This window comes from Pantoea ananatis PA13, from assembly GCF_000233595.1.
GTDB classification, from domain to species: Bacteria; Pseudomonadota; Gammaproteobacteria; order Enterobacterales; family Enterobacteriaceae; genus Pantoea; species Pantoea ananatis.
On record NC_017554.1, the window covers coordinates 3,960,305 to 4,017,975 of the forward strand.

Genomic DNA, 57,671 nt, shown 5'->3' on the forward strand with positions numbered 1-57,671 from the left:
ACACAGCCAGGGTTTAACGGCGTTCAGGCGATTGAGCGTGAACGCCAGCACGCTGGCCGCGCCCAGTGAAAGTGGCCACAGATAATGCGCATAGCTCGCCGGCAAATGTAGCGCATCGGGCAGCGCCCCTGTCAGCCCGGCCAGCATACCAATCACGATAATGGTCCATTTTGTCCTGCCAGGGAAAGCGTCTTTTTGCAACATGGCGATCCTTTGCGGGTTAACCGAGGGGAATTGAATCAACGTCGAAAACGCATGAATTCATCTGAAACGAGCGGGGTTCTTCTGCGTGGCCTTTCGCAGTTTTTTATTATCACTCTCGATGCGTTCACGCCTGCCTGATTAAATCATCAGGTCATTTAGCGCGATACGAATGTGGGGCAACACATCCGCATCGCTGATCACAATCACTATTAAACAGGAATAGTCATCATGACTGTCATCAATTCTATTTCAGGTCAGATTGAAGCTAAAGATCAAACCTATACCCAGCGCTATGCGACCGTGGGTTATGTGACCCGCACTCCAAATTACCGCCGCGTTCCAGCGATTACCCTGAAAGGCTGTTGGTTAGGAGAAGCGGGTTTTCCGATTGGGGTGCAACTGGATGTGAAGGTCACTTGGTGCCAGATTATTATCAGCTTTAAGCCCAGGGACGTGATAAACGGAACGCGGGTGGGATCGGTTGAGGATCTGGCTTCGCTGTCTGTGCAGCAGAGAAAGCGGGTGATGAAGGCGATTGGGCTGACTGATTGGTAAGGGGTTGATGGGGCTTGCCCCTGCGGAGGTGGGGGCGAGTGGGGTTTTATAATAATTACTCCACTATAAGATCCGTGCCTAAAGGACAGGCATCTGAATTGAGGCGTTGGAAAAAGTTGATTTTATCGCTTAAGTGCCCATTACAATTGGATTTTTATCTTAAAAAACAACAAGCGTGACTAAATACTACATTGCGAGGGGAAATTAATATGAATCTTTAGGAAAATTAACACTAAAAACACATCAAAAAATTCCATATAAAAAAACTTCTTTTAGCATAGAGACCACTCATTACTGAATAATTTTATAACCTAATAATTATTTTTATCGATCTCGATGCTTAACAACAGAAAACAATAATCAAAACCTATCAAAAAACACATAACAGAAAGAATACTTGACTATAAATTCCATATAGAAAAGCTAATTGTAATTTTCACTCTCAACAGGCTAACAATTGCTGTTATTCATAGTGATTTTCTCGCATTTACCTATTAACTTGATAGGATATGAATAGTCTTGGAGAGGAAAATAACATATGCCATATGAATCACAGATAAGTCGTAATAATCCAACAGCATTTCTTTTCGTGGTCGATCAGTCCGGCTCAATGTCTGACAAAATGTCCTCCGGACGAAGCAAAGCAGAATTTGTCGCCGATGCGCTAAATCGAACGTTAATGAATTTAATTACTCGTTGTACAAAATCTGAAGGCGTCCGTGATTATTTTGAAATTGGTGTTTTGGGCTACGGCCATCACGGAGTTTCTAATGGCTTCTCCGGCCCTCTTGGAGGACAAGTACTCAATCCAATTTCTACTCTCGAACAGAATCCAGCCAGGGTAGAAGATCGTAAAAGGAAGATGGACGATGGTGCAGGTGGAATTATAGAGACAGCAATTAAGTTTCCAGTATGGTTTGATCCTATCGCAAGCGGTGGTACACCGATGCGTGAAGCCCTAACCAAAGCAGCCGAAGAATTGGTGATTTGGTGTGATTCCCATCCGGATTGCTATCCTCCAACTATCCTGCATGTGACTGATGGCGAATCAAACGATGGAGATCCAGAAGAAATTGCCAATCATTTGCGACAAATTCGCACCAATGATGGTGAAGTTCTGATTCTTAATATTCACGTTAGCTCTCTCGGTAATGATCCAATCAGATTTCCCGCCTCTGATACTAGCTTACCTGATGACTATGCCAAGTTGCTTTTCCGCATGTCTAGCCCTTTACCAGAGCACTTGGTACGCTTCGCGCAGGAAAAAGGGCATACGGTGGGAATAGAATCTCGTGGTTTCATGTTCAACGCTGAAGCAGCCGAACTAGTCGATTTCTTCGACATCGGAACACGTGCTTCTCAATTACGTTGAGTCCGCAATGAAACTGGAATTCTCAGGAACAGTTCCAAAAGACCCTGAATGCCCTGAGGCAAATGAGGACAAATTCGCCTTCTCCGAAGACGGGAGAAGGCTTGCTTTGTGTGATGGAGCAAGTGAATCCTTTAATTCAAAGTTATGGGCTGATCTTCTGACTCGCAAATTTAATGAAGATCCTAAAGTCAGGCCTGAGTGGGTAGCATCTGCTTTAGCAGAATATTCTGCCGCACATGATTTCCCGTCTATGTCTTGGTCACAACAGGCAGCATTCGAACGAGGAAGTTTTGCCACACTCATAGGCGTTGAGCAATTTGAATATCATCAGACGGTAGATATTCTTGCTATTGGGGATAGCATCACCATGCTGATTGATTGCGGGAAACTTATTCGTGCATGGCCTATTGATAATCCTGAAAAATTTAAAGAAAGGCCGACATTGCTTGCTACGCTTCCCACTCATAATAATTTCATTGGTGGAAGTACTTTCTGGACACTGCATGGAAAAACTTTTTACCTAGAAAAACTAGTTCAACCTAAGCTCTTCTGTATGACAGATGCGCTCGGCGAATGGGCACTGAAACAAGCACTGGCAGAGGATCCAGGTTTTATCGAATTACTTTCGTTGCAAACTGAAGAGCAGCTTGCACAGTTAGTTCTCAGGGAGCGTACAGCCAAACGTATGCATATCGACGACTCAACGCTGCTTGTCCTATCGTTCTAACGCGGAAATTAAGATGCCTTACCCGTCTCTTGAGCAATACAATCTGGCATTTCAAGAACATAGCAGAGTGCTAGACGATCCTGAATTAAAGTCAGGTACAGTCGCAACGACAGGATTGGGGCTACCACTCGCCATTAGTGGCGGCTTTGCGCTTACTTATACGATCAAATCAGGCTTTAAGAAATACGCGGTTCGTTGTTTTCACAGGGAATCAAAAGCGTTAGAACAGCGCTATAAGGCTATATCCAGGAAAATATCCAGCCTTCGTTCTCCCTATTTCCTCGACTTTCAGTTTCAGCCACAAGGGATCAACGTTGGAGGAGTATCTTACCCTATAGTCAAAATGGCATGGGCTAAGGGAGAAACTCTAGGAGAGTTCCTTGAGGTCAACAGGCGTTCTGCACAAGAGATGGCAAAGCTGTCGGCCTCAATTGAATCACTTGCCGCCTATCTTGAAAAAGAAAAAATTGCACATGGTGATTTTCAGACTGGGAATCTGATGGTTTCCGACGGAGGTGCTACCGTCCAGCTAATTGACTACGATGGAATGTTCGTTGATGAGATTGATACATTAGGAAGTTCAGAGCTGGGGCATGTCAATTTTCAGCATCCCCTTCGTCAAAAGACGAATCCGTTTAATCACACACTAGACCGTTTCTCACTAATATCTCTCTGGCTGGCACTTAAGTCATTACAAATCGATCCTTCCATTTGGGATAAATCAAATTCGGAACTGGACGCAATAGTTTTTCGAGCTAATGATTTTGTAGACCCCGGTTCATCATCCATCTTAGGAATGCTATCGGGCATTCAGCAGCTTTCCACTTTTATAAAAAATTTCGCCGCAATCTGCGCTTCAGCGATGGAAAAAACGCCTTCTCTTGGTGACTTCATTGCTGGAAGAAACATTCCCTTATCTCTAACTTCCGTTAGTATGAATGGGGATATACCAAGCAGCAGACTGAAATCTGGTTACATAAGTGCCTACGCCGTTCTGCCAGCCTGGGATTATAGTGCTTGCCTTCAGAGAGTTGGTGATAAAGTTGAAGTTATCGGTAAAATTATTAACGTAAGACTTGATAAGGACCGAAATGGAAAACCATATATCTTCGTTAATTTCGGGGATTGGCGGGGTAAAATCTTCAAAATATCCATATGGAGCGAAGGCCTCAGGTCTTTCCCTGTCAAACCTGATTCCTCATGGGTGGGGAAATGGATCAGTGCAATCGGTCTTATGGAACCACCTTACACTAACGACAAATATAAATATTCACATCTCGCAATTACTGTCACGACAATCGGTCAAATGACAGTTATCTCCGAAGCAGATGCCCGTTGGCGTCTTGCCGGGCCAAATAATAGTCGAAAAACATTAACTTCTACTAGCAGCAATCAAGAAGCTCTGGAGCGCATTAAGGGTAAGAGTACCACTTCAACTCCTAAGCCTGTGAGCAATAACGCCACAACTGCAAACCAGGCAATCCTCAGCAAGTTACGGGCTTCTACACAAAATGCATCGCAAGCAAGAGCGCAAACTCAGCATATTGTGCCTAATAAATCATCATCACCTTATGTAGGTCAGACGAGAACATCAGTTTCACAGTCGGTATCACCAGCTCAAAGCATTCAGAGTAAGACTGTTACTTCAAATCAACAGACTTCTAAGACAAATATAATCATAAAGATTTTCAAATGGCTTTCGAGATTGCTGCATTAATCAGCAAGGCGGGCGATATGCATATCACGATGCTTGTTTTCTAACAATCGAAAAATAAAGTAAAAAATGGATGCAGAGAAAATTCAGTCAGATATAGATGCTCTTTTAACATATATGAACGATGACCTGGAGAACCTCGGAGAGACGATCAAAACTGTTTCATTTGGATTTGATATGGACCAGAACGATCGCATTGCTATTGACGAGCGGCTCCCCTAGTCGGAAGAGTATTTGTTCAAAATCATCAACATCTGCCATTCCCGTTCTCTTCTACGTAAGGACTATGGAGATTTTGAACATGTATCCCTGACAGAAGAAGGCCAGAGCATGGCTATATCAGTCTAACATGGGAAAAACCGTTCTTACGAGTTAGGATCCAGCATGCAAATCGCGACGTTAAATGTTCATGGGCCAGCACAGGTTGGCAATCGCAATACGCAAAAAATTCACAATTTATTCAATAAATTACTTCATCACATCGAGGATATCTTCAGCTTCTGACGAAGAAAAGCAGTAAGCCAAAAGCCGGCTTGCTAAATTTTTGGAACACCCTTTGGTTGGCTCTATTGTCGGAGGTCTGGCTGGTTCACTTCCAGGTCTGACAGGATTGTAGTGGTCAACTAAAACTGGCCACCGCTTTAGAGTTTTTCCAGTATCGGTTTTCCGATTCGTTTGGGGGTAACCCACCGTTATAGTCATGCGGCCTTAGCGAGCTGTAATACCCGACGATATAGTCTGTGATCGCATGTGCAGCTTCGCTAAAGTTTATATAACCTGTCACTGGCACCCACTCGTTTTTCAGACTTCTGAAGAAGCGTTCCATCGGGCTGTTGTCCCAACAGTTTCCACGTCGGCTCATACTCTGCCTGATCCGGCAACGCCACAGTAACTGCCGGAACTGCCTGCTTGTATAGTGGCTACCCTGGTCACTGTGGAACATCACTCCGGCTGGTTTACCGCGAGTTTCCCACGCCATTTCCAGTGCTTTGATGGTCAGCCTGCTGTCCGGTGAGAATGACATTGCCCAGCCCACCGGTTTTCTTGCGAACAGATCGAGAACAACAGCGAGGTAAGCCCAACGCTTGCCTGTCCAGATATACGTCACATCGCCGCACCATACCTGATTAGGCTCTGTCACTGCGAACTGTCGCTCAAGGTGATTCGGGATAACGATGTGTTCATGACCACCACGTTTATACCGGTGGGTAGGTTGCTGACAACTCACCAGCCCCAGTTCTTTCATGAGCCTGCCGGCAAGCCAGCGTCCCATTCTGAAGCCTCTCAGGGTTGCCATAATCGCGATACTTCTTGCGCCAGCAGAGCCATGGCTGATGTTATGCAGTTCCAGAACCTGACTGCGTAACACCGCTCGCCTGCCGTCTGGCTTTTCGGGGCTTTTTTCCCAGTATTTGTAGCTGCTGCGATGAACCCCGAACACGTGGCAAAGTGTGACCACAGGATACTGCGCTCTGAGTTTCCCGATTAACGAGAACTGTTCAGGGAGTCTGACATCAAGAGCGCAGTAGCCTTTTTTAATATGTCGTTTTCCATTTCAATGCGTTGTAGCTTTTTCTTCAGCTCGCGTATTTCAATCTGTTCCGGGGTTATAGGGGAGGCTTTAGGTATTTTGCCCTGTCGTTCATCCCGCAACTGCTTTACCCATCGCGTCATGGTAGAAAGACCCACATCCATAGCACTGGCCGCAGCTGCAACGGTGTAGTTCTGATCAAGGACCAGTTGAGCTGATTCGTGTTTAAACTCTGCGCTGAAATTTCTTTTTTTCATTGGGACACCTGTGTTGTTCTGAGATGAGCATATCACCTCTATTCAGGTGGCCAAATTCAGTAAACCACTACACTTATGGAGTTTTTAAACGATGAGCTGACAGAAATACAGCAAGTAAAGCGGGTGGTTCAGCAGGCCATCGACCAGTACCCACGTCTGGCTGTCTCACCAATAGAATAGGTTCCTTTAGGAAGAGGTTCGAGCAGGTCACGGGGAATGGTGGCAAGAGATGTAGTGAATAAAAAGCCTTCGCGGTTCAACAGTGCGGAAGTCACCAGAGGCGTAACTATACCTGGTGCGCCTGCCGTACGTTCCTTGCCATACTTTAGCAGGCGGATCCATACCTGCGGCCGTAACAACACCTCGACGGTTTTAACCTGCTCGTCTTCGCCCTTGAAGAACGATTGCACGATCTCTTCACCCAACCTCCCCTGATCGACATCCATCCATTGCGTGAATGAATCTTCATCTTTGCGCTCAAATGCCCCTTTTCCAGACTCGGCATCAGCTAAGGTATTACGCCAGTATGAAGTGAATCCTTGAGTATTGCTGTCCATTCCCATCCCGTAACTTAAATAAAACTATTGATTTCGTTGATATAAAATCATCATGGTTAAACATTGTCCACGATGCGAGTACGAGCGCAAGAATTTGTTTGTGCTGAGAGGAATATCAAATTGCCTTTTGCCCTGAAGCTGTTAAAACAACCGAGGCAGAAGCCATTTATTATGTGATACAGCATGAATATCAAGCTGTTCTTTAACACCATCGTTCCATACTAGGTTAGGGCTGGACTAAGGAGCGTACTTGGTTAAACTGGGACGATTCGAAACTATCCTTGGCTGCTTGTACCTTTTTGTGAACATACCAACAGTCATGCAGGCGAAGTTTAGTTCTTCATTCAGATGTAAAAATGAGCAGTGATTAGGAAGAAAAATGGATCATAGTGTACACAACAAGCTTATCTCTTTTATTTGGAACATTGCCGACGATTGCTTACGCGATGTGTACGTTCGAGGTAAGTACCGCGATGTGATTTTACCTATGGTGGTTTTGCGACGTTTGGATACTTTGTTAGAGCCAACCAAGGAAGCAGTGTTGGCGGAAGTTAAGTTCCAAAAAGAAGAGATGCAAGCTACAGAGCTGGATGATGAGCCCTTAAAGTCAGTCAGTGGCTATGTGTTTTATAACACGTCAAAATGGACATTGAAGTCACTGTTTAGCACCGCGACGAACAATCAGCAAATACTTCTGGCAAACTTTGAAGAGTATTTACTGGGCTTTAGCGATAACGTTAAAGAAATCATTGAATGCTTTAACCTTAAGTCACAAATTCGCCACATGGCTTCGAAGCAAGTTCTGTTGGATGTGGTTGAAAAATTTGTCTCTCCTCACATCAATTTAACGCCAGAAATCGTGGAAGACCCTGATGGCAACAAGATGCCAGCCCTCACCAACTTGGGTATGGGCTATGTGTTCGAAGAGCTAATCCGTAAGTTTAATGAAGAAAACAACGAAGAAGCCGGTGAACATTTTACGCCCAGGGAAGTGATCGAGCTGATGACGCACTTGGTTTTTGATCCGGTGAAGGACCAACTTCCACTCACCATGACTGTTTACGACCCAGCCTGTGGTAGTGGCGGTATGTTGACTGAGTCTCAGAATTTCATTGAAGAGAAGTATCCCAACGAGAGCCGAGATATCTATTTGTACGGCAAAGAGATTAACGACGAAACCTACGCTATCTGTAAATCAGATATGATGATTAAAGGTAATAACCCTGAGAACATCAAAGTAGGCTCTACACTATCTACAGACGAATTTGCATCTTCGCGGTTTGACTTTATGTTGTCTAACCCGCCTTACGGCAAGAGTTGGGCGTCCGAACAGAAGCACATCAAAGATGGAAGTGATGTGATTGACCCTCGCTTTAAAGTGAGCCTGAAAGACTATTGGGGTAACGTTGAAGTAGTCGATGCCACACCGCGCTCAAGTGATGGCCAGTTGCTGTTCTTAATGGAAATGGTCAACAAGATGAAAGATCCCGGAGTCAGCCCACTTGGTAGCCGGATCGCATCTGTTCATAATGGCTCATCCTTATTTACAGGGGATGCGGGCGGTGGAGAGAGTAATATTCGCCGGTTAATTATAGAAAACGATATGCTGGACGCCATCGTTCAATTACCTAATAACCTGTTCTATAACACAGGTATTACTACCTACATTTGGGTTCTTAACAACAATAAGCCAGTCTCTCGAAAAGGCAAGGTGCAGTTAATTGATGCCAGTTTACTGTATCGCAAACTGCGTAAAAATTTAGGCAATAAAAACTGCGAATTTGCACCTGAACATATCACTGAGATCACCGATACCTACCTTTCTTGCATAGATGTTGAAAGGCAGTTAGACACAAACAATGACCCTATTGGTATTTCCAGTAAAGTTTTTAGCAATGATGACTTTGGTTACTATAAGGTCACTATTGAACGTCCAGACCGGCGTAAAGCACGCTTTACTCAAGAGGCCATTGCACCATTGCGTTTTGATAAGCAGTTTAGCGACATCATGATGCACTTGTATGCCGAATATGGTGATAATGTCTATAATAATACAGGTTTCGGCAGTGATCAGAAAAAGAGTTTTCTGAAATCCATTGAGAAAGAAATATTCGCCTGGTGTGAAGAGAACGAAATTAGCTTAAATGCAAAAGCCAGGACAAAACTACTTGATGTCAAGCATTGGTTGGCACTTAGAACCGTTCTGGAAACTGCTCAACAATTGATGTCTGACATTGGCGATCATGAATTTGATGATTTTAATGAATTCACGAGCCTTGTCGATAAATCACTTAAATTGAGTGGTGTAAAATTATCTGCGTCTGAGAAAAATGTCATATTGAATGCCGTCAGTTGGTATGACGAATCAGCAAAGAAAGTAGTTAAAAAAGTCGTTAAGCTAAGCGGTGACAAATTAAATGATCTGCTTGACCGCTATGAATGCGAAGTAGATGACTTGCCTGATTTCGGTTACTACCCAAGCGGGAAAAAAGGCGAATACATTACTTACGAGACTAATGCTGATCTTCGTGACTTTGAGTCTGTTTCATTGAAACAAAGCATTTATGAATACTTTCTCGATGAAGTAAAACCCTATATCGATGAAGCCTGGATTAATTTAGAAACAGTAAAAATTGGCTATGAGATTAACTTTAATAAATACTTTTATAGACATAAGCCACTGAGAGGTCTGGAAGAAGTGGCGAAAGACATTATTGCACTGGAACAAAAAGCGGATGGATTGATTGCAAATATTTTAGGTGTAAAAGTGAAAGAGGTTCAGGGAGAAGCTTCATGATTAATTCATTTTTAATACCTAAATATGAAGCATACACCGACTCAACCGCAGAGTGGTTAGGTTATTTACCTAGTCACTGGCAAACAATGAAAATGAAATTCTTATACAAAGATACTTCTACAAAAAACAAAGCTAGTGAAACACTTTTATCTGTTACCCAAAACAAAGGCGTTGTTCCTAGAGAATGGGTAGAAAATAGAATGGTGATGCCTTCTGGAAATTTAGAGAGTTTTAAATTTATTGAAAAAGGTGATTTTGCAATAAGTTTACGTTCCTTTGAAGGAGGCTTAGAATATTGTCATCATAATGGAATTATCAGTCCAGCCTATACTGTACTCAAGTCTATAAGGACTGATTTACAGGAAAGATATTACAGATATTTATTCAAATGCCAGGCTTTCATTTCGGAATTGCAAACATCCATTATTGGCATTAGAGAAGGTAAAAATATTAGTTATGATGAACTACAAAATTCATTATTACCTATACCCAATATTCAAGAGCAACTCTTAATCGCCAGCTTCCTTGACAAAAAAGTTGCGCAGATTGATGATGCTATTTTGATAAAGGAGCAGGAAATCAAACTGCTTAAAGAATGCAAGCAAGTCTTAATTCAAAAGGCAGTCATACAAGGGCTTGATCCAAACGTACAATTGAAGGACTCTGGTGTGAATTGGGTTGGAAAAATCCCAAAACATTGGGAGGTCAAGCGCCTTAAATATATTTTAGAAGAGCGAAGTGAACGGTCAAAAACAGGAGAAGAACCACTGTTTATGGTCAGTCAGATTCATGGTTTAGTTGTTAGGGCAGATTATCACGATAAGGCAGAAGTGGCTGCTAGCAACATTGACAACAAAGTCGTTTACGAAAACGACCTAGTTTTTAATAAGCTGAAAGCCCACTTGGGTGTATTCTATAAAAGCTGCATTGAATTTAAAGGATTAGTCAGCCCTGATTACGCAGTATATAAATGTAAAGCTCACATAGTAGATGCGAAATATTTGGAGATATTATTTCGTCATCCCTCATATATCGAACAATTCATTATTCGAGCAACAGGAATTGTAGAAGGCTTGATTAGATTATATACCAGTGATCTTTTTGACATTCATGTACCAGTAGCACCCGCAGAAGAGCAATTGGCAATTCTAGCATATGCTGAAGAACAATCTAAAACATACGACTTTACTATTGATTTGCAACAGAAACAAATAAAAAAACTAAAAGAATACAAAGCCACTCTGATCAATAGCGCCGTGACAGGAAAAATAAAAATTACACCAGAGATGGTGGAATAATAGGACGCTGTAATATGTTCACGGGGAATTATCAAATCAGCCAAGTTAAGGCCAAAAAGCTCAGCGAATGTAGCTTTTGGGCCTTTAGCGCACAACGTCTTAAGAAATTGACGGCGTACCGACCTAAAGCACTATGCAAAGAACTGCAGATAGTACTACAGGGAGATAGTTTTGGTAATGCCCGTGAACATCTGGATCTACTGGTGCTAAATAGAGTTATTTTGAATAAGGGATCTTACAACTATGGTTAGTCAAACCAATGAACAAGCATTAGAGTCAACCATTGAAAAATGTTTGGTAGGTATCAGTGCTGAAGAGCTTAAAGGTGGCCTAAGCCCCCAGTTCTCCGGTACAGGGTATGTCATTGGTGCTTCTAGTGACTTTAATATGCAATATGCCATTGATGAGCGTTTTTTCTGGAAATTTCTAGAAAAGACACAGGAAGCTGAACTGACTAAATTACAAAAAAATAATCCAGCAGATTGGCAACGCAAGTTATTGGAACGGTTTGATCGACTCATCAAAAAGCACGGTATTTTGCACGTACTCAAGAAAGGCCTGAGTGTAGATGATGCCCATTTTATTTTGCTCTATCCGGCACCACTAGCGAGCAGTAGCGAGAAGGTAAAGCAAAACTTTGCTGATAACGTTTTTAGTTGTACCAGGCAGGTACGTTACTCGGTAGCGAATCCTTTACAAGAAATAGACATGGTGTTGTTCATCAACGGTATACCGTTGATCACCTTGGAGTTAAAAAATGCCTGGACGGGACAAACGGCTCGCTACCATGGGCAAAAGCAATATCGTGACGATCGTGATGCTACTCAGCCATTACTGACCTTTGGTCGTTGTCTGGTGCATATGGCAGTGGATACGGACGAGGTCTATATGACCACGAAGTTGGCGGGAAAAAATACATTTTTCTTGCCGTTCAATAAAGGGCACAATCTTGGCCAAGGTAATCCCCCTAACCCAGCTGGCCACAAAACGGCATATCTATGGCAAGAGATATTCACCAAAGAAAGCCTGGCCAACATCATTCAACACTTTGTCCGTCTGGATGGCACAAGCAAAGAGCCATTACCGAAGCGAACCTTGTTTTTCCCTCGATACCACCAACTAGATGTTGTCAGAAAATTGGTCGATCATGCTGCCACTCATGGCGTTGGCCAGACATATTTAATTCAACACTCGGCTGGTTCTGGTAAGTCTAATTCAATTACCTGGGCTGCCTATCAGCTTATTGAGACCTATCCTGCTACCGAATCTGAGGCAGGTGGTAAAAGCTTGGAGCAGCCTTTATTCGACTCTGTGATTGTCGTGACTGACAGACGCCTGTTGGATAAGCAATTGCGGGATAATATTAAAGAGTTCTCAGAGGTAAAAAATATTATTGCCCCTGCGCACAAATCATCTGAGCTTAAGCAAGCACTTGAAAACGGCAAGAAAATCATAATTACGACGATTCAAAAATTTCCGTTTATCATTGATGGTATTGCCGATCTGAGTGATAAGCGTTTCGCCGTGATCATCGATGAGGCACACAGTTCTCAGTCAGGTTCAGCGCATGACAATATGAACCGAGTAATGGGTAAGGCTGGAGTTGAAGAGGCTGAAGATGCTCAGGATAAAATTCTTCAGGCAATGAAGTCGCGTAAAATGCGAGGTAATGCATCGTATCTGGCGTTTACTGCAACGCCGAAAAACAGCACGCTAGAAAAATTTGGAGAGCGTCAGGAAGATGGTGCATTTAAACCCTTACATCTTTACTCGATGAAACAAGCGATAGAAGAAGGTTTTATTCTGGACGTGCTTGCCAATTATACGACTTACAAAAGCTATTATGAGATTGAAAAATCGATAGCTGACAACCCAGAGTTCGATACTAAAAAAGCCCAGAAAAAACTTAGAGCCTATGTTGAACGTAGTCAGCAGACTATTGATACGAAGGCAGAGATCATGCTGGAGCATTTTGTGCCTCACGTGGTAAATGCGAAAAAGCTCAAAGGTAAAGGAAAAGGGATGGTAGTAACTCAAAACATTGAGACTGCCATTCGATACTACAAAGCCATCAAACGTATACTTGAAGAACAAAGCAACCCATTTAAAATTCTGATTGCATTCTCGGGTACGAAAGAAGTTGATGGGATTGAGTACACTGAAGCCGATATCAATGGCTTTGCCGAAACTGATACTAAAGATATGTTTGACACTGATGAATATCGACTTTTAGTCGTCGCCAACAAATATCTCACCGGATTCGACCAGCCAAAGCTTTGTGCGATGTATGTGGATAAAAAGCTAGCGAGCGTCTTGTGTGTGCAAGCATTGTCGCGACTCAATCGTAGTGCACCCAAGTTGGGAAAGAAAACAGAGGATTTGTTTATACTGGATTTCTTCAATTCTGTTGAAGATATTCAGTTAGCATTTGATCCGTTTTATACAGCCACATCTTTGTCGCAAGCCACCGATATTAATGTGCTGCATGAGTTAAAAGACGAAATGGATGATGTGGGGGTCTATGAGTGGCTTGAAATTGAAGAGTTTGTAATTCGTTACTTTAATAATGAGGATGCCCAGACTCTCAGCCCGATAATCGATGTTGCAGCAGCTCGTTTTGACTATGAGTTAGAACTCGAACCTGAAGCTAAAGTTGATTTCAAAATTAAAGCCAAACAATTCGTGAAAATCTATGGGCAAATGGCCTCTATCATGCCTTATGAGATGGTGACTTGGGAGAAACTGTTCTGGTTCTTGAAATTCCTCATACCTAAGCTGAAAGTTGAAGACCCTGATGCAGATGCCATTGATGAGCTTTTAGATTCTGTTGATTTGAGTTCCTATGGGCTGCAGCGTGTGAAGCTCAATCACACAATCAAGTTGAGCGATGAGGAAGCGGAGCTTGATCCACAAAACCCAAACCCACGTGGAGCACATAGCAGTGAAAAGGAAAAAGATCCATTAGACGAAATAATCCGTACCTTCAATGAGAGGTGGTTCCAAGGGTGGAGTGCTACGCCTGAAGAGCAGAAAGTGAAGTTTATAAACATTGCTGAGAGCATTCGTAATCACCCTGATTTTGAGACTAAGTATAGAAATAATCCTGATCCACATAACAGAAACTTGGCTTTTGAAAAGATGCTCAAAGAGATTATGTTGCAACGACGTAAGGATGAGCTGGAGCTTTATAAGCTGTTTGCAGGAGACTCAGCATTCAAAGCATCCTGGACACAAAGCATGCAACGAATGATCGGTGAGTAAATTGGAGCTTCCCCAGAGATAATGCTGTATTGGTTGCTAAGATCAGCGAAAAAATTAGAATTGAAGAAGAGTTGAGGTTAATAAACCTCAACTTAATTCATGCCATAAGAAAATTGTTACAGCATTTAAATTAAACACCCCAAACATTAACTGTTTTTGCATCAAAAATTTTTACTTTTGCGTGGAATTTTGATTGTATTGAACGAATATGTTCCGCATCATTATCAGAATAAACCCCAATATAAACACTCCATAGTTTTGGAGGGGTTTTATTTTGAGCATGCGTCGCTTTGTTGATCGCTTCAATGATATGCTCATCATACTCACCAAAATTAAAACCAAAAGTAATCAAAGAGCCATCGACTGATGATAATTTATCAAAACAATGAGATAGATATCTATTATGCCTAATGTGGTTAAGTTTTTCATCTCCGTTTCCGGCTGTTACAAATATTGGATAACTTCCTCTATCGAGTCTTTTTTTAATCTTTTCTAATAAAAAATTACTTTGATCATATTGTTCCTTTTCAATATCAACCCCTGAGTCAAAAATATGTAAAGCACCATGTAAATAATGAATATTTTGGTTCTCTATATTTGGCCCCCACACAAGTTCCGAATATTCAGCCGTTTCTCCACGGAGCACTTCATCAAGATTTTCTATCTCTCGACCAAAGCCATCGATAGCATTTTCAACATGCTTGCGCATAAGGGTCCAATATAATAACATGTCATAATTCGTAGAAAAAACATGCCCGCCGCTTTTAATAAATAGATTTAAGAATTCAGCACAAGCAATTATCTTTTTCTCTGGGATTTTATATACATGCTCAGGATGAAGTTGATGTATCGAACTTAGCAAACCGTCTTTCAACTTTTTGCTTGCTAAAATAATATCACTCTGCAACTTATCATCCGAGCCAAAAGCCTTTAACAAGGCCAATGTTGTATCTAATTGCTGCATTACTAATTCAAAATTTTTAGTTTTTATCACATCAAAAAGTTTATTGATTAATTGATCATCTCTCGACGTTAAAAAATTATAAAGGGCATTATATGAGAATATTTCGTTATCATAGGCCATACTAAAACCATTCCCCATAAGTAGAGAATATGGCCGAGATTTCTTATGTAAATAAGTAATTACTTCCTCAAAACTCATTATTTCCATTTAATTCTTTATTCCTAAAAAATCCAAGTTTGGATATACTTACTATTATTCACAGCAGTAAGAGTAAAGAAGTCGATAGTAAACATCTGTAATCTTCATCACATTTACATAAGCAGACCATCTTCAAATGAAAGAAAATATGTTATAGTGAGTAATAATCATACACTTATAGGAAAATGCACTGAGGTTTTTCATCAAAGTATCTCAGCGCATTTCAATTATTTTTCGAAAAATCAAACGGACTTATCCCCTTCACCCGATTAGCATCCAGATAATCCGCCCACCACTGCAACATCAGTCTGCGTTCATCCAAGTGCTCGGCCTTATGGATATAAGCTGCACGTACTGAGTTACGCTCCTGGTGACTCATCTGCCGCTCTACCGCATCTCTCGACCACAGCCCCGACTCAATCAACGAACTACACGCCATCGTCCTGACCCCATGCCCACAGACTTCCGTTTTTGTGTCATAGCCCATCACTCGAAGAGCCTTGTTCACCGTATTCTCACTCATCGGCTTACGGGGATCGTGATCGCCTACGAAAATCAGCTCTCGATTCCCATTCATGCTTTTGATCTTTTCCAGAATGGCTACTGCTTGCCGCGACAAAGGAACAAGGTGAGGAGTCTTCATCTTCGAACCACGCTGAGAATGCTTTACACCTTCCAGCGGTTCACGCTCACCAGGGATCGTCCACATAGCCGTTTCAAAATCCACTTCTGTCCAACGGGCAAAACGCAGCTCGCTTGAACGGATGAAAACTAACAAAGTGAGTTCAACAGCCAATCGAGTTAAGGGTCTGCCAGAATAGTGATCAATGCGATGAAGCAATTCAGGAATGCGGTTAAGCTCCAGAGCAGCACGGTGCTGTCTTTTCGCCGTAGCAACCGCGCCAGCAATCTCTTGCGCGGGGTTGTAGTCGATTAAACCACTCTGCACTGCAAACCGCATAATCGCGGTAGTCCGCTGTTGCAAACGAGCCGCAACTTCGAGTCGTCCGGATGATTCCACCGCTTTGATGGGTACAAGAAGATCCCGCGTCTTCAGTTCCGCAATGTTCCGCTTACCAATGGCATCAAAAAGATTATCCTCCAGACTTTTCAAAACACGAGCGCTATGCGATGCGGACCACTTCTGATTGCTGGCATGCCATTCTCGGGCAACCACTTCAAACGTTATCGCTTCCTGCTCTTGTTCTACCTTAGCAGCTTTCTTATTCTCACTAGGGTCGACGCCGTTAGCTAATAGCTTACGGGCTTCATCCCGGCGTGCCCGGGCATCCGCCAGCGACACTTCAGGGTATTTCCCCAGCGCCAACATCTTCTCTTTACCACCGAAGCGATAACGTAGCCGCCAGTATTTGGAGCCGTTAGGGTGAACCAGCAAAACCATACCGTCGCCGTCAGTAAGTTTATAGGCTTTTGCTTCAGGCTTAGCCGAACGAACCTTCACATCACTCAGAGCCATGATGAGTATCCTTTCAAGGGTTCTGTGTGGGTACAAGCATAATCGAACCGGGATATACCCGCAGATGTACCCACATCAGTAAGTTGATGTAGATTGAATCAGGTTGACTTAGGTTGAGTGAAAAAGCGAGGAAAGCCTTGCGGATACTGGATTTCAGGCACAAAAAAAGACGTCGGTTGACGTCTATTGATGTTCCGATGGTGCCGAAGGCCGGACTCGAACCGGCACATCTTTCGATGGTTGATTTTGAATCAACTGCGTCTACCGATTTCGCCACTTCGGCACTGAAGAGGATGCGGAAAACGTTGGCGATTATACCGTTACATGCCCAGCACGCAACCCAATTCCGCTGTGATGTGCGCTAAGCGGCGAAAAAACACACGGAAGCCGGTAAACCCGCGCTGTCCCGCTGCCAGAATCCTCCCAAACCGCCTTCTCCTCATCATCCCGTCGGAACTTTCTCATCCGCACCGCCTCTTAACAGCACGAAGCATAAAACCCAACCGAGGTCGAAATGAAAAAGCGCCATATCGCCTGCGCCCTGGCAGCCCTGCTGCTGGCGGGCAATGCGTCAGCCGCAAGCTGGCAGGATCAACTGAGCAGTGCCGCCAACCAGCTGAGCCAGCAAAACCACGGTGCAGCAGGTCAGCAGAACGGCGGGCTGTCGATGTCCTCTATTACCAGCCTGCTGAACAGCAACGACAGAGCCATGAGCGCCAACAGCATGACCAATGCCGCCGGCGTGATGCAGTATTGCGTGGAGCACAACGTGGTGAAAAACAACGTGCAGTCGGTAAAAGACCAGGTGCTGAGCAAGCTGGGCCTGAATACCACCGCCGCGCAGGAGCAGAAACCGGATTACACTCAGGGCGTGGCCGGGCTGCTGAACACCGGCAATGGCCAGCAGCTAAACCTGCAAAGCCTCAGCAACTCGCCGATGGGCGAGAAGCTCAAAACCAAAGCCTGTGACGTGGTGCTGAAACAGGGTAAAAACTTCATCTCCTGACAGCCGCCTGCCAGCCCCGCGCTGGCAGGTTTATCGCCCCTTCTTACCCGCTTTTTTCCCGCCAGTCAGTCCCCCGCCCTCTGTCTGCATCACCTTGTATCGCAACACGTTAAGTCATAAGTTTTCCTTCCTAATGCGTTGGGCGCTATAGTGATGTTTTGGATTTGAACAGGACAGCACGCATGAAAGGTATCAACATCGCAATTTACTTCGATCCAGACCTGATCACAGCCTGCGTAAATGCGTCAGAAGGGAGCTATGTAAACAAAAAGTTCGAGTACGACGATGGGGTGATCGAAGAGATCTACCAGTGGCTCGAAGAGTACGATCCCAACCGCACGCATATCTGTCTGATTGAAAACGAAAGCGCCGAGCTGCTGGCCGACGAGCTGGTGGATAACGGTTATCACGTCCATCAGGTGACCATCCACCAGCTGCTGACCTGGTTCGCCGCCGAACCGCCCAAGTCCCCCGATGGCACGCCGATGCGCCTGATGCTGCGCTATATGGCAGAAGAGCATCCGCGCGAATATGAATCCCGCACGCCGCAGACCGAAGCGTTGATGGAGATGTTCGACGAGCTGGACGCGCTGGAGATGGTGGAAGATAACGAAGACGAAGATAACCTGCCCGCCGACCTGCTGCGCAGCATGAAGAAGCACAAAATCAGCGCCAGCGATGCGGCACAGCGCCTGATCCCAGACGTAAACGAACGTATCCGCGAGCACCTGATGCAGTACCCGGAGCTGATGACGCCGGAGATCCTGCAAGACTTCTTCCCGGAGCTGCTGGAAGCGCTGGAACGTCCTAAACACTAAGCGGGATAAGGCATGCTGGAGTTAATCAAAGCAATCGGGTTGGGGCTGGTGGTGATCCTGCCGCTCGCCAACCCGCTCACCACCGTGGCGCTGTTTTTGGGCCTGGCCGGTGAGATGAGTTTTCAGGAGCGCAACCGCCAGGCGCTGCAGGCGAGCATCTATGTGTTCGCCATCATGATGGTGGCCTGGTACGCCGGCAGCGCGGTGCTGCACACGTTCGGCATCTCCATTCCGGGGCTGCGCATCGCAGGCGGGCTGATCGTGGCGTTTATTGGTTTTCGGATGCTGTTTCCGGCGAAGCCGGTGGGCCATTCGGTTGAAGCCAAACACAAGCACGATGAGCTGGAAACCGCGCAGGAACCGGTGAACATCGCCTTTGTGCCGCTGGCGATGCCGAGCACGGCCGGGCCAGGGACGATCGCGATGATCATCTCCTCGGCCTCTACCGTGCGCAGCGGGGTGGATTTCCCTGCCTGGGTACTGAACGTCGCGCCGGTGCTGACATTCCTGGTAGTGAGCGTGATTTTATGGATTTCCCTGCGCAGTTCAGGGGCGATCATGCGCCTGGTGGGTAAAGGCGGCATCGAGGCAATCTCACGCCTGATGGGCTTTTTGCTGGTCTGCATGGGCGTCCAGTTCATTATTAACGGCGTGCTGGAAGTCATTCATAACTTCCACTGACGGCCTGAGCCGCCCGCCTCTGGGCGGCCTGTCATCTAAGGCAAATCGGCTAAGACAAATCGGCTAAGGCAAAACTGGCATAGCTCAGAACAAACCGGCATTTTGACCTGCTCTGGCGCGGGTTACAGTAGGGTTATCAATCATTAAGGATAACCGCTATGCGCAAACCGCTGCTCCTGCTTACCGCCCTTGCTCTCTCCTCTGCCGCCCACGCGGCAACGCCGAAAGATACGTTTGTGGTCGCCGTGCCGCTGGACGGCATTATCAGTTTCGATCCGGCGGAAAGCTTTGAAACCGTCAGCAACAGCAGCCTGCGTAATATCTATCAGACGTTACTGGAGCCGGACCATCAGGATCCGCAGAAGCTGGCCCCGCTGGCGGCCCTGCGCTGGCAGGCGGGCAAAACCCCGCACAGCCTGGTGTTTGACCTGAATCCGCAGGCGCGTTTTGCCAGCGGCAATCCGTTAACGGCGCAGGACGTGGTGTTCTCCTTAACCCGCGCGGTAAAGCTGAACAAAGCGCCCTCGTTTATCCTCGGGGAATTTGGCTGGACGCCGGAGAACATCGAGCAGCAGTTCACCGTGATCAACGATCATCAACTGGAGCTACGCTGGCCGGCAGAGATCGGGCAGGATCTGGCCCTGCGCCTGTTGACCGCGCCGGTCTCCTCCATCGTTGACAGCAAGCTGGCGCAGTCGCATGTCGCCAATAACGACTTCGGCAATGGCTGGCTGAAAACCCACTCGGCGGGCAGCGCGGCCTACGCAATCAAGCAGTTCGTGCCCCTGCAGGCGCTGGTGCTGGAGGCCAATCCCAACAGCACCCAGAAAGCGCACCTGAAACGGGTGCTGCTGAAAGGCGTGGCCGATCCGGGCACCCGTCGGCTGTTGATCCAGCAGGGCGATGTGGATGCGGCGTACCAGTTGGGGCCGGATCAGCTTGCCTCGTTGAAAAGCGATCCCAACGTGCACATCGCCGCGTTTCCCTCCAGCCTGATCTACTACCTGGGCTTTAACACCAAAAGTACGCAGCAGCCTGCGCTGGGCAATCCGGCCTTATGGCAGGCGGCGCGCTGGCTGGTGGACTACGACAGCCTGGCGAATCAGCTTCTGAAGGGGCAATATCGCGTACACCAGAGCTTCCTGCCCCAAGGCTTTGACGGCGCGCTGGAAACCAAACCGTTCCACTACGATGTCGAGAAGGCCAAAGCGATTTTAGCCAAAGGCGGCATTAAGCCCGGCGCGCACATCGCGCTGTCGGTGGTGAATCAGCCGCCTTATATCGATATTGCCCAGGCGCTGCAGTCGAGCTTTGCGAAGGCGGATGTAAATCTGGATATCCAGCCGGTGGCGGAATCCGAGCTGTGGAGCAAGATGCGTAGCCGCAACTTCGAATCCATCTTTACCTACTGGGGCGCGGACTACATCGATCCGAACACTAACGCCAGCACCTTCGCCTATAACGTGCCGAACGGCAGCAAAACCCTGGCCTGGCGCGTAGGTTGGGATATTCCGGAGCTGAGCGCCCTGACGCGCAAAGCCGCCGGAGAAAGCGATGCTGCGAAGCGCCGGGCCGATTACGTCTCGCTGCAACAGCAGCTTCAGCAGAACTCGCCTTACGTGGTGATGCTGCAGGGCGAGGTTCAGGTAGCGCTGCGCAAGAACGTGACGCACGCGCAACAGGGGATTGGCGTCACGCTGCTGAATTTTGAAGAGGTGGAGAAGTAAATTTCAGGGCGGCAGCACGTAATCTTTACTGACGGCTGCCGCCCCGCTGGCTATGCTTGACGCATGACTGACTATTTGTGAGTACTTCGCTATGACCGCTCCCCTGCTTATCGCCCAAACCCCTGACGTTCAACTGCACCTGCTGCCGCAGATGGCAAACCGCCACGGCCTGATCACCGGTGCCACCGGCACAGGCAAAACCGTGACGCTGCAAAAGCTGGCGGAATCCTTCTCTGCCATCGGCGTGCCGGTGTTTATGGCGGATGTGAAAGGCGATTTAACCGGCGTGGCGATGGCAGGCCAGAGCAGCGAAAAGCTGCAGGCGCGGCTGGCCAACATCGGTGTGACCGACTGGCAGCCGACCAGCAGCCCGGTGGTGCTGTGGGATATTTTCGGCGAGAAAGGCCATCCGGTGCGCGCGACGGTGTCGGATCTGGGGCCGCTGATGCTGGCGCGGCTGCTGAACCTGAACGAGGTGCAGAGCGGCGTGCTGCAGATCATCTTCCGTATCGCTGACGACCAGGGCCTGCTGCTGCTGGATTTTAAAGATCTGCGCGCCATGACACAGTACATCGGCGATAACGCGAAAAGCTTTCAGACGCAGTACGGCAACATTAACAGCGCCTCAGTGGGCGCGATCCAGCGCGGGCTGCTGGCGCTGGAGGAGCAAGGCGCAGAGCACTTCTTTGGCGAGCCGATGCTGGAGATTAGCGACTGGATGCGCGTTGACAGCAACGGCAAAGGCGTTATTAACATCCTGTCGGCCGAGAAGCTGTATCAGATGCCCAAACTTTACGCGACCAGCCTGCTGTGGATGCTGTCAGAGCTGTATGAGCACCTGCCGGAAGCGGGCGATCTGGATAAACCGAAGCTGGTGTTCTTCTTTGATGAGGCGCACCTGCTGTTTAACGAGGCGCCGCCGGTGCTGCTGGAGAAGATTGAGCAGGTAATCCGCCTGATCCGCTCCAAAGGCGTGGGGATTTGGTTTGTGACGCAGAATCCGGCGGACATTCCCGACAGCGTGCTGGGCCAGCTAGGCAACCGGGTGCAACATGCGCTGCGCGCCTTTACCCCGCGCGATCAAAAAGCGGTGAAAACCGCCGCCGAAACCCTGCGCGCCAATCCGGCCTTTACAACCGTGGAGGCGATACAGGCGCTGGGCACCGGCGAAGCGCTGATCTCCTTTCTGGATGCCAAAGGCAGCCCGTCGGTGGTGGAGCGGGCGATGGTGATCGCACCCGGCTCGCGCATGGGGCCGGTGAACACGGACGAGCGCAACGGGCTGATCAACCATTCTCCGCTGTCGGGCAAGTACGACACAGAAGTCGATCGGGAATCGGCTTACGAACGTCTGCAACAGGGCGTTCAGGCCGCCAGTGACAAGGCCAATGCGCCCGAAGCCAAAGGCAACGCGGTGGCGGTCGATGACGGCATTCTGGGGGGATTAAAAGACATTTTGTTTGGCAGCACCGGTCCGCGCGGCGGCAAGCGGGATGGCGTGGTGCAAACCATGGCAAAAAGCGCGGGACGTCAGATTACTAACCAGATCGTTCGCGGCATGCTGGGCAGCCTGTTTGGCGGACGTCGTCGGTAAAATACGGTGGCAGCCGGGCTGCCACCTCAACGCTACTTGTGCTTCCAGCTGGTAGACACCGGATTGGTGACGGTGTTCTTTTCCTGGGTGTAGGTGCCGTTCTGCTGGGCGATCGCCTCGCCGGTATCAACAATCGCGTTCTGGATAAACACGTTCTGCTTGTCGCCGCGCACAAAGGTCAGCTGATGGAAGGCGGTTTTGTTGCCCCAGTCGGTGGAAGGCAGCGAGATAAAGCGCACCGTGAAGGTCTCATCATCAAACTTACCCTGCATCACGTAAACGCCGTAGTGGTTTTCCCCCTGCGAGATGATTTTATAGGTGCCGTTGTCGTAGTAATAAATTTCGGCATCGGGGAAGGGTTTTTTGTCGTACATTTTACGGTAATGCAGCACCTGCTTAATGGTGGGCTGGCCGAAGCTGACGGTCAGGTTTTTACCATCCTGCGAGGTGGTCAGCCCTTCCGCCTGCGCGGATACGCCACTCATTAACATCAACAGACTTGCGGTTGCCGTTGCGATTGCTTTCACGTGAATTCTCCTGGTCTGGTTCCATGGATAGGGTGCGTCAACAAATTGAGATACCGCACAGTGCATTGCGGTTGAGCCCAGAGTAAATTGAACAATTAATGCAAATAAGCCACTCAAGAACATCCACTTTCTTAACAAATTTTCCACGACATGCGCCAGTCGTGCGCTAAATCTGAGTGACAAGCGCCGGATAAAGCGTGCTATGGGTGCGCTGCTGCGAGGATAACCAATAGCAATTTTGTAGGGCGTTAACGATCAGAAATGTCGCATACTTTCACCATGTCTGACATGCATCCCCGTGGCTATCGCCATCATGAAACGGTAATGGCCAGGCTATCCACTGTCGCGCACGCTTTTTCCCCTGCGCTCCGCATTGATAATGAGCTTAACGATATACGCTGAACTGACATTTCTATGACAGTTCTGCGCTTTTACGTACAGAAATCAGGTTGGGGTGATGTTCTCGCTACCCGCTCAGAGGCATAAATTATGCGAATTCGCGTTGAAAGGGTCAAAACGAAGATTGATTGTACAACTTCAAAAAAGGGACTATATTCCCATCATTGAACCAAAATTGGGAATTTAGTCCCGGATGATAGGTTGATGGCAAAACGAGATTTGCACAATGTGTTGTTTCCCAGGCAACGCAAAATCCTCATGCACTTTGGTGAGGATTTGCTATTGGCGATGAAACGCCGTGGCTTCACTAAAAAATTGCTATGCGAGCGAACCGGTTTTGATCATAAGACGATAAACAAGGCCTTCGCAGGCGATCCGGGCGTTGCCATTGGCACCTATTTAAAAATCATGGCCGTGCTGGGAATGGAAAACAATTTTGCAGAAATGGCGGCTCACGATGAGGTCGGTATTAAGCTGCAAAACATTAAACTGCTGGAAGGTTCAAAATGAGTCGTGAAAGCATTGAGGTCTATGCAGACTGGCAACCCATAGAGAAACCTTTATTGCTGGGCCACCTTTCTTACAGTGATTCCAGTCGTGGCGGTGTATTCAGCTTTTCATATGACAACGCATTTTTAACCTCTCCCCACCGTTTGCAAATCGATCCTATGCTGACGCTTCACTCAGGGGAACTCTACAACGACGAAGCAAATAAAAACTTCCGCGCTTTTCTCGATTCGTCACCCGATCGCTGGGGGCGTATTTTGATGCAGCGTCGCGCAGCGATTGAAGCGCGTAAGGGCATGCGGGCGAATAGTCGACTGACTGAGCTGGATTATCTTCTGGGCGTACATGATGCTTATCGAATGGGCGGTATTCGATTCAGGAAATCAGGATGCGATGATTTTCTGGATAACAACAGTGATTTTGCCGCCCCGCCAATCGCGGCGCTGCGAGAATTAGAGCATGCCGCCCTACAAATTGAAAAAGATGAAAATATTGATAGTGATGAATATTACGCCTGGTTGAAAATGCTGATTTCACCAGGGTCATCATTAGGCGGTGCAAGGCCAAAGGCCTGTGTGACCGATGAGAATAACCAGCTGTGGATCGCCAAGTTTCCCAACACCACAGACACCTGTGACATCGGTGGATGGGAGATGGTGTGCCATCAGTTGGCCATCGCGGCTGGCGTTAATATGTCTCCTGCCGAAATCAGGCGGTTTTCATCAACACACCATACCTTTTTAACTCGCCGCTTCGATCGCGAGGGTGAAAAGCGGATTCATTTTTCATCGGCAATGACACAGCTTCACTACTATGATGGTGAGCAGTCGCAGGGGGCCAGTTATTTAGAAATCGCCGAATTTCTCTCCACTCAGGGCGCGCAAACAAAAGCCGATTTAGCCCAGCTATGGCGCAGAATCGTGTTGAATATTGCCGTATCGAATACTGACGACCATCTGCGCAATCACGGTTTCTTGCTCACACGGCAGGGCTGGACGTTATCACCGGCTTATGACGTAAACCCGATTGTCGGCAAGCAAGGGCTTCATCTCAATATTAATGATTCAGACAACTCGCTCGATTACCGACTCGCTTTTGAGGTAAAAGATTTCTTCAGGCTGTCACAGAGTGACGCAACGAAAATCTACGATGAGGTGCTGAGCGCGGTGAAGTCGTGGCGACATGTTGCTAAGGGCTTAGGCATTGGCCGGGCCGAGCAAGCCCTACAGGAATCGGCATTCAACGTCTGACATCATAATGGGAATTTATTCCCATTAGGTAGCGATAAATGGGATTATAGTCCTTTTTTTGTCGGCAATGTACCTTACTTCCCAGCGTCAGTGCGCTGCTGGAGACTTGATTCGTTTCGGCTGCCCGTCGCCGGTTAACCCGTGATTTAACCCTGATCCGTTTCGTGCATTGAATCCTGTTTCTGATGCCGGGCACCTGATTCACGAAAGCCGTTATCCAGGGATAAATTTTGGTGTGATTCATCTCACTACTCATCTAATTTGTCGCAAATTTACTGCGTTAAACAAGCCCCATTCTGTTCGGGGTAACACGGGCGCAAACCGGCATTTTATACTTAATCATCAGGCAAGCTGCTAAGATCAGGACATGGATAAACAACGTGAACTAAAACGGACCAAACGTCTGGCGCTGTCGCTGCTGCTGCTGGCTGCCGCTACCTTTGTGGTTACCCTGTTTCTGCCGCCCAGCTTTTACGTCAGCGGCATCAAAGCCATCGCCGAAGCCGCAATGGTCGGCGCGCTGGCTGACTGGTTTGCGGTGGTGGCGCTGTTTCGCCGCGTACCGGTGCCGTTTATTGCCCGTCATACGGCGATCATCCCGCGCAATAAAGATCGCATTGGGGAAAATCTGGGCCGCTTTGTGCAGGAAAAGTTTCTGGATACCGATTCGCTGCTGAATCTGATCCGCCGTCACGATCCCTCGCAAATGCTGGCCACCTGGCTGAGCGCGCCCGGCAATGCCGATAGGATCGGTCGCCACCTGCTGCAGGTCATGCGCGGCTTTCTCGATCTGACCGATGACGCGCGCATCCAGCACTTTATGCGCCGCGCGGTGCATAAGGCAATCGACAAGGTGGATCTCAGCCAGAGCGGCGCGCTGATGCTGGAAAGCCTGACCAAAAATAACCGGCATCAGGAACTGCTGGATGCGGCGGTCGAGCAGTTGCTGCGGCTGCTGCATAAGCCCAGCACCCGGGAATTTATCGCCAGCCAGCTGGTGCGCTGGCTGAAGCGCGAGCACCCCATCAAGGCCAAAATGTTGCCGACAGAATGGCTGGGAGAGCACAGCGCAGAGCTGGTGGCCAACGCGGTGGATTCCCTGCTGGATGACGTGGCGCTGGATCAGGGCCACGAGCTGCGGCTGGGCTTTAATCGCGCGGTGGATCGCCTGATCGAAAAGCTGAAAAACGATCCCGAGATGGCCGAGCGCGCCGAGGTGATCAAAGGCTGGCTGAAAGACGATCCCACGCTGAACCGCTATATTGGCGAGCTGTGGGGCGATCTGCGCGACTGGCTGAAAGCGGATCTCAACAGCGAGGCGTCAAAAGTGCAGGACAAGGTCCGTCAGGCGGCCCTGTGGCTGGGCGAAACCCTGGCCGCCGATGAAGGACTGCGTAGCTCCATGAATCAGCATCTGGAAGACGCCGCCCGCAGCGTCGCGCCAGAATTCGCGGCGTTCCTGACGCGCCATATCAGCGACACGGTGAAAAGCTGGGATGCGCGCGATATGTCGCAGCAGATCGAGCTGAATATCGGTAAGGACCTGCAGTTTATCCGCATCAACGGCACGCTGGTGGGCGGCACCATCGGCCTGATTCTCTACCTGCTGTCGCAGATTCCGGCGGTGCTGCCGGTGGTGAAAGGCTGGCTGGCCTGACGTAACCGTTCTGCTTTTTCGAACCCTGTGATTAAAGGGAGGTGAATATCACCTCCCTCAGGTGCGGCCTGAACGTGCTTTACCTGAAGGAGTTCACGATAATTTCAAGCAGTTGCAGTAGTGCAACCATGAGCTTAAGAAATACGCGAGCGATTTCTATCCACCTCATACGCTGGCTCCTGTGGTCAGGAGCACTTACAGCCTGCGACCCTTTCCGCTGCCTGTAACAGGCTGATTAGGTTGATAATGCATGATGTGCACCGCACGTAACCGTGCTGACGTAAACAAAAAACCTCGCCTCACCCGCGGGGTTTTTTGTTGCCTGTGGCTGACGCTAAACGGCGGCTAGGCCTTATCCAGCGCCGCCTGCGCCACGGCCATAAAGTGTTTAACCCTTTCCAGATCCACATCGTTCCACCAGACGCCGTCCACCTTGAGCGCGCTGGCGACAATCACGCCCTGGGTGCGGCCCAGGATCTGGCAGACATTGGCAGGCGTGACGCCCGACCCCACCAGCAGCGGTAAGGCGGTGGCGGCGCGGATCTCGTCGATTTCGTCCAGGGTGGCGCTGTCGCCGGTGCGCTGTCCGGTGGCGATCACGGCGTCCGCGTCAAAGAAGTCAACGTCGCGCGTCAGTTCCTGAATGGAGCGGTCGGCCACTATCGCATGGCTGCCGTGTTTAACATGGCTGTCGGCAAACACCCGAATATGTTCGGCACGCAGCTGGCTGCGGTAGCGCAACGCTTTGGCGGCGGCCCCTTCAATAAAGCCTTCATTGGCGATGTAAGCATTCGCCCACTGGTTGACGCGGATAAAATCCGCCCCGCCCGCCAGCGCGGTGGCAAAGGCCGGCAGCGCCGCGTTCGCCAGCACGTTAATGCCCAGCGGCACGCCAAACCGTTCGCGCACTTTTTCCGTGATAACCGCCATCAGGGCCGACGTTTCCGGGCCAATATCCTCGGGTTTTGAAAACGGAATATCGCCGTGGTTTTCAATAATCAGGCCATGAACGCCGCCGCAAATATAATTTTCCGCATCGCGCAGGGCACGCTCTGTTATCGCCTTAACTGATTTCCCCCGGTATTTAGGCGAGCCGGGAAACGGGTCACAGTGAATCACGCCAATGACCGCTTTGGGGCGGGAAAATATCGCTTGTATTGCATCATTTTTTTCTGCTGATATAGCAACCATCTTGTCTTTATCCTGTTCAGGGAAACACTATGCGTGTTTATGTGGCCGGAAATATCACTGTCGATGAAACCTGGAGCATTGCCGATATTCCGTTAAAAGGCGCATCGGTTCATGGAAATAAAGTTTCGCAGGATATCGGCGGTAAAGGCGCGAATCAGGCGATTCTGTTATCCCGCTGCGGCATAGAAACCCATTTAATTGCCGCGACGGGCAAAGACAACAATGGAATAACTCTTCGCCAGCAGCTCACTCTGGAGCCGCTTTATTTTATGCCCGCTGAACCGGTTCATCCCTTTAGCGATACCTCGCTTATTCTAAACAGCGCCGACGGCGACAACGCCATCATTACCAGCACAGGGGCAGCCGATGCGTTGAGCATTGATATCATCAGTGCACATTTGGCCGCGGCACGCGCTGGCGATGTCCTGGTGCAGCAGGGCAACTTCTCGCCGGAGAAAACCCATGCGCTGTTCCAGCTGGCGAAGTCGCGTGGCCTGATCACCGTCTTTAACCCTTCGCCGGTCCATGCCGGGTTCAGTGCCTGCTGGCCGCTGGTGGATATTGCCGTGGTGAATCAGCACGAAGCCCGGCAGTTGCATCCTGAAGCGGTTAAAACGTTAGTGGTTACTCACGGTAGCGCGGGTGCCTGGCTGATTCAGGGAGACCGCCGCGAGTTTTGCCCTGCCACGCCCGTCGAGGCGCTGGATACCACCGGCGCGGGCGATACCTTTCTTGCCGTCATGCTGGCGTCGGCACTCAGGCGCCAGGTTCAAATTGATAAGTTAGCACTTACTCATGCCAGTCAGGCGGCCGCCATCACGGTGAGCCGTCGTGGCACGCTGAGTGCCTTCCCCTCCGTCAACGAACTCGCCGCACTGCTGAGTGCAGGCGGCGAGTCAGGCGTTACTTAAACATCGCGCGGTAGCTGTCCACGTTGGCTTTGGTGACAACCGTCGCCGGTACCAGAATGGTTTTCGACACGGTTTTGCCGGACGTCACCGCGTTCAGAGCTTTGACCGCCTCTTCACCCATTTTTTTCGGGTCCTGCTGCAGAACGGCAGTGACATAACCGTTATCGATACCGGTGATCGCCTTTGACGTCAGATCCCAGCCGAACACCTTGATGTCTTTCTGCCGCCCCTGGTTCTCTACGGCCGCAATCGCGCCCAGTAACGCCGGTTCACCAGTGGCATAAATGGCCGTCAGGTCCGGGTTGCCGGTGATCAGGTTCTCTGCTGCCGTCATCGCGGTGTCCTGCACGTTCTGGCCATCCACCACGTCCGCGACGGTAATGCCAGGATTGCTCTTAATGGTGTCTTCAAAGCCTTTCTGACGCTGGTTTTGCACGGCTGAGTTCAGCGCGCCTACAATGCCCAGCCGCGCTTTGCCGCCCATATTTTTCGCCACGTAATCGACAAAATATTTGCCGATAATCTTACCGCCTTCCAGATTATCCACGCCCACCTGCGCCGCCTGTGGGCCCGCCGGTAATACCGCATCAATCGCAATCACCGGTATTTTAGCGGCGGCCGCTTCTTTAATCGCAGGCATAATGCCGTTGACGTCAATCGCGTCCACCATAATGCCCTTCACGCCCTGCTGAATATAATTTTCTATCGCGTCGTTTTGCGATACGGGATTATCGTTGGCGTTGAAGATCACTAAATTTTTACCGCTGGCTTTCGCTGCCTCCTGTGCACCCTGATTCATCTGATTAAAGAACAGGGCCTGCTGGTTGATCTGTACCAGCGCATAAGTTGGTGCTGCATGAGCCAAAGTAAAAAACGAACCCGCTGCCAGTAAGCCCGTTGCCAGCGCAACAGAACGCAGTTTTCTGGTGTTAAATGCCATCATCTTAAAATTCCTCGTCGGGAATGTGCGATAACCAGTCGATCTCCGCATCGAAATGCAGAGGGATTATTGTTGGCGGGCAAATATCGTGTGAATGGCTTATTCAGCCTGAACCTGAATAACCGCGTTTCTGCTCACTGTCCATTATGGTGAACACCTGAAACGGGCTAAGCCGGTGTGGGAGTGACTCCCGGGTAATGCGGTAAACTGTCTCTACCATTCTCTTCCGCTCAGATTTTGTCAAGCGATTATTTTATCGCCAGGGGCGGCGCAAAAATACTGTATCCGGCGCGCGTAACTGTGTTACAGATAGCCGATTCTGGGCAAGATGGCTGTGGATATGATTAAAAAACGGGTGCTGTTATCCGACGTAGCGACGCTGGCCGGGCTGTCAAAAGCGACCGTATCCCGCTATATGAATCAAAGCATTATGCTGCCGCAGGACACCATCGACCGCATTGAAGCCGCCATTCGCCAGCTGGATTATCGCGGCAACAGCCTGGCGCGCCGCCTGAGCAAAGGCGGCAGTGAAACCTTAGGGCTGGTCCTGCCCGATATTACTAACCCTTTCTTCGCCGAACTGGCGGACGCGGCGGAAGAAGCCGCTTCGGCCTGTGGCTACAGCCTTGTGCTCTGCATCACCCGCAACCATCCCGGCAAAGAAAGCCAGTTTATCCGCTGGCTGGATACCTGCCAGGTGGATGGCCTGCTGTTTACCACCAACCACCCGGATAACGGGCTGCTGCGTAAGGAAATTAACCGCCACCAGCGTATTGTGCTGCTGGATGAAGATATTCCCGGCAGCAGAGTGCCAAAGGTGTTCGCCGATAACGTGCAGGGCGGGCGCATTGCTACCGAAAAGCTGATCGCCGCCGGTCATCGTCACATCGCGTTTGTTGGCGGGCCGGATGAGCTGATGAGCGTGCGCGAACGCTATCAGGGCTTCTGCACCGCCATGGCGCAGGCGGGCCTGACCGTGCCGCCTGAATGGGTAATGTACGGCGAATACCAGCGTGAGTTTGGCGAACAGGCGCTTCAACACCTGTTCAGCCGGCCGCAACGCCCAACCGCCGTGTTTGCCGCCAGTGACTATCTGGTGCTGGGCTTGCTGGATGGTCTGCGCGCACGCGGGTTACAGGCTCCCGAGGCGCTGTCGCTGGTGGGATTTGACGACGCCACCTATGCCGATTTTACCCAACCCCGCATTTCCACCATCCGCCAGCCCGCCCGGGAACTGGGCCGCACGGCGGTTCACATTATGCTGCGCATCCTGAATGACGAGCCCGATATTCCCCCTGAAACCCGCCTTGCGGTGGAATGGGTGGCGCGCGATTCGATACGGATGTGTTAACAGCGTCCCAAAATGGCGCAAAAGTGCACAACTTTAGCGCAAATAACGCGCTTTTTAATTTCTGCGCGTTATAGTTAGTAAACCGGTTTACCAAAAGTTAGCATTTAAACGTTTTTAAAAACAACGTGTTAAACCGGATGTGTACTGCCTGTTTTGCAGGCTGGCACGGATGCTGCAATGACGTATCTGGCAAGCAAATATCGTTACAGCGGTTGTTCAGAGATTATGTATGAAGGCTTTATCTGGCAGGTAAACCGGTTTACAAGGGCGTAAACCGTGCACGATAACGTTTTTTTATCTCTGTTCAGCTTTTCCCGTTAGTGGTGATGGGAGTTATCGAATGCAGCAATCACAAACTGCCCCGGCACGGGTAGAGATGGTGAATATAACCAAAACCTACGGCGCGATACGTTCCCTGCGCGGCGTGAACTTACAGCTGGCGCCCGGCGAAGTGCTGGGCCTGGTGGGCGATAACGGCGCGGGCAAGTCCACGCTGACCAAAGTGCTGTCTGGCGCGGTGGTGCCCACCAGCGGCACGATCCGCATTGACGGTGAAGAGCAGCAGTTCAGCAATCCGGCGGATTCTCGCCGCTGCCATATCGAAATGGTTTATCAGGACCTGTCGCTGTGCGACACCGTGGATGTGGCGGGCAACCTGTTTATGGGACGCGAGCCGATGAAATCGATCCTCGGCATTCCGTTTCTTGATGAAGAGAAAATGCACGCTGATGCGCGCGAGATGCTGAAAGGCCTGGGCATTTCCATTCCTGATACGCGTTTGCTGGTGCGCAATCTGTCCGGCGGACAGCGTCAGGCGATTGCCATTGCGCGCGCGGCCGCCTTCGATCCCAAAGTGCTGATCATGGATGAGCCCACCGCCGCGCTGGCCGTGGCCGAGGTGGAAGCGGTGCTGGAGCTGATTCGTCGGGTATCGGCGCGCGGCGTCAGCGTGATCCTGATTACCCATCGCCTGCAGGATCTGTTCCTGGTCTGCGATCGCATCATGGTGATGTACGAAGGCACCAACGTGGCAGACCGCCGGGTGGCGGACACCGATCTGGGCGAAATTGTGAATTTGATCGTGGGCGAAAAATTTGTCGCCCGCTCTGCGGCGACGCACTGAGCGAGGTAACAGGATGACTATTATGAATCTGAGCGGTTCCCGTATGGCCCAACACTCGTTGCCGCGTCGCCTGCTGCACAATCACTCTGGCGTGGTCAGCATCGCGCTGTTCTTTGTGTTCTGTTGCGTGGTGTTTTCGTTGATCACCGGCAACTTTCTCAGCAGTGCTAACTGGCTCAATATCATTCGCCAGAGCGCGCCTCTGCTGATCGTCGCCACGGCGATGACCCTGGTGATCACCACGGGCGGGATCGATCTTTCGGTGGGATCGACGCTGGCGCTGGTCGGTGCGCTGTCGGCTATTGCGCTGAACAACTGGGGACTGCCCTGGCCGGTGGTGTTGCTGGGCGGCCTGCTGCTGGGCGCGCTGGTGGGCGCTATCAATGGCTTCTTTATCTCCTATGAGGGCATTCCGGCCTTTATCGTCACGCTTGCCACCTTAGCCGTGGTGCGCGGGGTCGCGCTGCTGATTACCCAGGGCTATTCCATTCCCATTCCTGCCGACAGCCTGTTTGCCTTTATGGGGCGCGCGAAAGTGCTGGGCGTGCCGATGCCGGCGCTGATCGGCATTGTGGTGCTGATTGTCGGCCATATCGTGCTTAATCATATGCGTTTTGGTCGCTATGTCACCGCGATTGGCGCGAATGCCGAAGGCGCGCGCCGCAGCGGGATTAACACCAAAGCCGTGACCATGAAGGTCTATATCATCAGCGGCATGGCTGCCGCGCTGGCGGGCATGATTATCACCGCCCGTCTTGGCAGCGGCTCCTCTAACCAGGGCGAAGGCTTTGAGTTACAGGTGATTGCGGCGGTGGTGCTGGGCAGTACCAGCCTGTTTGGCGGCTTCGGCACCATCATCGGCACATTGCTGGGCGCGCTGTCGATTGCCATTATTCAGAACGGCCTGATTTTGTCGCACATCTCTCCTTTTTACACGCAGATCGCGACAGGTACGATTATTTTGCTGGCGATCTGGCTGAATACCCGCATTCTCAACCCGACCCGCGCGGCGGCAAAAGGATAGCCAATGAAACACTCTATTTTTCGGCATCCGGACCCCCTACCGCTCGGCATCAACAGCGGCTATGTCATGACGGTGCTGGGGCCGCTGCCGGTCAGTGAGATGGGCGTGACGCTGATGCATGAACACATTCTACTGGATGCGTCCGGCAAGTGGGTGCCGCCCTGCTGCTGTGGCGATCGCCATTTAGCGGAAATGCCGGTGAGTATGGAAAACCTGGGCGAACTGTCGCTTAACCCGTTAATCAGCCGCGATAATTGCCGGCTGTTCGATGTGGATCTGGCGATTGAGGAGCTGATGAAGTTCCGTGCTCTCGGCGGTGACACGGTTGTCGATCCTACCAATATCGGCATCGGTCGGGATCCCAAAGCATTGCAGCGCATCGCCCGCCTGACCGGGCTGAACATCATCATGAGCACCGGCCTGTACCTGGAGCCTTCGCATCCGGAATGGGTGAAAACGATTAGCGTCGAGGCGTTAGCTGACAAGCTGATTTACGACCTGGGCGGCCGGGAAGAAAAACCCGAGGTACTCGCCGGGTTGATCGGTGAGATCGGCGTGTCCAGCCGCTTTACCGCCAGCGAGGAAAAATCCCTGCGGGCGGCGGGCCGGGCCAGTGCAGCAACCCGGGTGCCGATTGAGGTGCATCTGCCCGGCTGGGAGCGGCTGGGGCACAAGGTGCTGGATATTCTTGAACACGAAGGGGCCGATCTGCGCCACGTGGTGCTGTGCCACATGAATCCCAGCTTTGCCGACAAGCGCTATCAGCGTGAGCTGGCCCAGCGCGGTGCGTTTCTGGAATACGACATGATCGGCATGAGCTATTACTACGCCGACGAATCCGCGCAGTCACCGTCCGACGAAGAGAACGCCCGCGCCATCCGCGAACTGATCGATGACGGCTTTATTGAGCAGATTTTGCTGTCCCAGGACGTGTTCCTGAAAACCATGCTGACCCGCTACGGTGGCCACGGCTATGGCTACATCCTTAAACATTTTGTTCCGCGCCTGAAACGCCACGGCGTCAGCGGCGAACAACTTGAAACCTTACTGATTGCTAACCCACAGCGCGTTTTTGGTGGGTAAGGGAGAACCGTAATGCAGAAGAAAATTTTACTGGTCGGGGAATCCTGGACCAGCACGTCCGTTCACGTTAAAGGCTTCGATCAGTTTGCCACCGCCACCTGGCACAATGGGGCAACCGACTTTATGGCGGCGCTGGCCGACAGCGACTATGCCATCACCTATATGCCCGCGCACGCGGCGGCGACCGAATTTCCGCTGACGCTGGCCGGGCTGCAAGCGTGGGACGCGATAATTCTGTCGGATATCGGCGCGAACACGTTACTGCTGCATCCGGATACCTGGCTGAAGAGCCAGCGCACAGCGAACCGTCTGACGCTGATCCACGACTATGTGGCGGCGGGCGGTGCCTTGATGATGATCGGCGGCTACTTCAGTTTTCAGGGCATCAACGGCGGCGCGCGCTATCGCAACACGGCGGTCGAGAAAGTGCTGCCGGTACGCTGCCTGGCCTGGGACGACCGCATCGAAACGCCTGAAGGTTCTTATCCGAGCGTCACCGAATCCCACGCGCTGTTTACCGACATGCCCGACGAATGGCCGTGGTTACTGGGCTATAACGAAGTGGAAATGCACCCTGAAGGCAAACTGCTGGCAACCATTGCCGGCACCGCGCATCCGTTGCTGGCGGTGCGCGAATATCAGCAGGGCCGCTCGCTGGTGTGGACCAGCGATATGTCTGCCCACTGGCTGCCGCAGGAATTTGCCCAGTGGCAGGGTTATCGCCAGCTGTGGATCAACTGTCTTGACTGGTTAACGGTTCGTCACTGATGGCCCTTACCCGCACGGCGGATCTGGCGTTACAGCTGACCCGCTTTGATACCCTCAATCCACCGGGTAACGAAGCCGCCTGCATGATGTTTTTTGCCGGCTGGCTGGAGGAAAACGGCTTCGAGGTCACGCTGTCATCCTTCGGCGAAGGACGCCATAACCTGATAGCCCGCCTGCGCGGCGAGCAGGCCGGACCTGCGCTGGCCTTTACCGGCCATCTGGATACGGTGCCGCTCGGTAACGCCGACTGGCAGCACGATCCCTTTGGCGAGATCGTGGACGATCGGCTCTATGGCCGGGGATCGAGCGATATGAAAGCGGCCGTTGCCGCCTTTGCCGTGGCCTGCGTTACGCACCAGCAGGCCATTCGCCAGGGGCCGGGCGTGGTGCTGCTGATTACCGGCGGTGAGGAAACCGGCTGCGACGGCGCGCGGGCGCTGATCGATACCGCTGACCTGCCCGAGGTGGGCGCGCTGATCGTTGGCGAACCCACCGCGAACTATCCGGTTATCGGCCACAAAGGCGCACTGTGGCTGCGCTGTGAAACACGCGGTAAAACCGCGCACGGCGCGATGCCCGAGCTGGGCATCAATGCGATCTACCTGGCGGCCGATGCGCTGGGTAAAATTCAGCATTTCTCCCCCGGCGCGCCGCATCCGCTGATGAAACAGCCCACGATCAACGTCGGGCGCATCACAGGCGGCCTGAACATTAACTCCGTCCCTGACCGCACGCAGTTTGACGTGGATATTCGTAGCGCGCCCAATCTTCAGCACGCCACCATCCGTCAGCAGCTCAGCACCTTACTGGGCGAAAGTGTGACGATATCTACGCTGGTGGACCTGCCCGCGGTGCTCAGTGAAGGCGATCACGCATGGATTCAGACGGTTTATCAACGATGCCAGCCATTGCATGATGCGCCGCTGGTGCCGCGCATTGTGCCCTACTTCACCGATGCGTCGCTGCTGTTGCCTGCGCTGGGCAATCCGCCCTGCATTATTCTGGGCCCTGGCGAGCCGTCGATGGCGCATCAGACCGATGAATATTGCCTGCTGAGCAGGTTAGCCGAGGCGGAGACGCTTTATGGTGCGTTGATTTGTGACGGAGTGCGATGACCTGTGAAGCGGTATTCTCCTGAAGCACGGCCGGGTGAAGGCGATCTGCCCTACAAGGTCGGCAACAATGCGGGGATGGTGTCGGTGATGTAGACGCGCTGCTGGCACGCCGCCCGGTAAACCCGATTTAGCTGTCTGTTAAAGCTGTTCGTAAGATGGCAGGAGAAAAAATCATGAGAGCACAGGCCGTGGTCACCGATGAATACAGGTCGGCATTCCCCGATCCGATTACGATTAAGGCCGACGAGATAGCCGTGGTGAGCCACTGCGATCTTGAATGGCGAGGATGGATATGGATTACGCTGCCCGATGGCAAAGCGGGCTGGGCGCCAGAGCAATACTTTTTGCCACTGAGCCCAAATGAGGTTGTCTGTCTGGAAGACTATAGGGCACAGGAGTTAACCGTCCTTCCCGGTGAGTCGGTGGTAGTGACGCACGCGCTTAACGGCTGGTACTGGGCTGAGAAGCCTTCTGGGGAAAATGGATGGGTTCCTCAGGAATGCCTTACCTTTCTAGATCGATAATCCAGTCTGTAAAACATCAGGGCAACCGGATGCACCTTTACTGGCACGTGACGATCGCCACCGCATCAGGCGGTGAAATTCAGGCGTTCGATTCGTCACCGACACCAGCCATAAAAAAAGGCCGCATCGCGCGGCCTTTCTGACTGTCAGCATCTATCGCCGTTTTATCAGCATAAACAGACTGATGGCAAAGAAGGCAAAGCTTGGCAGTATCGCGCCGAAAATCGGCGGCAGACCATAAACCAGGCTGAGCGGGCCAAAAATCTGATCCAGTACGTAGAACAGGAAGCCGAAGCTGATCCCGGTGACCACGCGCACGCCCATGGATACGCTACGCAGCGGACCAAAGATAAACGACAGCGCCATCAGCATCATGACCGCCACGGACAGCGGCTGGAAGATTTTGCTCCACATGTTCAGCAGGTAACGGCCAGACTCCTGACCACTTTGCTTAAGGTATTTGCTGTAATCGTAGAGGCCGGTAATCGACAACGCATCCGGATCCAGCGCCACCACGCCCAGTTTGTCTGGAGTCAGGCTGGTTTTCCACTCGCCAGTCAGGCTTTGTGAGCCGGTGATTTGTTTCGGATCGGTCAGATTCGATTCGTCCACCTGAGACAGCACCCACAACTTCTTGTCTTTATCCCATTTCGCCGTTGCAGCATAGCGGACGCTCTGTAAACGGCGATCGTCTGTGAAGCTGTAAATGCTGACGCCGTCAATTTCATCGTCGCCTTTAACACGTTCAATGTAGATAAAGTTGTTGCCGTCTTTGGCCCACAAACCGCTCTGCGTCGACACCAGCGCGCCACCATAGAGCTGCTGCGCACGGAAGTTTCGCGCCATCTGCTCGCCCTGAGGGGCGACAAACTCGCCGATAGCCATGGTCAGCAGCACCAGCGGAATCGCCGTTTTCATCACCGACAGGGCCACCTGCATGCGGGTAAAGCCCGCCGCCTGCATGACCACCAGTTCACTACGCTGCGCCAGCGTTCCCAGCCCCAGCAATGCACCTAACAGGGCCGCCATTGGGAAGAAGATTTCGATGTCTTTTGGCACACTCAGCAAGGTGTAATAACCTGCATCCAGCGCGCTGTAGGCACCCTGTCCGGTTTTACGCAGCTGATCGACGAACTTGATAATGCCGGACAGCGAGACCAGCATAAACAGCGTCATCAGGATGGTATTAAATATCGTTTTACCGATATAACGATCGAGAACGCGAAACATCAGACCGATCCTCCGCGTGTAAAGCGCGCACGAATTCGACGCATCGGCACGGTATCCCACAGGTTAAGCACGATCGCTAACGCCAGATAACTGATATTCACCACCCACATCCAGATAGCCGGATCGAGGCGGCCTTTCGCCCCGCTTGAGCGCAGCGAACTCTGCAGCAGGAAGAAAATCAGGTACAGCAGCATCGCGGGCAGCATCGAGAGCACGCGTCCCTGACGCGGGTTAACCACGCTGAGTGGCACCACCATTAACGCCATAATCAGCACGGAAAAGACCAGCGTAATACGCCAGTGAAGTTCGGCCTTAAACTCAGGTGTTTTGTTCGATAACAGCGTAGCAAACGTGGCCTGGTCTACATCGTTAGGATCCAGCGTGGCCTGCTTATAACCTACGTAAGCCTGGTAGTTAGTGAAGTCGGTGATGCGGAAATCACGCAGCAACGCCGTTCCCTCGAAGCGAGTGCCTTTATCCAGGGTCACAATCTGTGAGCCGTCATTCTTTTGTTCCATATGGCCGCTGTCGGCCAGCACCACGGAAGGCCGCGCATTCCCTTTTGGCCGCAGCTGTGCCAGGAAGACATGGCCAAAATTGCTGCCCTTAACGTCTTCAACAAACAGTACGGTGTTGCCATCGCTGGATGTCTGGAACTTCCCGGCAGCCATTGCCGCTGCGCCGGGGTTCGCTTTAGCGTTTTGAGTGACCTGTTCCTGATAGCGCGACGACCAGGGGCCAAGCCAGATGACGTTAACCGCAGCCACTAACGAGGTGAACAGCATCAGCACCATCGCCGCTTTGACCAGCACCGCCTTACTCAGGCCGCAGGCATGCATAACGGTAATTTCACTTTCCGTATACAGCCGCCCGAGCGTCATTAAAATCGCCAGAAACAGGCTTAGGGGCAAAATAAGTTGCGCCATTTCAGGCACGCCGAGTCCTAACAGCGTCAGAACAAGGTTTGTCGGCACTTCGCCATCCACCGCAGCCCCTAAAATCCTTACCAACTTCTGACAGAAGAAGATCAACAGCAGGATAAACAGGATAGCCAGCTGGCTTTTGAGCGTTTCCCGAACCAGATATCTAATAATGATCACGCTTAATACGCCTGTGAAAACTTGTCTTTTTGCAGGAAAATCGCTAATTTCAACGCTTATTAGCCATTTTTCTTCATAAATGGCCGTCGTCGACGCTAAAAATGTATGGTAATCGCGTTTGGGTGGTGAAAAAACAACATCTTGTCACCCTGATTCATTATGACCTCCAGCAGCATGCTGTCATGTTGCTCTAATTAATAAATGGGTCACGAACGCGCTACATTCTAGCGGCAGCAGCGGCCGTTGTCTTTAAGATTCAGGAGAGTGCATGGAGTTCAGTGTAAAAAGCGGTAGTCCGGAAAAACAGCGCAGTGCATGCATTGTAGTTGGTGTTTTCGAACCGCGTCGTCTGTCACCGATTGCCGAGCAACTGGATAAGATCAGCGACGGCTATATCAGCGCCCTGCTGCGCCGCGGTGAACTGGAAGGCAAAGTGGGCCAGACGCTGCTGCTGCATCATGTGCCGAATATCCTGTCAGAGCGTATTCTGCTGATTGGCTGCGGTAAAGAGCGTGAGCTGGACGAGCGCCAGTACAAGCAGGTGATCCAGAAAACCATCAACACGCTGAATGACACTGGCTCGATGGAGGCCGTGTGCTTCCTGACCGAGCTGCACGTCAAAGGGCGTAATACCTACTGGAAAGTGCGTCAGGCCGTCGAAACCTCGAAAGAGGCGCTGTATAACTTCGACCAGTTGAAGAGCAACAAAGCGGAGCCTCGTCGTCCCCTGCGTAAGCTGGTGTTTAACGTGCCGACGCGCCGTGAACTCACCAGCGGTGAGCGCGCCATTCAGCACGGGCTGGCGGTGGCCGCCGGTGTGAAAGCGGCAAAAGATCTGGGCAACATGCCACCTAACATTTGTAATCCTGCGTACCTGGCATCTCAGGCGCGCCAGCTGGCGGATGCCTACAGCAAAAACATCACGACCCGCGTGATTGGCGAGCAGCAGATGAAAGAGCTGGGCATGAACGCCTACCTCGCGGTGGGCGCGGGATCGCATAATGAATCCCTGATGTCGGTCATTGAGTACAAAGGCAACCCGGATACCGACGCGCGCCCGATTGTGCTGGTTGGCAAAGGACTGACGTTTGACTCCGGCGGTATCTCCATCAAGCCTGCGGACAGCATGGATGAGATGAAGTACGACATGTGCGGCGCGGCCTCGGTTTACGGCGTGATGCGCATGGTCGCCGAACTGAATCTGCCGCTGAACGTGGTGGGCGTGCTGGTCGGCTGCGAGAACATGCCGGACGGCAAATCCATGCGTCCGGGCGACGTGCTGACCACCATGTCCGGTCAGACGGTTGAAGTGTTAAATACCGATGCTGAAGGCCGCCTGGTGCTGTGTGATGCGCTGACCTACGTGGAGCGCTTCGATCCGGAAGTAGTGATTGACGTTGCCACACTGACCGGCGCCTGCGTCATTGCCCTGGGTCATCACGTCAGCGGACTCTTGTCGAACCACAATCCGCTGGCGCATGAACTGATTGGTGCCTCGGAGCAGTCTGGCGACCGCGCCTGGCGTTTACCGATGGCCGATGAGTATCAGGAACAGCTGGAATCCAATTTCGCCGATATGGCAAACATTGGCGGCCGTCCGGGTGGGGCGATTACCGCCGCTTGCTTCCTGGCCCGTTTTGCGCGCAAATATAACTGGGCGCATCTGGACATCGCCGGTACCGCCTGGCGTTCAGGCAAGGCCAAAGGCGCCACCGGTCGTCCGGTGCCGATGCTGTCGCAGTTCCTGTTGAATCGTGCTGGCCTGAACGGCGACGATTGATCGTACGGACCACCGAACCCATCGGGGCGGAGCTTACTCCGCCCTTCTTTTCTTTAAACAGGCAATTCGATGAAAAACGCAACCTTCTACGTGTTGGAAACCGATGCATCCAGCGATGGCTTAAGCGCCGTTGAAGCGCTGGTGTGCGATCTGGCGGAAACACGCTGGCGGGCCGGTAAGCGGGTGCTCATCGCCTGTGAAGATGAGCAGCAAGCCATTCGGCTTGATGAGGCGCTGTGGCAGCGCCCCGCCAACGCCTTTGTGCCGCACAATCTCGCCGGGGAAGGTCCGCGCTACGGCGCACCGGTTGAGCTGGCATGGCCGCAGCGTCGGGGCAATTCGCCACGCGACCTGCTGATCAGCCTGCTGCCGCAGTTCGCAGATTTTGCTACTGCTTTCCATGAAGTGATAGACTTCGTTCCTTACGAAGACGCTCTCAAACAGCTGGCGCGCGATCGCTACAAAGCGTATCGCAGCGTTGGCTTCCAATTGAATACGGCAACGCCGCCACAGCCGCAAACGACATAGCAGAAATGGATAAGACATATAACCCGCAAGATATCGAGCAGCCGCTTTACGAGCATTGGGAAAAGCAGGGCTACTTCAAACCGAATGGCGACACCAGCCAGGAAAGCTTTTGCATCATGATCCCGCCGCCGAACGTCACCGGTAGCTTGCACATGGGTCACGCCTTCCAGCAAACCATCATGGACACCATGATCCGCTACCAGCGCATGCAGGGCAAAAATACCCTGTGGCAGGCCGGTACCGATCACGCAGGCATCGCCACCCAGATGGTGGTTGAGCGCAAGATCGCCGCAGAAGAAGGCAAAACCCGTCAGGATTACGGTCGCGATGCGTTCATCGACAAAATCTGGCAGTGGAAAGCTGAATCGGGCGGCACCATTACCCGCCAGATGCGCCGCCTGGGCAACTCGGTTGACTGGGAGCGCGAGCGTTTCACCATGGACGATGGCCTGTCTAATGCGGTGAAAGAAGTGTTTGTGCGCCTGTACAAAGAAAACCTGATTTACCGTGGCAAGCGCCTGGTGAACTGGGATCCGAAGCTGCGTACGGCAATCTCTGACCTGGAAGTGGAAAACCGCGAGAGCAAAGGCTCAATGTGGCACATCCGGTATCCGCTGGCCGATGGCGCGAAAACCGCCGACGGTAAAGATTATCTGGTCGTCGCGACCACCCGTCCGGAAACCCTGTTGGGTGATACCGGCGTGGCGGTAAACCCGGAAGATCCGCGTTACAAAGATCTGATCGGTAAATTTATCATGCTGCCGCTGGTTAACCGCCTGATTCCTGTGGTGGGCGATGAGCACGCCGACATGGAAAAAGGCACCGGCTGCGTGAAAATCACCCCGGCGCATGACTTTAACGACTACGAAGTGGGCCGTCGTCATAAGCTGCCGATGATTAACATCCTGACCTTCGACGGCGATATCCGTGAAAGCGCCCAGGTTTATGACACCAACGGCGAAGCCAGCACCGCTTACAGCGACGCGATTCCTGCTGCGTTCCAGAAGATGGAGCGTTTTGCCGCCCGTAAGGCCATCGTGGCTGCGGTAGACGCGCTGGGCCTGCTGGAAGAGATCAAACCGCATGATCTCACCGTGCCTTACGGCGACCGTGGCGGCGTGGTCATTGAGCCGATGCTGACCGATCAGTGGTACGTGCGTACGGCACCGCTGGCAAAAGTCGCGGTTGAAGCGGTTGAGAATGGCGATATTCAGTTTGTACCGAAGCAGTACGAGAACATGTACTTCTCCTGGATGCGTGATATTCAGGACTGGTGTATTTCCCGTCAGCTGTGGTGGGGACACCGTATTCCGGCCTGGTATGACAACGACGGCAACGTTTATGTGGGTCGTACCGAAGACGAGGTTCGCGCCGAGAACAACCTGGCCGCCGATGTGGCGCTGCGTCAGGACGATGACGTGCTGGACACCTGGTTCTCATCAGGCCTGTGGACCTTCTCGACGCTGGGCTGGCCGGAAAATACCGAAGCCCTGCGCACCTTCCACCCCACCAGCGTGCTGGTGAGTGGCTTCGACATCATCTTCTTCTGGATTGCCCGCATGATCATGCTGACCATGCACTTCATCAAAGATGAAAACGGCAAGCCGCAGGTGCCGTTTAAAACCGTCTACATGACCGGTTTGATCCGCGACGAAGAAGGCCAGAAGATGTCGAAATCCAAGGGTAACGTGATTGACCCACTGGATATGGTTGACGGCATTTCGCTGGAAGATCTGCTGGAAAAACGCACCGGCAACATGATGCAGCCGCAGCTGGCGGAAAAAATCCGCAAGCGTACCGAGAAGCAGTTCCCGAACGGCATTGAGCCATCAGGTACCGATGCCCTGCGCTTTACGCTGGCGGCGCTGGCCTCAACCGGCCGTGATATCAACTGGGACATGAAGCGACTGGAAGGTTATCGCAACTTCTGTAACAAGCTGTGGAACGCCAGCCGCTTTGTGCTGATGAACACCGAAGACCAGGACTGCGGTCAGAACGGCGGCGAGATGACGCTGTCGCTGGCGGATCGCTGGATTCTGACCGAGTTCAACCACACGGTAAAAGCCTACCGTGAGGCGCTGGACAGCTATCGCTTCGATATCGCTGCCAACATCCTGTATGACTTCACCTGGAACCAGTTCTGCGACTGGTACCTGGAGCTGACTAAGCCGGTCATGAACAGCGGCAGTGAATCCGAGCTGCGCGGCACGCGCCATACGCTGGTTCATGTACTGGAAGCGCTGCTGCGCCTGGCGCACCCGATCATTCCGTTTATCACGGAAACCATCTGGCAGCGCGTGAAAGGCCTGAAAAACATCAGCGATGACACCATCATGCTGCAGCCGTTCCCGCAGTTTGATACGGCGAAAGAAGATGCCGAAGCCAAAGCCGACATCGAGTGGATGAAGCAGGCGATCATCGCGGTCCGTAATATCCGTGCGGAGATGAACATCGCGCCCAGCAAGCTGCTGGATGTGCTGCTACGCGACTGCTCTCCGGCGGCCCAGCGCCGCGTTGAGGCCAACCGTAACTTCCTGTCACGCCTGGCGCGACTGGAAAGCCTGACCATTCTGCCTGCGGGCGAGAAAGGCCCGGTGTCGGTGACCAAAATCGTGGAAGGCGCCGAGCTGCTGATCCCGATGGCGGATCTGGTGGATAAAACCGCCGAGCTGGAGCGCCTGGCCAAAGAGCTGCTGAAGCTGGATGTGGAAATCGAGAAGATCCAGACCAAGCTGGCTAACGAAGGCTTTGTGTCCCGTGCCCCGGAAGCGGTCGTCGCCAAAGAGCGCGAGCGCGTCGCCGAGATGGAACAGTCAAAAACCAAACTGATCGAACAGCAGGCCGTCATCGCCGCGCTGTAATCGTACAGCTTCGTGTTTGCTACAGCCCACGCTTTGGCGTGGGCTTTTTTATGGCTTCACATTGACCTCATCGGGCAGGAGCGTTTTCAGTACCGCCGCCGTCGTCACCTTATCGCCCTTAATCAAGAGACAGTTCTGGCTCATGCCAACCAGGTCCGTTTTGGCTTTCTCATCAGCCTGCCACAGTAAGGCATTCCTTTTCAGCGCCCTTTGCCTGAGCGCCTTTAAGCGTGCCGGGCAGATCAGGTGGGTTTCGCCGTTGGTAAATGCCTCGATGCCTGTAATCAAACGTGCATCGCCCATCGCTTTACTGGGCCCCCAGACCGACGCGGGAAAGTAATAGGCCGGGAAGTCTTTCGAGGGCACGGAAAACACCTTTTCGTGCCAGGACGCCATGCCGACGATTTCAATCGCACGCTGATTAATCTGCACCAGCTGAACAGAAAACAGCGTAAACACGCCGATGACCAGACCAGGTGAAAACGCCAAAATGGGTTTGAAGCCATGATGCGCTTTTATTTTATTGGTCAAGAGTGAGAACAGTGCCGGCATAAAGAGCAGCAGATATAAACCGGTAATAATAAAATACTGCGGCAGGGTATTTTTCGCTGAGAAATAAATATCGCCCTGCAGTAAAAACAACAGCGGTAGAAAAGAGACCAGGGATACAAACACGGCGTAAATAACGTAACGAAGATTGATGACAACCACGTTCAAGCTTATTTCCGCCAGACAAAATTTTCTTTTAAGGCGGGTGCTTAAGTCGTTATTCGCCGACCGCATGCGCTTCAGCCTGGCAAGCAACTGGCGGTGATGTTGCTGCCGAAGCCGATTAACTCGGTGATTAACCAAACTGTGTACGCCTGTGGCCACGGCACCTGCCGCGGATAATATCAGCCAGGCATCTGAACTTTCTCCAAAATAGATCGCTGTAAAGGCTGTAAGAAAGGCGCTAAAGGCGGTTATTGCGCAGCAGCCTTCGTTATAGCGCCGCGTCGGGCGAGCTTTTTTGCCCTTTTGCAAGGCGGATAATGAACAGAGCCCGGAGGGAATAAGTAACGTGACCGAAAATACGCTGAAAAACAGTATCGAGGTGATAAGGACAGCAATAACGCCAGCCACATTATTTATTATCAGCGGAAAAACATCCGGCCTGCCAATCCATTGAAAATATGCCCAGACGTTGATAAAGCCGACAATAATAAAGAAAGGGAAAAGGTCTTTAATGGTTTTAAAACTGAAACGGGAAAACACGTTATACGCCTCCATGCACGGTGAACATTATTGCTTTTGCCCGACGATAATGCTATTTCTGACGCATGTCTAACCTGATTCCGTCACGCTACCCCGTTATGATCCCTGATACTCAGCCGCAACCCTTGCTGCGTCCTATCGTCGCCGACGACAATCCTCATATCGCCCGGGTGATCCGCGACGTTTCTGCGGAATTTGGCCTGACGGCGGACAAAGGCTATACCGTGGCCGATCCCAATCTGGACCAGCTTTATGAACTTTACAGCGCCGGGCACAGCGCCTACTGGATTGTGGAACATCAGGGAAAAGTGATGGGCGGCGGCGGCATTGCCCCCCTCGCCTGCAGCGCGCCGGATATCTGTGAGCTGCAAAAGATGTATTTCCTGCCGGGCATCCGTGGCCTCGGCGTGGCGCGTGAACTGGCGCTGCTTGCCATGGAACACGCACGCCAGCGCGGCTTTCGCCGCTGCTATCTGGAAACCACCGGCAGCTTAACCCGCGCCATTAAGCTCTATGAATCGCTGGGTTTTGCCCGCATCGACCATGCGCTGGGCTGTACCGGACATGGTGACTGCGAGTTCAGGATGCTGAAAACGCTGTAATGCGCTTAAAACGCCGGAACACCGCTGTGAAAGCGCAGCTCCGTGTCCGGTTCACTGATTAGCCTGGCCTCCGCTTCCCCAATCGCCCGTACGCGCGCCGAAATGTCTTTCGGTGAGATCTGCGCGGCCAGTGCCAGGTAATCCTGGTAATGCCGAGCTTCTGAACGCAGTAGCGAGATATAAAACTTCTCTAATTCGCTATCCAGATAAGGCGACAGGCTGGCAAAGCGTTCGCAGGAACGCGCTTCAATATAGGCACCGCAAATCAGCTTATCCACCAGCGTATCGGGTTCGTGGGTGGTCACTTCACGCAGCAGGCCTTTGGCGTAACGGCTTGAGGTGATTTTCTGATAGACCAGCCCGCGCGCCTGCATAATTTCCCATACCTGATAAAAGTGATGCAGCTCTTCTTTAATCAGCAGCACCATTTTCTCAACCAGATCGTCCGCCCAGGGAAGCTCGTTACGCACAATAATGGCTTTGGTCAGATTTTTATGGGCGTTGATAAAATCGCTGTCGCCGTCCTCGCGGAAGATAAAATTCTCGTAAGGCTTCAGCCACGCCAGAATCCGGTCACCGCTGGGTTTGTCGGCAACGTATTTGCGGATCAGCCACACGGCGGTCTGGGCCGCTTTCAGTTCGCATACCAGATGGTCAGTGAGCAGCAGGGTCAGGTTTTCCGGTTTACGCGCCTCAAGGATCCAGGACTGAGGCGTGCGGCAGAGCAAAAACTGATGTATCGGTTCAAGTAAAGGTGCGTAATTCATGGATGTCAGACAGGGCCGGAGAACAGGAAAGGCGGAGCAGGCTCCGCCGGTGTTGATTAGTGGCGAATGCCGTTGTCGTCTTCGTCGATCGCCTCGCCGTCGTCTTCGTCATCATCCTGGGCGTTCGGGTCTTCGAAGTAGGTACCCCAGCCGTCATAGTCGACGTTGTATTTGGCTACCAAGTTCACCAACTGCTCCACCTGGGCATCAATCAGCTCCGCTTTCAGCGCGCCTTCGCTGAGGATGTCCACACACATCACGGTAGTGCCGTCTTCCAGCTCCAGCTCTTCTGGCTCGGTGACTTCATAGCCCAGTTTAAAGGCGTCCACCGCCGCTTTTTCCAGCGAGTCGAAGTTATTACAGGAGAGATGGTGCTCAATGGTATAGAGCGCATCGGGATCGCTGCCATCCTCTAACAGTTCTTCGATGATCAGCCGCGTCTCTTCACGCTGCTCTTCCAACAATGCTTCAAATGCCATGGCGATATCCTCTCTGAGTTCGGCAATAAGTGATTATTTTCCCATACTGCCTGTCGCGCCACTACACAAAACAGAAAAGATTATTCTCGTCAGGGTTGAAAATGCATATTCATACGGTTAAATTGAATTTTAATTCATTATAAACCCCGTACCGGAGTGCTGTATGAGTCAGTTGTATCAACGTCATTTCCTCAGGCTGCTGGATTTTACCCCGGCTGAGATTGACTACTTGCTTACCCTGTCCGCCGAATTAAAACGCGCAAAAAAAACCGCCAGTGAAACCCAGTACCTGAAAGGCAAAAACATCGCGCTCATCTTCGAAAAAGACTCGACCCGTACCCGATGCTCTTTCGAAGTTGCCGCTTACGATCAGGGGGCAAACGTCACTTACCTCGGCCCAAGCGGCAGCCAGATCGGCCATAAAGAGTCGATGAAAGACACCGCGCGCGTGTTAGGCCGCATGTATGACGGTATTCAGTATCGGGGTTACGGTCAGGCACTGGTCGAAACCCTGGCGGAACATGCTGGCGTGCCGGTGTGGAACGGCCTGACCACCGAATTCCACCCAACGCAGCTGCTGGCCGATCTGCTGACCATGCAGGAGCATCTGCCAGGCAAGCCGCTCAGTGAGATGACCCTGGTGTACGTGGGCGATGCTCGCAACAATATGGGTAACAGCATGCTGGAAGCGGCGGCACAGGTTGGCTTAGATCTGCGTATGGTCGCGCCGCAAAGCTGCTGGCCGGAAGCCGACCTGGTGGCCCAGTGCCGTCAGGTTGCCGAACAGACAGGCGGCAAAATCACCCTGACGGCAGATATTGCCGAGGGCGTGAAAGGCGCCGATTTCATCTATACCGACGTCTGGGTTTCCATGGGTGAAGCCAAAGCAGTGTGGGAAGAACGTATTGCCCTGCTGCGCGACTATCAGGTCAACCACGCGATGCTCGCGCTGACCGGCAATCCGCAGGTGAAATTCCTGCACTGCTTACCGGCCTTCCATGACGATCAGACCACGCTGGGCCGTCAGATGGCGGAACAGTATGACCTGCAGGATGGCATGGAGGTCAGCAATGACGTCTTTGAGTCGGCGCACAGCATCGTATTCGACCAGGCGGAAAACCGGATGCACACCATTAAAGCGGTGATGGTGGCCACGCTGGGACAGCGCTAATCGGGTTGCCGCAAACGTTTACCTGTGGCGCGATTTTTCCTTGATGCGCATGCCTGATGGCGTATAATGCGCCACAATTTGCCGGAGGAAACATGCAACAGCATCGTGCACAATGTGACGCGCTACCTCGCCTCAACGCAGGCGGCACCGCTGTTTCTTTCCGTCATCGAACCGATCTTAAAAAAGCCCCTTTCTAAGGGGCTTTTTTTTGTCCGCAATCCGGCCGCGCCGCAGAGGAGAGAGCTATGGCTAACCCGCTATATCGCAAGCATATCATTTCAATTAACGATCTCAGCCGCGACGAGCTGGAGCTGGTCCTGCACACCGCTGCGCAGCTTAAAGCACATCCCCAGCCGGAACTGCTGAAACATAACGTGATCGCCAGCTGCTTCTTTGAGGCCTCGACCCGCACCCGGCTGTCGTTTGAAACCGCCATCCATCGCCTGGGCGCCTCTGCGGTGGGCTTCGCCGATGGCAGCAATACGTCACTGGGTAAAAAAGGGGAAACCTTGGCCGATACCATTTCGGTTATCAGCACCTACGTGGATGCCATCGTGATGCGTCATCCGCAGGAGGGCGCCGCGCGGCTGGCCACTGAGTTTTCCAACGGCATCCCGATTCTGAATGCCGGAGACGGCGCAAATCAGCACCCAACGCAAACGCTGCTGGACCTGTTCACCATTCGTGAAACCCAGGGGCGCCTCAGCAACCTGAACGTGGCGATGGTGGGTGACCTGAAATATGGGCGCACCGTGCACTCTCTGACCCAGGCGCTGGCGAAGTTTGACGGCAACCGCTTCTTCTTTATCGCCCCGGACGCGCTGGCGATGCCGGCGTATATTACCGATATGCTGGACGAGCAGAATATCACCTGGTCACGTCACGACAGCTTTGAAGAGGTGATGCCGGATCTGGATATTCTCTACATGACCCGGGTGCAAAAAGAGCGGCTTGACCCTTCAGAATATGCCAACGTCAAAGCGCAGTTTATTTTACGCGCCGCAGACCTGAACGGTGCGCGCGACAACATGAAGGTGCTGCATCCGCTGCCGCGCATCGATGAAATCACCACCGACGTGGACAGCACGCCGTACGCCTGGTACTTCCAGCAGGCCGGTAACGGCATCTACGCACGCCAGGCTTTACTGGCACTGGTTTTAAACAGCGACACCGCCCTGTAAGGAGTGACAGTATGAGCCAGGATAACAAACTGCAGGTCGAAGCCATCAAAAACGGCACGGTTATCGATCACATCCCTGCGCAGGTAGGCTTTAAGCTCCTGTCGCTGTTTCGCCTGACCGAAACCGACCAGCGCATCACCATCGGCCTGAATCTGCCGTCGGGGGAAATGGGCCGCAAAGATTTGATTAAGATCGAGAACACCTATCTCACGGAAGATCAGATCAATCAGCTGGCGTTTTATGCGCCGCACGCCACCGTCAACCGCATTGATGACTATGAAGTGGTGGCCAAGATCGCCCCTGCGCTACCGGATCGCATCGATCGGGTGCTGACCTGCCCGAACAGCAACTGCATCAGCCGCAGCGAACCGGTGTTCTCCAGCTTCGCCGTGAAGCACCGCGCCGATGAGGTACACCTCAAGTGTAAATACTGTGAGAAAGAGTTCGCCCGTCATGTGGTATTGGGTCACTTTTAATCGGCCCTGCCGCGCTTATAATGAACCGCGTTTTATGGCGGGCAGCGCCTTTGCTGCCCCGGCCTTACTCTAAGGAGAAATGATGTCTCGTGAAATCAGTACGGAAAAAGCCCCAGCGGCTATCGGCCCCTACGTGCAGGGCGTTGATCTCGGCAGCATGATCATCACCTCGGGTCAGATTCCGGTGAACCCGGCCACGGGCGACGTTGCTGAAGACGTATCGGCACAGGCGCGCCAGTCGCTGGAAAACGTGAAGGCGATCGTCGAAGCGGCGGGCCTGAAGGTTGCCGATATCGTGAAAACCACGGTATTCGTGAAAGATTTGAATGACTTTGCGACCGTAAACGCCACCTACGAAGCCTTCTTTACCGAGCACAATGCGCCCTTCCCGGCGCGCTCCTGCGTGGAAGTGGCCCGTCTACCCAAAGATGTGAAGATTGAGATTGAAGCGATCGCGCTGCGTCGCTAAATCTGACCGCGCACGGCACTGACCGTGCGCGTTTTTGCACACTGTCCTTACCTTTCCTGGTACAGCACTCCCCGCGCCCGTTGATTTGAGCGGTAAAGCGTATCACGCACCGGCAACATACCACTGTCCACGCACGTCAGCCACTGCTGGGTTGAAAGCACCGCCGCAAAATTTGACTGCATTACCACACAAAATACCCGATGGATCTCTTCTGCGCTCGCCTGTCCTGCCTGATTCTTATACGGCAGCGATCCGCTGGCATCATGAAGGTATTCTACGGCGGTTCCCCTGTGCCAGGCGTGGTTAATGGTTGAGGCATTACAGTTGTGGGTCATGTAACCCGTAACGGTAAGCGTATTAATATCGCGCTCTGCCAGCCACTCCGCCAGTTGCGTGCCGGCGTAGGCGCTGGCACGGGATTTTTTTAGCAGAAGATCGTGCGGACGTGAAGCCACGGTGGGATGCAGTTGCCAGCCGTCGCTGTCTACCGCAAACAAGGGGGCATCAGCAGGCGAGGTCTGCTGCACCACAATCACCGGGATCCCCGCCTCACGCGCCTTATCCATAACAAGACCAATATTGGTCAGCGTTTCATCAGGGCTGGGATATTCCAGTGGAAGATTGCCGCTAAAATACTCATTCTGAACATCAATTACGATCAAGGCGCGCTTTGCGGTAAAGGTTGTGACCATTAGCAGAACTCCTCCAAAAATGCCGGGCTGACAGTGCGCCAGTCCTCTCACCCCATCTTCCCCTGTAGCCGGAATGCGATATAGTGGCCCGAAAGACAATAAACGAAATAATCGGGCCAATATGGAAACCAGGATGCCACCCAGCACTATCGCCGTTTTGGCGTTTAACGGTATGAGTCCTTTTCACCTTTCAGTGCCTTGCCTGGTGTTTGAAAACCGTGCCGGTGAAGGTTTACCTGCCTTCGACCTGCGCGTCTGTGCCGTGGATGCTGACGAAAATGCTAAGCTGCGCACCGTCGCGGGTTTTACGTTACATAGCGATCTGACGCTTGAGGATGCCATGCAGGCCGAGGTGTTAATCGTTCCTTCCTGGCGCAGCGCAACGGAACGTCCACCCGAGTCCATGCTGAATGCGGTTCGAATGGCCTGGCAGCGCGGGGCAACGGTAGTCGGCCTGTGCCTGGGCGCCTATGTGCTGGCGGAAGCCGGGCTGCTTGATGGACAGCAAGCCACCACGCACTGGAGCGCAGTGGCAGATTTTTCGCAGCGCTATCCGCAGATCACATTACTGCCTGACGTGTTGTATCTGGATGCGCATGACGGGCGACTGGTGACGTCGGCCGGCACCGCAGCAGGGATCGATTGCTGTCTGCATTTAGTACGCCGCTGGTATGGCGCAGAGGTGGCGAACCAGATTGCACGGCGGCTGGTCGTTGCGCCCCACCGTCAGGGCGGCCAAGGGCAGTATATTGAACAGCCCCTGCACCATCAGCCGGGCGGAGACCGTTTATCGGATTTATTGAACTGGATGGTGGCGAACCTCGCTGAGCAGCATACGCTTGATGCACTGGCGCAGCGAGTGTCCATGAGCCGGCGAAACTTCACCCGACGCTTTCGTGAACTGACGGGAATGACGGTCAACCAGTGGCTGCTGGGCCAGCGTCTTGCGTATGCTCAACGTTTGCTGGAAAGCACGCGCCAGCCGATCGAAAACGTGGCGCAACAGTCAGGCTTTGGCAGTGCGGTATCCTTGCGCCAGCACTTTAACAGGACTTTCAAGACCTCGCCGGGAGCCTGGCGTAACTTGTTTAGCCGCGACTGACTGCGAGAATGTTACATTTTAGGACGCCACAGCCACAGCACGGCAATCGCCAGTGCAAACAGTGCGCCGAAGCCCATGCCGGTCGCCACCGCGGGCGCGCCAGCCCGAATGGCTAAGGTATACAGCCCAAGCATCACCAGCATGGCGGTGTTTTCAACGAGGTTCTGTACCGCGATGGCATTACCGGATCCCACGCTCTGTTTGCCCCGCTCCTGCAGCAGCGCGTTAAGCGGAACCACGAAGAAACCGCCGAGTACGCCAATCACTAACAGCAGCAGGTAAGCATTCAGCAGCGTATGTTGCAGCGAGAAAATCACCACCACGATCCCAATCAGCACACCGGCAGGCATACAGCGGCGCACGGTCTCCAGCGTAACCAGCCTGGCCGCCAGCGCCGCGCCCACGACGATACCGACCGCCACCATGGCATTCAGCGTGGTCGGGGTTTTGTTATCCTGGATCCCCAACGCCACCGGCACCCATAATACCAGCAGAAAACGCAGCGTGACGCCTGCGCCCCAGAACATGCTGGTCCCGAGCAGGGAGAAACGCGTTTCAGCGTTGTTCCACAGTACGCGCGTTGCGGCAATAAAGCTGCGCAGCATGGCCGCGAAGTTCCAGCTCTGGCCGGGACGCGCGGCGTGCAGTTTAGGGATAAACAGGTTCGCCGTTACCGCCACGGCATAGGTCAAGGCACAGACCGCCAGCGCGGCAACCAGGTTCCAGTCAGCCAGGATGCCGCCCGCCACCGAGCCCAGTAAGATCGCCGCAATGGTGGAAGCTTCCATCAGCCCGTTGGCTTTGACCAGCTTCTCGTCATGGGCGATTTCCACAAGAATGCCGTATTTGGCGGGCGAATACGCCGCCGCGCCGATCCCCACCAGGGTGTAACCCAGGAAGGGATTGAAGCCAAAGCAGATGATCATCGCACCCAGTAGCTTCAGGCTGTTGGCGAACATCATGACCCGCCCTTTGGCAAAGCTGTCCGCCATCTGCCCCACAAACGGGGCCAGCAGGATATAGGTTGCCACAAACAGCATCTGCAGGATCGGCTGGCTCCAGTCGGGATAGAACTGGTTTTTTAATAATGCCAGGGTGGCAAACAGCAGGGCATTATCGCCGAACGCGGAGAAAAACTGCGCCACCATTACCGCTATCATGCCGCGCGACAATAACGGCGCATCACGTTCTACGATCATGCCTGTTCCTCTTCCGCCATGTTTTTCAGCGTGACATAGTCAGGTTTACCACTGCCCAGGAGGGGCAACGTTTTTACCACGCGAATGTCGCGAGGTACGGCCAGCTCGGCAGCCCCCAGCTCACGCGCGGCTTTTTGCAGGCTCTCGCGTGCCAGTTCGCTGTCGGTAGTAAACAGCACCAATGCTTCACCCCGATTACCGTCAGGGCGCAGCGAGGCCGCATGCTGTTTATCCGAAGAGGCCTTCAGGGCAATCTGCTCGACCACCTCCAGTGACACCATCTCACCGGCTATTTTGGCAAAGCGTTTGGCTCGCCCCTGAATCTGGCAGAAGCCGCCCTCATCAAAGCTGACGATATCGCCGGTATCGTACCAGCCCGCTTCACTCTGGCCTTCACCGTTATCAGCGGCCGGGGTTTCCAGCACGCCGGGGTTCTCGACCCGCAGATAGCCCTTCATGATGTTGGGGCCACGCAGCTGTAGCTGCCCGCCGTTTTCGATGCCCGGCACCGACATCAGGCGAGAATCCATTCCCGGCAGGATACGGCCCACGGTATGCGCTTTCGCGGCCATCGGCACGTTGATCGCCACCACCGGCGCGCATTCGGTGACGCCATAGCCTTCCAGAATACGAATGCCATACTTGTCCATATACAGCTGGCGCGTGGTTTCCTGCAACTTCTCTGCCCCGGCCACCACGTAGCGCAGTCGCGCAAAGTCATAGGGCTGGGCAAAGCGGGCATAGTTACCCAGGAAGGTGGAGGTTCCAAACAGGACGGTGCAGTTACGGTCGTAAACCAGCTCCGGCACGATTCGGTAGTGCAGCGGGCTAGGATAGAGAAAGACCTGCGCCCCGGTCATCAGCGGTGTAAACAGCCCCACGGTCAGGCCAAAAGCATGAAACAGCGGCAGGGCCGACATAAAACGGTCGCGCGGCGTAAAGTCTGCCACGGTACGGATCTGTTCAACGTTGGCCAGCAGGCTTTTGTGCGAGTGCACCACGCCTTTGGGATGGCCTTCCGATCCCGACGTAAACAGCACCATCGCGGCCTCTTCAGGCTGTTGCGCCACCTGGGCCTGGCGCGGCGCGATCAGATGCGCCAGTATCCAGAGCTTGTCTTTGAGCGTGACGGTATCCTTCAGATCTTCCAGGTAGATCCACTGTACCTCTGTCAGGCCCTGCGGCAGGTGCCACAGGTTGCCCTTGTCCAGAAACTGGCGGGACGTGAACACGGTTTTCACTTTTGATGCGGTCAGCGCCGCGCGCATGCCGCTTACGCCAGCGGTATAGTTCAGCATCGCAGGCACGCGCCCACGCAGTGAAGCACCCAGGATAGCCGCCGCGGTGACCGTGGCGTTAGGCAGCAGCAGCCCTACGTACTCGTTGGGCTGACTGTAACGCTCCAGAATCCGTCCGACGCTCAGCGCTTTTTTCAGTAAACCGGTATAGCTGTCCGGTTTGAAATTCACATCTTCAATGCAGCGTTTAAACGCGCCGTAGCGCTGGCGGGCATTGAGGAAAGCCTCAAACAGGGTTTCCCGTGGGCGCACGGCCATGCGTGCTTCCATCATAATGTGATGCAGGTGTTCACCGGCCAGCACGCGACGATCACGGGCGCGTTTCGCTTCAGGCATCGGAATATGGGTGCCGGGTAAAATGCTGAGTGTGATGCGCGGAAACAAACGACGCTTAAAGACGCCCGCCAGGCGACCAAACGGCGTAAACTCGGCGCCTTCAATGCGCATCGGCACCACGGTGGCACCAGATTTTGCGGCGACAAATCCGGCCCCGCTGTAAATTTTCATCAGCGATCCGGTGACGGTAATCCGGCCTTCCGGGAAAATGACCACCGGACGCCCGCTGTCGATCAGCCGCACCAGCTGCTTCAGCCCCAAAGGTTTAGTGGGATCGAGCGGAACAAAATCCACGTACGGCTTGATGAGACGTAAAAACCAGTGCTCGCTGATCGACGAGTAAATCGCAAAAACCGGTTTGATGGGCAGAAACAGCGCCAGCAGCGCCCCATCCAGAAACGAGGTGTGATTCGGGGTAATCAGCACCTTCTGCTTATGCAGTTCAGCGAGATCGCCCCGGAGTTCAACCCGCCACAGCAGGCGGAATACCAGGCGGAAAAAGGTGAATAACATGCCGGCTCCTTAGCATCTTAAAAATAGCCACTCACGATGCAGGATTTAGCCGTAATCGACAACTGATTATTGGCAGATTTCAGCGCTATGCCGCCTTCATGGTACGGTATGCCAGCCGCCGCCCAGCGCCGCGATCAGCGCCACGCTACTGACCCACTGGGTGCTTTTCAGCGTCAGTAAACTTTGTTGCGCGCTCAGGCTGCTGTTTTCGGTTGTCGCCACATCCAGATAGTCAATCATCCCGGCCTCATACTGATTGCGTGTGACCTGCGCCGAAGTCTGCGCGGCGGCGGTGGCGCGCTGCTGTGCGGCGATTTCGCCCTGCAGCGTGTTCAGTTCCACCAGGCGGTCTTCGACATCCTGCATCGCCGTCAGCACCGTCTGTCGATAGTTCGCCACGCTGGCATCGTAGGCAGCGCGGGCCTGATCCACACTGGCCGAGGTGGCGCCAAAGTCCAGCAGCGAGCCGCTCAGCTCGGGTCCCAGCGACCAGACGCGGTTAGGTAACGCGAACAGGTTATGCAGCGCAGAGGCGCTCACGCCGCCGCTGGCGCTGAGGGTGAGATCGGGATAGTACCCGGCGGTGGCAACCCCGATCGCCGCGTTGGCTGCCGCCATTTTACGCTCGGCCATGGCGATATCGGGACGGCGCTGCAGCAGTTCGGCCGGTAAGCCGCCGGGGATCGCCGGTAAGGTTGCCGTCAGGGTTGCGGCAGGCAGGCTGAAATCCGCGGGCGCTTTGCCCACCAGCAGGGCGATCGCATGTTCCATCTGGGCGCGCTGCCACTGATAATCCTGGGCCGAGGCGCTGGCGCTCTCCAGCTGTTGCTGCGCCTGAGCCACCGTGGCGCGGGATTCCGTTCCCGCCTGATACTGGTTCTGTATCACGCTCAGATAGCGCTGATAGGCGGCGATGCTCTGCTGATACAAACCAATTTTTTCGTCCATGATGCGCAACTGGAAGTAGTCTTCCGCCAGCTCGGTCTGGGCGCTCAGGGTGATATTGGCGAGTTCCGCTGCGCTGGCCTGCGCGCTGGCCTGATCCTCTTCCCGTGTCCGACGCAGTTTGCCCCATAAATCCAGTTCCCAACTGGCATTCAGCGCCGCCTGATGGCTGCTGCTGGTGGTGCGCGTGCTGTCAGTGTGGCTGCCGCTCCGCGTCGTACTGGCGTCATAATCCAGGGTGGGAAACAGCGCCGCCCGGGACTGCGCCACCAGCGCCTGCGCCTGGCGGTACTGCGCCGCGTATTCAGCCACATTCTGGTTAGAGAGGCTGACCTGACTGAGCAGGCTGTTTAGCGTGGCATCCTGGTACACCGACCACCATTCGCCCTTGTGCCGATCGTCCTGGGGCGCTGCCTGCTGCCAGCCTCTGGCCTCTTTGTAGTGAACCGGCATCGCCATCAAAGGGCGTTGGTAATCGGGGCCAACAGTACAGCCGCTCAACAGCAGCACCAGCACGGCCGGAAGACGTGATTTCATGATTCAGGTTCCCGCATGGCGCAGACGACGCCATTGACGTTGG

50 protein-coding genes, 1 tRNA gene and 1 pseudogene (2 of these 52 running past the window's edge) are annotated in these 57,671 nt (G+C 52.5%); 33 read left to right on the forward strand and 19 right to left on the reverse strand.

Features of this window, described 5'->3' with window-relative positions:
* Window positions 1–204: the 5' end (the start) of a DUF4153 domain-containing protein gene (locus PAGR_RS18695; RefSeq protein WP_014606694.1), read on the reverse strand. It extends 1,026 nt beyond the left edge of the window; only the first 204 of its 1,230 coding nucleotides appear in the window; the start codon lies at window positions 202–204; its stop codon lies beyond the left edge, outside the window.
* 228 nt (window positions 205–432) lie between these two features.
* On the opposite strand from PAGR_RS18695, the gene PAGR_RS18700 reads away from it, so the two are divergent.
* From PAGR_RS18700 to PAGR_RS18715, 4 genes are all read left to right on the forward strand, one after another.
* Window positions 433–759, forward strand: a complete 327-nt coding sequence (locus PAGR_RS18700; protein WP_014606695.1) for a SymE family type I addiction module toxin — start codon at window positions 433–435, stop codon at window positions 757–759.
* A 538-nt stretch (window positions 760–1,297) separates the two neighbouring features.
* A complete protein-coding gene (locus PAGR_RS18705; protein WP_014606696.1) occupies window positions 1,298–2,131 on the forward strand; it encodes a TerY-P anti-phage system-associated VWA domain-containing protein in 834 nt (277 codons plus the stop codon).
* A gap of 7 nt (window positions 2,132–2,138) precedes the next feature.
* Window positions 2,139–2,858 carry a hypothetical protein gene (locus PAGR_RS18710; protein WP_014606697.1) on the forward strand — a complete coding sequence of 240 codons (720 nt, stop codon included), beginning with the start codon at window positions 2,139–2,141 and terminating at the stop codon, window positions 2,856–2,858.
* A gap of 13 nt (window positions 2,859–2,871) precedes the next feature.
* On the forward strand, window positions 2,872–4,575 hold the full coding sequence (locus tag PAGR_RS18715; protein WP_014606698.1) for a BUD32 family EKC/KEOPS complex subunit: 1,704 nt from the start codon (window positions 2,872–2,874) through the stop codon (window positions 4,573–4,575).
* 616 nt (window positions 4,576–5,191) lie between these two features.
* Here PAGR_RS18715 and PAGR_RS18725 read toward each other — a convergent pair.
* Together PAGR_RS18725 and PAGR_RS18735 are read right to left on the reverse strand one after the other, a co-directional pair.
* Window positions 5,192–6,360, reverse strand: a protein-coding gene (locus PAGR_RS18725; RefSeq protein WP_085980264.1) for an IS3 family transposase whose coding sequence is annotated in 2 segments (ribosomal slippage) — window positions 5,192–6,111 and window positions 6,111–6,360 — 1,170 coding nt in all. Because the reading frame shifts where the segments join, the coding sequence is not laid out codon by codon here.
* A gap of 164 nt (window positions 6,361–6,524) precedes the next feature.
* A pseudogene (locus tag PAGR_RS18735) lies at window positions 6,525–6,917 on the reverse strand (DNA helicase); the annotation flags it as partial.
* A gap of 379 nt (window positions 6,918–7,296) precedes the next feature.
* On the opposite strand from PAGR_RS18735, the gene PAGR_RS18740 reads away from it, so the two are divergent.
* From PAGR_RS18740 to PAGR_RS18755, 3 genes are all read left to right on the forward strand, one after another.
* Window positions 7,297–9,714, forward strand: a complete 2,418-nt coding sequence (locus PAGR_RS18740) for a type I restriction-modification system subunit M (RefSeq protein ID WP_014606701.1) — start codon at window positions 7,297–7,299, stop codon at window positions 9,712–9,714.
* Window positions 9,711–11,012: a restriction endonuclease subunit S gene (locus PAGR_RS18745; protein WP_014606702.1), complete on the forward strand. Its 1,302-nt coding sequence runs from the start codon at window positions 9,711–9,713 to the stop codon at window positions 11,010–11,012. Before PAGR_RS18740 ends, PAGR_RS18745 begins: the two co-directional genes overlap by 4 nt.
* Before the next feature lie 243 nt (window positions 11,013–11,255).
* Window positions 11,256–14,273 carry a type I restriction endonuclease subunit R gene (locus tag PAGR_RS18755; RefSeq protein WP_014606703.1) on the forward strand — a complete coding sequence of 1,006 codons (3,018 nt, stop codon included), beginning with the start codon at window positions 11,256–11,258 and terminating at the stop codon, window positions 14,271–14,273.
* A gap of 130 nt (window positions 14,274–14,403) precedes the next feature.
* Here the strand turns inward: PAGR_RS18755 and PAGR_RS18760 are convergent, their stop codons facing one another.
* The 3 genes from PAGR_RS18760 to PAGR_RS18770 form a co-directional block, all read right to left on the reverse strand.
* Window positions 14,404–15,435: a DUF4917 family protein gene (locus PAGR_RS18760; RefSeq protein WP_237711070.1), complete on the reverse strand. Its 1,032-nt coding sequence runs from the start codon at window positions 15,433–15,435 to the stop codon at window positions 14,404–14,406.
* A gap of 223 nt (window positions 15,436–15,658) precedes the next feature.
* On the reverse strand, window positions 15,659–16,912 hold the full coding sequence (locus PAGR_RS18765; protein ID WP_014606705.1) for a tyrosine-type recombinase/integrase: 1,254 nt from the start codon (window positions 16,910–16,912) through the stop codon (window positions 15,659–15,661).
* Between the two features lie 198 nt (window positions 16,913–17,110).
* Window positions 17,111–17,195 (reverse strand) — tRNA-Leu (locus PAGR_RS18770).
* A 231-nt stretch (window positions 17,196–17,426) separates the two neighbouring features.
* Between PAGR_RS18770 and PAGR_RS18775 the strand changes: the two genes are divergently transcribed.
* The 5 genes from PAGR_RS18775 (at window position 17,427) to PAGR_RS18795 (ending at window position 22,738) form a co-directional block, all read left to right on the forward strand.
* Complete coding sequence (locus PAGR_RS18775; RefSeq protein WP_014606706.1) at window positions 17,427–17,918, forward strand: YjjA family protein; 492 nt, start codon at window positions 17,427–17,429, stop codon at window positions 17,916–17,918.
* A gap of 182 nt (window positions 17,919–18,100) precedes the next feature.
* Window positions 18,101–18,736, forward strand: coding sequence for a hypothetical protein (locus PAGR_RS18780; RefSeq protein WP_006121820.1), 636 nt, complete (start codon window positions 18,101–18,103; stop codon window positions 18,734–18,736).
* 12 nt (window positions 18,737–18,748) lie between these two features.
* Window positions 18,749–19,417, forward strand: a complete 669-nt coding sequence (locus PAGR_RS18785) for a MarC family NAAT transporter (protein ID WP_014606707.1) — start codon at window positions 18,749–18,751, stop codon at window positions 19,415–19,417.
* Window positions 19,418–19,575: 158 nt separating this feature from the next.
* Complete coding sequence (locus PAGR_RS18790) at window positions 19,576–21,144, forward strand: ABC transporter substrate-binding protein (protein WP_014606708.1); 1,569 nt, start codon at window positions 19,576–19,578, stop codon at window positions 21,142–21,144.
* A 91-nt stretch (window positions 21,145–21,235) separates the two neighbouring features.
* Entirely contained in the window at window positions 21,236–22,738 is a 1,503-nt protein-coding gene (locus PAGR_RS18795; protein ID WP_014606709.1) for a helicase HerA-like C-terminal domain-containing protein, read from the forward strand.
* 32 nt (window positions 22,739–22,770) lie between these two features.
* On the opposite strand, the gene PAGR_RS18800 is transcribed toward PAGR_RS18795, so the two are convergent.
* The gene (locus tag PAGR_RS18800; RefSeq protein ID WP_014606710.1) at window positions 22,771–23,265 is read right to left on the reverse strand and encodes a hypothetical protein; all 495 of its coding nucleotides are present in this window, start codon (window positions 23,263–23,265) and stop codon (window positions 22,771–22,773) included.
* Between the two features lie 261 nt (window positions 23,266–23,526).
* Between PAGR_RS18800 and PAGR_RS23925 the strand changes: the two genes are divergently transcribed.
* From PAGR_RS23925 to PAGR_RS18815, 4 genes are all read left to right on the forward strand, one after another.
* Window positions 23,527–23,667, forward strand: a complete 141-nt coding sequence (locus PAGR_RS23925; RefSeq protein ID WP_158307931.1) for a hypothetical protein — start codon at window positions 23,527–23,529, stop codon at window positions 23,665–23,667.
* Window positions 23,668–23,868: 201 nt separating this feature from the next.
* Window positions 23,869–24,174, forward strand: coding sequence for a helix-turn-helix domain-containing protein (locus PAGR_RS18805; RefSeq protein ID WP_014606711.1), 306 nt, complete (start codon window positions 23,869–23,871; stop codon window positions 24,172–24,174).
* On the forward strand, window positions 24,171–25,421 hold the full coding sequence (locus PAGR_RS18810; protein ID WP_014606712.1) for a type II toxin-antitoxin system HipA family toxin: 1,251 nt from the start codon (window positions 24,171–24,173) through the stop codon (window positions 25,419–25,421). The genes PAGR_RS18805 and PAGR_RS18810 overlap by 4 nt, the downstream gene beginning before the upstream one ends.
* 367 nt (window positions 25,422–25,788) lie before the next feature.
* Entirely contained in the window at window positions 25,789–27,078 is a 1,290-nt protein-coding gene (locus PAGR_RS18815) for a DUF445 domain-containing protein (RefSeq protein ID WP_014606713.1), read from the forward strand.
* A gap of 345 nt (window positions 27,079–27,423) precedes the next feature.
* Here PAGR_RS18815 and PAGR_RS18820 read toward each other — a convergent pair whose 3' ends face one another.
* Window positions 27,424–28,269 (reverse strand): BtpA/SgcQ family protein, encoded by an 846-nt coding sequence (locus PAGR_RS18820; RefSeq protein WP_013024406.1) that lies wholly within the window; start codon window positions 28,267–28,269, stop codon window positions 27,424–27,426.
* Window positions 28,270–28,298: 29 nt separating this feature from the next.
* Between PAGR_RS18820 and PAGR_RS18825 the strand changes: the two genes are divergently transcribed.
* Window positions 28,299–29,180, forward strand: coding sequence for a ribokinase (locus PAGR_RS18825; protein ID WP_014595193.1), 882 nt, complete (start codon window positions 28,299–28,301; stop codon window positions 29,178–29,180).
* Here the strand turns inward: PAGR_RS18825 and PAGR_RS18830 are convergent.
* Window positions 29,173–30,123, reverse strand: coding sequence for an ABC transporter substrate-binding protein (locus tag PAGR_RS18830; RefSeq protein WP_014606714.1), 951 nt, complete (start codon window positions 30,121–30,123; stop codon window positions 29,173–29,175). The two genes, PAGR_RS18825 and PAGR_RS18830, sit on opposite strands and share 8 nt — an antisense overlap.
* Before the next feature lie 325 nt (window positions 30,124–30,448).
* Between PAGR_RS18830 and PAGR_RS18835 the strand changes: the two genes are divergently transcribed.
* The 7 genes from PAGR_RS18835 to PAGR_RS18865 all read left to right on the forward strand — a co-directional run bounded on the left by PAGR_RS18835 (window position 30,449) and on the right by PAGR_RS18865 (window position 37,108).
* A complete protein-coding gene (locus PAGR_RS18835; RefSeq protein ID WP_013024403.1) occupies window positions 30,449–31,471 on the forward strand; it encodes a LacI family DNA-binding transcriptional regulator in 1,023 nt (340 codons plus the stop codon).
* Between the two features lie 376 nt (window positions 31,472–31,847).
* On the forward strand, window positions 31,848–32,594 hold the full coding sequence (locus PAGR_RS18840) for an ATP-binding cassette domain-containing protein (RefSeq protein ID WP_020693768.1): 747 nt from the start codon (window positions 31,848–31,850) through the stop codon (window positions 32,592–32,594).
* 22 nt (window positions 32,595–32,616) lie between these two features.
* Window positions 32,617–33,618 carry an ABC transporter permease gene (locus tag PAGR_RS18845; protein WP_029569516.1) on the forward strand — a complete coding sequence of 334 codons (1,002 nt, stop codon included), beginning with the start codon at window positions 32,617–32,619 and terminating at the stop codon, window positions 33,616–33,618.
* Window positions 33,619–33,621: 3 nt separating this feature from the next.
* Window positions 33,622–34,701, forward strand: a complete 1,080-nt coding sequence (locus PAGR_RS18850) for a phosphotriesterase family protein (protein WP_014606717.1) — start codon at window positions 33,622–33,624, stop codon at window positions 34,699–34,701.
* Between the two features lie 12 nt (window positions 34,702–34,713).
* Complete coding sequence (locus tag PAGR_RS18855; RefSeq protein ID WP_014595188.1) at window positions 34,714–35,469, forward strand: glutamine amidotransferase; 756 nt, start codon at window positions 34,714–34,716, stop codon at window positions 35,467–35,469.
* Window positions 35,469–36,584, forward strand: a complete 1,116-nt coding sequence (locus tag PAGR_RS18860) for a M20 family metallopeptidase (RefSeq protein ID WP_014606718.1) — start codon at window positions 35,469–35,471, stop codon at window positions 36,582–36,584. Before PAGR_RS18855 ends, PAGR_RS18860 begins: the two co-directional genes overlap by 1 nt.
* Before the next feature lie 173 nt (window positions 36,585–36,757).
* Window positions 36,758–37,108 carry an SH3 domain-containing protein gene (locus PAGR_RS18865; protein ID WP_014606719.1) on the forward strand — a complete coding sequence of 117 codons (351 nt, stop codon included), beginning with the start codon at window positions 36,758–36,760 and terminating at the stop codon, window positions 37,106–37,108.
* Window positions 37,109–37,261: 153 nt separating this feature from the next.
* Here the strand turns inward: PAGR_RS18865 and lptG are convergent, their stop codons facing one another.
* Window positions 37,262–38,338 (reverse strand): LPS export ABC transporter permease LptG, encoded by a 1,077-nt coding sequence (gene lptG / locus PAGR_RS18870; protein ID WP_014606720.1) that lies wholly within the window; start codon window positions 38,336–38,338, stop codon window positions 37,262–37,264.
* Window positions 38,338–39,438, reverse strand: coding sequence for an LPS export ABC transporter permease LptF (gene lptF / locus PAGR_RS18875; protein WP_014606721.1), 1,101 nt, complete (start codon window positions 39,436–39,438; stop codon window positions 38,338–38,340). Before lptF ends, lptG begins: the two co-directional genes overlap by 1 nt.
* A gap of 268 nt (window positions 39,439–39,706) precedes the next feature.
* On the opposite strand from lptF, the gene pepA reads away from it, so the two are divergent.
* From pepA to PAGR_RS18890, 3 genes are all read left to right on the forward strand, one after another.
* A complete protein-coding gene (gene pepA, locus PAGR_RS18880; protein ID WP_013024392.1) occupies window positions 39,707–41,218 on the forward strand; it encodes a leucyl aminopeptidase in 1,512 nt (503 codons plus the stop codon).
* Window positions 41,219–41,287: 69 nt separating this feature from the next.
* Entirely contained in the window at window positions 41,288–41,746 is a 459-nt protein-coding gene (locus PAGR_RS18885) for a DNA polymerase III subunit chi (RefSeq protein WP_013024391.1), read from the forward strand.
* A gap of 5 nt (window positions 41,747–41,751) precedes the next feature.
* Window positions 41,752–44,607: a valine--tRNA ligase gene (locus PAGR_RS18890; protein WP_014606722.1), complete on the forward strand. Its 2,856-nt coding sequence runs from the start codon at window positions 41,752–41,754 to the stop codon at window positions 44,605–44,607.
* Window positions 44,608–44,655: 48 nt separating this feature from the next.
* Here PAGR_RS18890 and PAGR_RS24200 read toward each other — a convergent pair whose 3' ends face one another.
* Complete coding sequence (locus PAGR_RS24200) at window positions 44,656–45,324, reverse strand: hypothetical protein (protein ID WP_227022885.1); 669 nt, start codon at window positions 45,322–45,324, stop codon at window positions 44,656–44,658.
* Between the two features lie 602 nt (window positions 45,325–45,926).
* On the opposite strand from PAGR_RS24200, the gene PAGR_RS18900 reads away from it, so the two are divergent.
* Entirely contained in the window at window positions 45,927–46,463 is a 537-nt protein-coding gene (locus PAGR_RS18900) for a GNAT family N-acetyltransferase (protein ID WP_014606724.1), read from the forward strand.
* A 5-nt stretch (window positions 46,464–46,468) separates the two neighbouring features.
* Here the strand turns inward: PAGR_RS18900 and miaE are convergent, their stop codons facing one another.
* Window positions 46,469–47,230, reverse strand: a complete 762-nt coding sequence (miaE, locus tag PAGR_RS18905) for a tRNA isopentenyl-2-thiomethyl-A-37 hydroxylase MiaE (RefSeq protein WP_014606725.1) — start codon at window positions 47,228–47,230, stop codon at window positions 46,469–46,471.
* A 56-nt stretch (window positions 47,231–47,286) separates the two neighbouring features.
* Window positions 47,287–47,709, reverse strand: a complete 423-nt coding sequence (gene rraB / locus PAGR_RS18910; RefSeq protein WP_013024385.1) for a ribonuclease E inhibitor RraB — start codon at window positions 47,707–47,709, stop codon at window positions 47,287–47,289.
* Between the two features lie 163 nt (window positions 47,710–47,872).
* Here rraB and argF point away from each other — a divergent pair, with 163 nt between their 5' ends.
* The 4 genes from argF to ridA all read left to right on the forward strand — a co-directional run bounded on the left by argF (window position 47,873) and on the right by ridA (window position 51,006).
* Complete coding sequence (argF, locus tag PAGR_RS18915) at window positions 47,873–48,880, forward strand: ornithine carbamoyltransferase (RefSeq protein WP_014606726.1); 1,008 nt, start codon at window positions 47,873–47,875, stop codon at window positions 48,878–48,880.
* Window positions 48,881–49,125: 245 nt separating this feature from the next.
* Window positions 49,126–50,061 carry an aspartate carbamoyltransferase gene (pyrB, locus tag PAGR_RS18920; protein ID WP_013024383.1) on the forward strand — a complete coding sequence of 312 codons (936 nt, stop codon included), beginning with the start codon at window positions 49,126–49,128 and terminating at the stop codon, window positions 50,059–50,061.
* 11 nt (window positions 50,062–50,072) lie between these two features.
* Window positions 50,073–50,537 (forward strand): aspartate carbamoyltransferase regulatory subunit, encoded by a 465-nt coding sequence (gene pyrI, locus PAGR_RS18925; protein ID WP_013024382.1) that lies wholly within the window; start codon window positions 50,073–50,075, stop codon window positions 50,535–50,537.
* Between the two features lie 82 nt (window positions 50,538–50,619).
* The gene (gene ridA / locus PAGR_RS18930; protein WP_014606727.1) at window positions 50,620–51,006 is read left to right on the forward strand and encodes a 2-iminobutanoate/2-iminopropanoate deaminase; all 387 of its coding nucleotides are present in this window, start codon (window positions 50,620–50,622) and stop codon (window positions 51,004–51,006) included.
* Window positions 51,007–51,053: 47 nt separating this feature from the next.
* On the opposite strand, the gene PAGR_RS18935 is transcribed toward ridA, so the two are convergent.
* Window positions 51,054–51,698: a cysteine hydrolase family protein gene (locus PAGR_RS18935; RefSeq protein ID WP_014606728.1), complete on the reverse strand. Its 645-nt coding sequence runs from the start codon at window positions 51,696–51,698 to the stop codon at window positions 51,054–51,056.
* Between the two features lie 133 nt (window positions 51,699–51,831).
* Here PAGR_RS18935 and PAGR_RS18940 point away from each other — a divergent pair, with 133 nt between their 5' ends.
* Window positions 51,832–52,800 (forward strand): GlxA family transcriptional regulator, encoded by a 969-nt coding sequence (locus tag PAGR_RS18940; RefSeq protein ID WP_014606729.1) that lies wholly within the window; start codon window positions 51,832–51,834, stop codon window positions 52,798–52,800.
* Window positions 52,801–52,811: 11 nt separating this feature from the next.
* Here PAGR_RS18940 and lplT read toward each other — a convergent pair whose 3' ends face one another.
* The 4 genes from lplT to PAGR_RS18960 form a co-directional block, all read right to left on the reverse strand.
* Window positions 52,812–53,999 (reverse strand): lysophospholipid transporter LplT, encoded by a 1,188-nt coding sequence (lplT, locus tag PAGR_RS18945; protein WP_014606730.1) that lies wholly within the window; start codon window positions 53,997–53,999, stop codon window positions 52,812–52,814.
* Window positions 53,996–56,146, reverse strand: coding sequence for a bifunctional acyl-ACP--phospholipid O-acyltransferase/long-chain-fatty-acid--ACP ligase (gene aas, locus PAGR_RS18950; RefSeq protein WP_014606731.1), 2,151 nt, complete (start codon window positions 56,144–56,146; stop codon window positions 53,996–53,998). Before aas ends, lplT begins: the two co-directional genes overlap by 4 nt.
* Before the next feature lie 96 nt (window positions 56,147–56,242).
* The gene (locus tag PAGR_RS18955; RefSeq protein WP_014606732.1) at window positions 56,243–57,628 is read right to left on the reverse strand and encodes an efflux transporter outer membrane subunit; all 1,386 of its coding nucleotides are present in this window, start codon (window positions 57,626–57,628) and stop codon (window positions 56,243–56,245) included.
* A gap of 3 nt (window positions 57,629–57,631) precedes the next feature.
* Window positions 57,632–57,671, reverse strand: the 3' portion of a protein-coding gene (locus tag PAGR_RS18960; protein WP_014606733.1) for an efflux RND transporter permease subunit. The gene runs 3,062 nt beyond the window's last position; 40 of the gene's 3,102 nt are visible here — the last part of the coding sequence; its start codon lies off the right edge, out of view; it ends in the stop codon at window positions 57,632–57,634.

What these genes read in the sequence shown, in the direction of transcription:
- PAGR_RS18700 (WP_014606695.1), top strand. Translation starts at nt 433, where the DNA reads ATGACTGTCATCAATTCTATTTCAGGTCAGATTGAAGCTAAAGATCAA.
- PAGR_RS18705 (WP_014606696.1), top strand. Translation starts at nt 1,298, where the DNA reads ATGCCATATGAATCACAGATAAGTCGTAATAATCCAACAGCATTTCTT.
- PAGR_RS18710 (WP_014606697.1), top strand. Translation starts at nt 2,139, where the DNA reads ATGAAACTGGAATTCTCAGGAACAGTTCCAAAAGACCCTGAATGCCCT.
- PAGR_RS18715 (WP_014606698.1), top strand. Translation starts at nt 2,872, where the DNA reads ATGCCTTACCCGTCTCTTGAGCAATACAATCTGGCATTTCAAGAACAT.
- PAGR_RS18740 (WP_014606701.1), top strand. Translation starts at nt 7,297, where the DNA reads ATGGATCATAGTGTACACAACAAGCTTATCTCTTTTATTTGGAACATT.
- PAGR_RS18745 (WP_014606702.1), top strand. Translation starts at nt 9,711, where the DNA reads ATGATTAATTCATTTTTAATACCTAAATATGAAGCATACACCGACTCA.
- PAGR_RS18755 (WP_014606703.1), top strand. Translation starts at nt 11,256, where the DNA reads ATGGTTAGTCAAACCAATGAACAAGCATTAGAGTCAACCATTGAAAAA.
- PAGR_RS18760 (WP_237711070.1), bottom strand. Translation starts at nt 15,435, where the DNA reads ATGAGTTTTGAGGAAGTAATTACTTATTTACATAAGAAATCTCGGCCA.
- PAGR_RS18765 (WP_014606705.1), bottom strand. Translation starts at nt 16,912, where the DNA reads ATGGCTCTGAGTGATGTGAAGGTTCGTTCGGCTAAGCCTGAAGCAAAA.
- PAGR_RS18775 (WP_014606706.1), top strand. Translation starts at nt 17,427, where the DNA reads ATGAAAAAGCGCCATATCGCCTGCGCCCTGGCAGCCCTGCTGCTGGCG.
- PAGR_RS18780 (WP_006121820.1), top strand. Translation starts at nt 18,101, where the DNA reads ATGAAAGGTATCAACATCGCAATTTACTTCGATCCAGACCTGATCACA.
- PAGR_RS18785 (WP_014606707.1), top strand. Translation starts at nt 18,749, where the DNA reads ATGCTGGAGTTAATCAAAGCAATCGGGTTGGGGCTGGTGGTGATCCTG.
- PAGR_RS18790 (WP_014606708.1), top strand. Translation starts at nt 19,576, where the DNA reads ATGCGCAAACCGCTGCTCCTGCTTACCGCCCTTGCTCTCTCCTCTGCC.
- PAGR_RS18795 (WP_014606709.1), top strand. Translation starts at nt 21,236, where the DNA reads ATGACCGCTCCCCTGCTTATCGCCCAAACCCCTGACGTTCAACTGCAC.
- PAGR_RS23925 (WP_158307931.1), top strand. Translation starts at nt 23,527, where the DNA reads ATGTCGCATACTTTCACCATGTCTGACATGCATCCCCGTGGCTATCGC.
- PAGR_RS18805 (WP_014606711.1), top strand. Translation starts at nt 23,869, where the DNA reads ATGGCAAAACGAGATTTGCACAATGTGTTGTTTCCCAGGCAACGCAAA.
- PAGR_RS18810 (WP_014606712.1), top strand. Translation starts at nt 24,171, where the DNA reads ATGAGTCGTGAAAGCATTGAGGTCTATGCAGACTGGCAACCCATAGAG.
- PAGR_RS18815 (WP_014606713.1), top strand. Translation starts at nt 25,789, where the DNA reads ATGGATAAACAACGTGAACTAAAACGGACCAAACGTCTGGCGCTGTCG.
- PAGR_RS18820 (WP_013024406.1), bottom strand. Translation starts at nt 28,269, where the DNA reads ATGGTTGCTATATCAGCAGAAAAAAATGATGCAATACAAGCGATATTT.
- PAGR_RS18825 (WP_014595193.1), top strand. Translation starts at nt 28,299, where the DNA reads ATGCGTGTTTATGTGGCCGGAAATATCACTGTCGATGAAACCTGGAGC.
- PAGR_RS18830 (WP_014606714.1), bottom strand. Translation starts at nt 30,123, where the DNA reads ATGATGGCATTTAACACCAGAAAACTGCGTTCTGTTGCGCTGGCAACG.
- PAGR_RS18835 (WP_013024403.1), top strand. Translation starts at nt 30,449, where the DNA reads ATGGCTGTGGATATGATTAAAAAACGGGTGCTGTTATCCGACGTAGCG.
- PAGR_RS18840 (WP_020693768.1), top strand. Translation starts at nt 31,848, where the DNA reads ATGGTGAATATAACCAAAACCTACGGCGCGATACGTTCCCTGCGCGGC.
- PAGR_RS18845 (WP_029569516.1), top strand. Translation starts at nt 32,617, where the DNA reads ATGAATCTGAGCGGTTCCCGTATGGCCCAACACTCGTTGCCGCGTCGC.
- PAGR_RS18850 (WP_014606717.1), top strand. Translation starts at nt 33,622, where the DNA reads ATGAAACACTCTATTTTTCGGCATCCGGACCCCCTACCGCTCGGCATC.
- PAGR_RS18855 (WP_014595188.1), top strand. Translation starts at nt 34,714, where the DNA reads ATGCAGAAGAAAATTTTACTGGTCGGGGAATCCTGGACCAGCACGTCC.
- PAGR_RS18860 (WP_014606718.1), top strand. Translation starts at nt 35,469, where the DNA reads ATGGCCCTTACCCGCACGGCGGATCTGGCGTTACAGCTGACCCGCTTT.
- PAGR_RS18865 (WP_014606719.1), top strand. Translation starts at nt 36,758, where the DNA reads ATGAGAGCACAGGCCGTGGTCACCGATGAATACAGGTCGGCATTCCCC.
- lptG (WP_014606720.1), bottom strand. Translation starts at nt 38,338, where the DNA reads ATGTTTCGCGTTCTCGATCGTTATATCGGTAAAACGATATTTAATACC.
- pepA (WP_013024392.1), top strand. Translation starts at nt 39,707, where the DNA reads ATGGAGTTCAGTGTAAAAAGCGGTAGTCCGGAAAAACAGCGCAGTGCA.
- PAGR_RS18885 (WP_013024391.1), top strand. Translation starts at nt 41,288, where the DNA reads ATGAAAAACGCAACCTTCTACGTGTTGGAAACCGATGCATCCAGCGAT.
- PAGR_RS18890 (WP_014606722.1), top strand. Translation starts at nt 41,752, where the DNA reads ATGGATAAGACATATAACCCGCAAGATATCGAGCAGCCGCTTTACGAG.
- PAGR_RS18900 (WP_014606724.1), top strand. Translation starts at nt 45,927, where the DNA reads ATGTCTAACCTGATTCCGTCACGCTACCCCGTTATGATCCCTGATACT.
- miaE (WP_014606725.1), bottom strand. Translation starts at nt 47,230, where the DNA reads ATGAATTACGCACCTTTACTTGAACCGATACATCAGTTTTTGCTCTGC.
- rraB (WP_013024385.1), bottom strand. Translation starts at nt 47,709, where the DNA reads ATGGCATTTGAAGCATTGTTGGAAGAGCAGCGTGAAGAGACGCGGCTG.
- argF (WP_014606726.1), top strand. Translation starts at nt 47,873, where the DNA reads ATGAGTCAGTTGTATCAACGTCATTTCCTCAGGCTGCTGGATTTTACC.
- pyrB (WP_013024383.1), top strand. Translation starts at nt 49,126, where the DNA reads ATGGCTAACCCGCTATATCGCAAGCATATCATTTCAATTAACGATCTC.
- pyrI (WP_013024382.1), top strand. Translation starts at nt 50,073, where the DNA reads ATGAGCCAGGATAACAAACTGCAGGTCGAAGCCATCAAAAACGGCACG.
- ridA (WP_014606727.1), top strand. Translation starts at nt 50,620, where the DNA reads ATGTCTCGTGAAATCAGTACGGAAAAAGCCCCAGCGGCTATCGGCCCC.
- PAGR_RS18935 (WP_014606728.1), bottom strand. Translation starts at nt 51,698, where the DNA reads ATGGTCACAACCTTTACCGCAAAGCGCGCCTTGATCGTAATTGATGTT.
- PAGR_RS18940 (WP_014606729.1), top strand. Translation starts at nt 51,832, where the DNA reads ATGCCACCCAGCACTATCGCCGTTTTGGCGTTTAACGGTATGAGTCCT.
- lplT (WP_014606730.1), bottom strand. Translation starts at nt 53,999, where the DNA reads ATGATCGTAGAACGTGATGCGCCGTTATTGTCGCGCGGCATGATAGCG.
- aas (WP_014606731.1), bottom strand. Translation starts at nt 56,146, where the DNA reads ATGTTATTCACCTTTTTCCGCCTGGTATTCCGCCTGCTGTGGCGGGTT.
- PAGR_RS18955 (WP_014606732.1), bottom strand. Translation starts at nt 57,628, where the DNA reads ATGAAATCACGTCTTCCGGCCGTGCTGGTGCTGCTGTTGAGCGGCTGT.